General features: G+C 68.0%; 54 protein-coding genes and 1 tRNA gene. 39 read left to right on the top strand and 16 right to left on the bottom strand.

What is annotated here, in order from left to right; all coding sequences use genetic code 11:
• The first annotated feature begins 45 nt into the window (after positions 1-45).
• Positions 46-714, top strand: coding sequence for a TetR/AcrR family transcriptional regulator (locus tag NA3_RS00275; RefSeq protein WP_062961582.1), 669 nt, complete (start codon positions 46-48; stop codon positions 712-714).
• A 5-nt stretch (positions 715-719) separates the two neighbouring features.
• Here NA3_RS00275 and NA3_RS00270 read toward each other — a convergent pair whose 3' ends face one another.
• A complete protein-coding gene (locus NA3_RS00270) occupies positions 720-1,373 on the bottom strand; it encodes an HNH endonuclease family protein (protein ID WP_227995491.1) in 654 nt (217 codons plus the stop codon).
• A gap of 324 nt (positions 1,374-1,697) precedes the next feature.
• Here NA3_RS00270 and NA3_RS00265 point away from each other — a divergent pair, with 324 nt between their 5' ends.
• The 3 genes from NA3_RS00265 to NA3_RS00255 are packed head-to-tail and all read left to right on the top strand — an operon-like array spanning position 1,698 to position 6,130.
• Positions 1,698-4,556, top strand: a complete 2,859-nt coding sequence (locus NA3_RS00265) for a DEAD/DEAH box helicase (protein ID WP_174561032.1) — start codon at positions 1,698-1,700, stop codon at positions 4,554-4,556.
• A complete protein-coding gene (locus tag NA3_RS00260; protein ID WP_062961579.1) occupies positions 4,553-5,341 on the top strand; it encodes an SWIM zinc finger family protein in 789 nt (262 codons plus the stop codon). The genes NA3_RS00265 and NA3_RS00260 overlap by 4 nt, the downstream gene beginning before the upstream one ends.
• 15 nt (positions 5,342-5,356) lie before the next feature.
• Entirely contained in the window at positions 5,357-6,130 is a 774-nt protein-coding gene (locus NA3_RS00255) for a helical backbone metal receptor (RefSeq protein ID WP_062961578.1), read from the top strand.
• On the opposite strand, the gene NA3_RS00250 is transcribed toward NA3_RS00255, so the two are convergent.
• Both NA3_RS00250 and NA3_RS00245 read right to left on the bottom strand, forming a co-directional pair.
• Positions 6,103-7,617 carry a flavin-containing monooxygenase gene (locus tag NA3_RS00250; protein ID WP_062961577.1) on the bottom strand — a complete coding sequence of 505 codons (1,515 nt, stop codon included), beginning with the start codon at positions 7,615-7,617 and terminating at the stop codon, positions 6,103-6,105. The genes NA3_RS00255 and NA3_RS00250 overlap by 28 nt on opposite strands.
• A gap of 95 nt (positions 7,618-7,712) precedes the next feature.
• A complete protein-coding gene (locus NA3_RS00245) occupies positions 7,713-8,342 on the bottom strand; it encodes a TetR/AcrR family transcriptional regulator (RefSeq protein ID WP_062961576.1) in 630 nt (209 codons plus the stop codon).
• Positions 8,343-8,445: 103 nt separating this feature from the next.
• Here NA3_RS00245 and NA3_RS00240 point away from each other — a divergent pair, with 103 nt between their 5' ends.
• Entirely contained in the window at positions 8,446-8,850 is a 405-nt protein-coding gene (locus NA3_RS00240; protein ID WP_062961575.1) for a Dabb family protein, read from the top strand.
• A gap of 63 nt (positions 8,851-8,913) precedes the next feature.
• On the opposite strand, the gene NA3_RS00235 is transcribed toward NA3_RS00240, so the two are convergent.
• Positions 8,914-9,999, bottom strand: a complete 1,086-nt coding sequence (locus tag NA3_RS00235) for an amidohydrolase family protein (RefSeq protein ID WP_062961574.1) — start codon at positions 9,997-9,999, stop codon at positions 8,914-8,916.
• Positions 10,000-10,083: 84 nt separating this feature from the next.
• Positions 10,084-13,353 carry a fused isobutyryl-CoA mutase/GTPase IcmF gene (gene icmF, locus NA3_RS00230; protein WP_062961778.1) on the bottom strand — a complete coding sequence of 1,090 codons (3,270 nt, stop codon included), beginning with the start codon at positions 13,351-13,353 and terminating at the stop codon, positions 10,084-10,086.
• 218 nt (positions 13,354-13,571) lie between these two features.
• On the opposite strand from icmF, the gene NA3_RS00225 reads away from it, so the two are divergent.
• From NA3_RS00225 to NA3_RS00195, 7 genes are all read left to right on the top strand, one after another.
• On the top strand, positions 13,572-15,092 hold the full coding sequence (locus tag NA3_RS00225) for a CoA-acylating methylmalonate-semialdehyde dehydrogenase (RefSeq protein WP_062961777.1): 1,521 nt from the start codon (positions 13,572-13,574) through the stop codon (positions 15,090-15,092).
• 4 nt (positions 15,093-15,096) lie between these two features.
• Positions 15,097-16,236 (top strand): acyl-CoA dehydrogenase family protein, encoded by a 1,140-nt coding sequence (locus tag NA3_RS00220; protein ID WP_062961573.1) that lies wholly within the window; start codon positions 15,097-15,099, stop codon positions 16,234-16,236.
• 8 nt (positions 16,237-16,244) lie between these two features.
• Positions 16,245-17,324, top strand: coding sequence for an enoyl-CoA hydratase/isomerase family protein (locus NA3_RS00215; RefSeq protein WP_062961572.1), 1,080 nt, complete (start codon positions 16,245-16,247; stop codon positions 17,322-17,324).
• The gene (gene mmsB, locus NA3_RS00210; protein ID WP_062961571.1) at positions 17,324-18,238 is read left to right on the top strand and encodes a 3-hydroxyisobutyrate dehydrogenase; all 915 of its coding nucleotides are present in this window, start codon (positions 17,324-17,326) and stop codon (positions 18,236-18,238) included. Before NA3_RS00215 ends, mmsB begins: the two co-directional genes overlap by 1 nt.
• A gap of 16 nt (positions 18,239-18,254) precedes the next feature.
• Entirely contained in the window at positions 18,255-19,031 is a 777-nt protein-coding gene (locus tag NA3_RS00205; RefSeq protein ID WP_062961570.1) for an enoyl-CoA hydratase, read from the top strand.
• Between the two features lie 147 nt (positions 19,032-19,178).
• On the top strand, positions 19,179-19,679 hold the full coding sequence (locus NA3_RS00200) for a DUF3558 family protein (protein ID WP_167354934.1): 501 nt from the start codon (positions 19,179-19,181) through the stop codon (positions 19,677-19,679).
• A 5-nt stretch (positions 19,680-19,684) separates the two neighbouring features.
• Positions 19,685-20,191, top strand: coding sequence for a DUF3558 family protein (locus NA3_RS00195; RefSeq protein WP_062961568.1), 507 nt, complete (start codon positions 19,685-19,687; stop codon positions 20,189-20,191).
• Positions 20,192-20,198: 7 nt separating this feature from the next.
• Here NA3_RS00195 and NA3_RS00190 read toward each other — a convergent pair whose 3' ends face one another.
• From NA3_RS00190 to NA3_RS00180, 3 genes are all read right to left on the bottom strand, one after another.
• Complete coding sequence (locus NA3_RS00190) at positions 20,199-21,284, bottom strand: Hsp70 family protein (RefSeq protein WP_062961567.1); 1,086 nt, start codon at positions 21,282-21,284, stop codon at positions 20,199-20,201.
• A 73-nt stretch (positions 21,285-21,357) separates the two neighbouring features.
• Positions 21,358-21,894: a MarR family winged helix-turn-helix transcriptional regulator gene (locus NA3_RS00185; protein ID WP_062961566.1), complete on the bottom strand. Its 537-nt coding sequence runs from the start codon at positions 21,892-21,894 to the stop codon at positions 21,358-21,360.
• Between the two features lie 62 nt (positions 21,895-21,956).
• The gene (locus NA3_RS00180) at positions 21,957-23,366 is read right to left on the bottom strand and encodes a metallophosphoesterase (RefSeq protein WP_062961565.1); all 1,410 of its coding nucleotides are present in this window, start codon (positions 23,364-23,366) and stop codon (positions 21,957-21,959) included.
• A gap of 142 nt (positions 23,367-23,508) precedes the next feature.
• Here NA3_RS00180 and NA3_RS00175 point away from each other — a divergent pair, with 142 nt between their 5' ends.
• Positions 23,509-24,540: an extracellular solute-binding protein gene (locus tag NA3_RS00175; protein WP_062961564.1), complete on the top strand. Its 1,032-nt coding sequence runs from the start codon at positions 23,509-23,511 to the stop codon at positions 24,538-24,540.
• 4 nt (positions 24,541-24,544) lie between these two features.
• Here NA3_RS00175 and NA3_RS00170 read toward each other — a convergent pair whose 3' ends face one another.
• Positions 24,545-25,219, bottom strand: a complete 675-nt coding sequence (locus NA3_RS00170; RefSeq protein ID WP_062961563.1) for a hypothetical protein — start codon at positions 25,217-25,219, stop codon at positions 24,545-24,547.
• A 194-nt stretch (positions 25,220-25,413) separates the two neighbouring features.
• Here NA3_RS00170 and NA3_RS00165 point away from each other — a divergent pair, with 194 nt between their 5' ends.
• Entirely contained in the window at positions 25,414-25,824 is a 411-nt protein-coding gene (locus tag NA3_RS00165; protein WP_062961562.1) for a hypothetical protein, read from the top strand.
• A 7-nt stretch (positions 25,825-25,831) separates the two neighbouring features.
• Here NA3_RS00165 and NA3_RS00160 read toward each other — a convergent pair whose 3' ends face one another.
• Positions 25,832-27,001, bottom strand: coding sequence for an FAD-dependent oxidoreductase (locus NA3_RS00160; RefSeq protein WP_062961561.1), 1,170 nt, complete (start codon positions 26,999-27,001; stop codon positions 25,832-25,834).
• A gap of 107 nt (positions 27,002-27,108) precedes the next feature.
• Here NA3_RS00160 and NA3_RS00155 point away from each other — a divergent pair, with 107 nt between their 5' ends.
• Complete coding sequence (locus tag NA3_RS00155; RefSeq protein ID WP_174561031.1) at positions 27,109-27,684, top strand: TetR/AcrR family transcriptional regulator; 576 nt, start codon at positions 27,109-27,111, stop codon at positions 27,682-27,684.
• Positions 27,685-27,820: 136 nt separating this feature from the next.
• Here the strand turns inward: NA3_RS00155 and NA3_RS00150 are convergent, their stop codons facing one another.
• The gene (locus NA3_RS00150; RefSeq protein WP_062961559.1) at positions 27,821-28,309 is read right to left on the bottom strand and encodes an FBP domain-containing protein; all 489 of its coding nucleotides are present in this window, start codon (positions 28,307-28,309) and stop codon (positions 27,821-27,823) included.
• Between the two features lie 82 nt (positions 28,310-28,391).
• Positions 28,392-28,985, bottom strand: coding sequence for a TetR/AcrR family transcriptional regulator (locus NA3_RS00145; protein ID WP_227995366.1), 594 nt, complete (start codon positions 28,983-28,985; stop codon positions 28,392-28,394).
• Positions 28,986-29,110: 125 nt separating this feature from the next.
• Between NA3_RS00145 and NA3_RS00140 the strand changes: the two genes are divergently transcribed.
• The gene (locus NA3_RS00140; RefSeq protein WP_227995365.1) at positions 29,111-30,538 is read left to right on the top strand and encodes an MFS transporter; all 1,428 of its coding nucleotides are present in this window, start codon (positions 29,111-29,113) and stop codon (positions 30,536-30,538) included.
• 24 nt (positions 30,539-30,562) lie between these two features.
• Here the strand turns inward: NA3_RS00140 and NA3_RS00135 are convergent, their stop codons facing one another.
• From NA3_RS00135 to NA3_RS00120, 4 genes are all read right to left on the bottom strand, one after another.
• Complete coding sequence (locus NA3_RS00135; RefSeq protein ID WP_062961557.1) at positions 30,563-30,967, bottom strand: SgcJ/EcaC family oxidoreductase; 405 nt, start codon at positions 30,965-30,967, stop codon at positions 30,563-30,565.
• Positions 30,968-31,110: 143 nt separating this feature from the next.
• A complete protein-coding gene (locus tag NA3_RS00130; RefSeq protein WP_062961556.1) occupies positions 31,111-31,551 on the bottom strand; it encodes a hypothetical protein in 441 nt (146 codons plus the stop codon).
• Positions 31,552-31,943: 392 nt separating this feature from the next.
• A tRNA-Arg gene (locus NA3_RS00125) sits at positions 31,944-32,016 on the bottom strand.
• Between the two features lie 130 nt (positions 32,017-32,146).
• Positions 32,147-32,455: a hypothetical protein gene (locus NA3_RS00120; RefSeq protein WP_062961555.1), complete on the bottom strand. Its 309-nt coding sequence runs from the start codon at positions 32,453-32,455 to the stop codon at positions 32,147-32,149.
• A 135-nt stretch (positions 32,456-32,590) separates the two neighbouring features.
• On the opposite strand from NA3_RS00120, the gene argS reads away from it, so the two are divergent.
• The 23 genes from argS to murA all read left to right on the top strand — a co-directional run bounded on the left by argS (position 32,591) and on the right by murA (position 57,415).
• Positions 32,591-34,249 (top strand): arginine--tRNA ligase, encoded by a 1,659-nt coding sequence (gene argS / locus NA3_RS00115; RefSeq protein WP_062961554.1) that lies wholly within the window; start codon positions 32,591-32,593, stop codon positions 34,247-34,249.
• A gap of 40 nt (positions 34,250-34,289) precedes the next feature.
• Positions 34,290-35,720 carry a diaminopimelate decarboxylase gene (gene lysA / locus NA3_RS00110; protein ID WP_062961553.1) on the top strand — a complete coding sequence of 477 codons (1,431 nt, stop codon included), beginning with the start codon at positions 34,290-34,292 and terminating at the stop codon, positions 35,718-35,720.
• The gene (locus NA3_RS00105; RefSeq protein ID WP_062961552.1) at positions 35,717-37,117 is read left to right on the top strand and encodes a homoserine dehydrogenase; all 1,401 of its coding nucleotides are present in this window, start codon (positions 35,717-35,719) and stop codon (positions 37,115-37,117) included. Before lysA ends, NA3_RS00105 begins: the two co-directional genes overlap by 4 nt.
• Complete coding sequence (gene thrC, locus NA3_RS00100; protein WP_062961551.1) at positions 37,114-38,211, top strand: threonine synthase; 1,098 nt, start codon at positions 37,114-37,116, stop codon at positions 38,209-38,211. The genes NA3_RS00105 and thrC overlap by 4 nt, the downstream gene beginning before the upstream one ends.
• A 25-nt stretch (positions 38,212-38,236) precedes the next feature.
• Positions 38,237-39,196: a homoserine kinase gene (gene thrB, locus NA3_RS00095; protein WP_062961550.1), complete on the top strand. Its 960-nt coding sequence runs from the start codon at positions 38,237-38,239 to the stop codon at positions 39,194-39,196.
• A 342-nt stretch (positions 39,197-39,538) separates the two neighbouring features.
• On the top strand, positions 39,539-41,614 hold the full coding sequence (rho, locus tag NA3_RS00090) for a transcription termination factor Rho (protein ID WP_062961549.1): 2,076 nt from the start codon (positions 39,539-39,541) through the stop codon (positions 41,612-41,614).
• 868 nt (positions 41,615-42,482) lie between these two features.
• Positions 42,483-42,719, top strand: a complete 237-nt coding sequence (gene rpmE / locus NA3_RS00085; protein ID WP_062961548.1) for a 50S ribosomal protein L31 — start codon at positions 42,483-42,485, stop codon at positions 42,717-42,719.
• Between the two features lie 89 nt (positions 42,720-42,808).
• Positions 42,809-43,891 (top strand): peptide chain release factor 1, encoded by a 1,083-nt coding sequence (gene prfA / locus NA3_RS00080; RefSeq protein ID WP_062961547.1) that lies wholly within the window; start codon positions 42,809-42,811, stop codon positions 43,889-43,891.
• A complete protein-coding gene (prmC, locus tag NA3_RS00075) occupies positions 43,888-44,790 on the top strand; it encodes a peptide chain release factor N(5)-glutamine methyltransferase (RefSeq protein WP_227995364.1) in 903 nt (300 codons plus the stop codon). The genes prfA and prmC overlap by 4 nt, the downstream gene beginning before the upstream one ends.
• Positions 44,791-44,861: 71 nt before the next feature.
• Entirely contained in the window at positions 44,862-45,527 is a 666-nt protein-coding gene (locus tag NA3_RS00070) for an L-threonylcarbamoyladenylate synthase (RefSeq protein ID WP_062961546.1), read from the top strand.
• 11 nt (positions 45,528-45,538) lie between these two features.
• Positions 45,539-46,690, top strand: a complete 1,152-nt coding sequence (locus tag NA3_RS00065) for an MraY family glycosyltransferase (protein WP_030518282.1) — start codon at positions 45,539-45,541, stop codon at positions 46,688-46,690.
• Between the two features lie 22 nt (positions 46,691-46,712).
• A complete protein-coding gene (locus tag NA3_RS00060) occupies positions 46,713-47,165 on the top strand; it encodes a Cg1360 family ATP-synthase-associated protein (RefSeq protein WP_030518281.1) in 453 nt (150 codons plus the stop codon).
• Between the two features lie 319 nt (positions 47,166-47,484).
• Positions 47,485-48,261 carry a F0F1 ATP synthase subunit A gene (gene atpB, locus NA3_RS00055; protein WP_081879867.1) on the top strand — a complete coding sequence of 259 codons (777 nt, stop codon included), beginning with the start codon at positions 47,485-47,487 and terminating at the stop codon, positions 48,259-48,261.
• A 70-nt stretch (positions 48,262-48,331) separates the two neighbouring features.
• The gene (locus tag NA3_RS00050; RefSeq protein ID WP_025347580.1) at positions 48,332-48,580 is read left to right on the top strand and encodes an ATP synthase F0 subunit C; all 249 of its coding nucleotides are present in this window, start codon (positions 48,332-48,334) and stop codon (positions 48,578-48,580) included.
• A 5-nt stretch (positions 48,581-48,585) separates the two neighbouring features.
• The gene (locus tag NA3_RS00045; RefSeq protein ID WP_062961545.1) at positions 48,586-49,140 is read left to right on the top strand and encodes a F0F1 ATP synthase subunit B; all 555 of its coding nucleotides are present in this window, start codon (positions 48,586-48,588) and stop codon (positions 49,138-49,140) included.
• Between the two features lie 89 nt (positions 49,141-49,229).
• Positions 49,230-50,039 (top strand): F0F1 ATP synthase subunit delta, encoded by an 810-nt coding sequence (locus NA3_RS00040; protein ID WP_062961544.1) that lies wholly within the window; start codon positions 49,230-49,232, stop codon positions 50,037-50,039.
• Between the two features lie 63 nt (positions 50,040-50,102).
• Positions 50,103-51,743 carry a F0F1 ATP synthase subunit alpha gene (gene atpA, locus NA3_RS00035; RefSeq protein ID WP_062961543.1) on the top strand — a complete coding sequence of 547 codons (1,641 nt, stop codon included), beginning with the start codon at positions 50,103-50,105 and terminating at the stop codon, positions 51,741-51,743.
• Between the two features lie 54 nt (positions 51,744-51,797).
• Positions 51,798-52,766 carry a F0F1 ATP synthase subunit gamma gene (locus NA3_RS00030; protein ID WP_062961542.1) on the top strand — a complete coding sequence of 323 codons (969 nt, stop codon included), beginning with the start codon at positions 51,798-51,800 and terminating at the stop codon, positions 52,764-52,766.
• A 20-nt stretch (positions 52,767-52,786) separates the two neighbouring features.
• A complete protein-coding gene (atpD, locus tag NA3_RS00025; protein WP_062961541.1) occupies positions 52,787-54,235 on the top strand; it encodes a F0F1 ATP synthase subunit beta in 1,449 nt (482 codons plus the stop codon).
• 6 nt (positions 54,236-54,241) lie between these two features.
• Positions 54,242-54,616, top strand: a complete 375-nt coding sequence (locus NA3_RS00020) for a F0F1 ATP synthase subunit epsilon (RefSeq protein ID WP_036498593.1) — start codon at positions 54,242-54,244, stop codon at positions 54,614-54,616.
• Positions 54,617-55,086: 470 nt separating this feature from the next.
• Positions 55,087-55,509 carry a DUF2550 domain-containing protein gene (locus NA3_RS00015; protein WP_030518273.1) on the top strand — a complete coding sequence of 141 codons (423 nt, stop codon included), beginning with the start codon at positions 55,087-55,089 and terminating at the stop codon, positions 55,507-55,509.
• Between the two features lie 24 nt (positions 55,510-55,533).
• Positions 55,534-56,142: a cob(I)yrinic acid a,c-diamide adenosyltransferase gene (locus tag NA3_RS00010; protein WP_062961540.1), complete on the top strand. Its 609-nt coding sequence runs from the start codon at positions 55,534-55,536 to the stop codon at positions 56,140-56,142.
• 10 nt (positions 56,143-56,152) lie between these two features.
• A complete protein-coding gene (gene murA / locus NA3_RS00005; RefSeq protein ID WP_030518271.1) occupies positions 56,153-57,415 on the top strand; it encodes a UDP-N-acetylglucosamine 1-carboxyvinyltransferase in 1,263 nt (420 codons plus the stop codon).
• Positions 57,416-57,671 lie beyond the last annotated feature (256 nt).

Below are 57,671 nucleotides of genomic sequence, written 5' to 3'. Positions count from 1 at the left end.
GCGCGGTGCCGGTCTTCGCGGCCGTGGCGATGGCAGGATGAGACGGTGACACACCTGGGGCCGGGCCGTCCTCGCGTCGATCAGCGCAGTCGTCGCGGGCGGACGCCGCGCGCCGAGATCCTCGACGCCGCAGCGGAACTGTTCACGGCCAACGGGTACGGCAGCACGTCCACGCGCGGCATCGCCGACGCGGTCGGCATCCGGCAGGCGTCGCTCTATCACCACTTCGCCGCGAAGGACGACATCCTCGACGCGCTGCTCGCCGAAACCATCACCGGCCCATTGGAATTGGCCGAGCGATTGGGTGCCGAACCCGAGCCGGCGGCGGTCCGGCTGTACGCACTGGCCCGGGCCGACGTGCGCCAGCTGTGTGCGGCCAAATGGAATCTCGGCGCCCTGTATCTGCTGCCCGAACTGCGCAGCGACCGGTTCGCCGACTTCCGCGACCGCCGGGCCCGGTTGCGCCGCCACTACGAGGAACTGGCGGCGGCGGCGATCGAGGCCGCACCCGCCGGTGTCCCCGGCGCGCATGTCCTGCCCTTCCGGATGGTGGAAACGGTCATCAACATCCGCTCCGACGAGGGCACCGCGCCCGACTATGCGGAAACCACCATCCCCGACGCCGCGCTGCGCCTGCTCGGCGTCATCGACGACCCCGCTGTGCTGCGCGCCGCCGCCGAGCAACTACTCGAGCGACTCGACGCGGGCGAATAGTCGCCTCAGGGACAGTGCCGGGCGATCCGAGCCAGCGCGGTGTGGTCGGCTGCGGTGATCGGCAGCCGGTACTGCGCTGCCGTGGTGAGGTACTTCCCGGCGTAGAAGCAGTGATAGGCGCCGGCCGGTGGGAGCCAGTCGGCGGGAGTGCGATCGCCTTTGTCCATATTGGCCGGGCCGTCGACGGCCAGCAGGTTGAATTCGATGTCGTTGGCGAAGCGCACCCGCTGCTCGGGCGACCAGGCCGCCGCGCCCAGATCCCAGGCGGCGGCCAGCGGGTAGACGTGGTCGATCTGCACCTCCCGGGCCCGCGCCTTGTCGAAGGTGATCGAGCGGCCGGTGTACGGATCCCGCAGCGTGCCGGCGAGCACCACACAGTCGTGCGTACCGGGCCGGAATCGCACCTCGCGCAGCTGCCGGGCCAGCACTCCGTTGCGCGAATCACACCCGTCGTGCCCGCCCGGCCCGTCCTGATCATCGGACCACGCCGGCCCGAACACACAGCCGTGCCCCGCTCCGCAGTCCCGGTCGTATCCGCCCGGATGCGGCCGCCGCGCCACCACGGCCACCGCACCCAGCAACTGCTCGATCCGAGCCCGGCCCGGACTCCCCGGCGCGGGGTCGGGCCCGCCCACGATCCCGCACGCCGTCATCGCCATGACCACGATCACCACCGCTGCCCACCCCGCCCGACATCCCCACCGCATATCCCAGATCTACCTGCCGCGCCCGACAACTTCGGCGCCGAAAGACCTGTACGGGGTGCGTTCGTGCGATACGTCCGGATCGCGCGCCGCGGCGGCCGCACGATCGCTTCTGCCACGTCGGCTGCCACAGTCGCATCCCCGCCTCGGCCGTCTCGGTGGAGGATGCGCCGACACCGCGTGCAAGAGCATCCCTGCCGCTGTGCCGCCGCGCACACGGTCGCACCCCACCACCGGCCACGACCTGGCGTGTCGGTGCGGGCTGATTGGATGGAAGGCATGCTGCACGGTTTGTGGTCGCCGGGGTCGGGGTTGGTGCTGTGGCGCCTGCCCGGGTCCGCGACGCCACCGGAGCAGGACTCGTTCGGCGAGCTGCCCGATCCGCTGGGGACGATCGCCCGGTCGGCGCGGTTCCGGCATCGGGTGCGGGTGCTGGTCCCCGGCGCGGCCGGACCGGAAGTGATCGAGGTGCGTGGGCACGCCTTGGCGCCGGAGGTGGCCGCCCGGGTGCTCACCCAGGCGCTGCCCGAGACGGCGGTGGCGGCGGATCTGCGATTTCTCGCCCATGCGGCGCGGGGACTGCGGCGCTGGGTGCGGGCGGGGCGGATCGTGCCCGAACTGCATCGCGCCGACGGCGAGTGGTGGGTGCGGTGGCGGCTGGTCGGTGGCCGGCGGCAGCGGGCCTGGCTGGCCGAACTGGCCGCCGCGATGCCGCCCGCGCTACGGGTGCCGGATGCCCGGTCCGCGGCCTCGATCCTCGAGGATTTCGTCGCCGAACTCGCCGACCCGCTCGTCCGGCTCGAGCTGAGCGTCCGGGAACCGTCGCATCCGGTGACGGCCGCGCTGGTCGCGGAGGTTCCGCTGGAGTCGGGATCGCATCGGGTCGCCTCGGTGCTCGAGGAGTGGCGCGCGAGCCTCACCGTCGGCGAGCCCGAACTCGTGCTGCGCCTGCTCGAACCGGACGACGATCCCGACGACGATCCGCAGGCGGTCGACGCCCTGTGGCGGCTCGAAGTCTGCCTCCGATCCGAAGGTGAAGCGCCGCAACCGGTTCCGATCCAGGGCGATCCCGCGTCGATCCGGCTCGCCGGGGAGAAGGTGGCGGCCGCGCTGCAGGCCTACCCGCGGCTACAGCAGGTCCCGCGCGATCCGTACGGGATGGATTTCCTGCTCCCGACGCCGGTCGTGCAGGAGCTGGTCGCCCACGGCGCGCACGAATTGCGTTCGGCGGGTGTGCATCTGATGCTGCCGCGCGCGTGGCGCATCGTCTCGCCGAGTATGCGTTTGCGGGTACAGTCCCCGGCCGCCACCGAAACCGCGGTCGGACTCAGTGGGTTGGTCTCCTATCGCTGGGAACTGGCCCTGGGAGATACGGTCCTCACACCGGCGGAAATGAGCCGGCTCATCCAGGCCAAATCGGATCTGGTGCGGTTGCGCGGCCACTGGGTGCAGGCCGATCAGCGCAGCCTGGCCGCGGCGGCCGCCTATCTGGAGGGCAAGGTCGACGAACGCCCGGCGACACTGACTCAGCTGCTCGGGGAGATCGCGGCCACCCAGGTGCGCCAGGTCCCGATCGAGGAGGTCACCGCGACCGGCTGGGTCAAGGAACTGTTCGACGGTGTCCACGCCGGCGACCCGGTCGACCCGCCCGCCGGCCTGAAGGCGCAGCTGCGCCCCTACCAGCTGCGCGGACTGTCCTGGCTCGCGACGATGAACCGCCTCGGCTGCGGCGCCATCCTCGCCGACGATATGGGCCTCGGCAAGACGGTACAGGTGCTCGCCTTGCTCCTGCACGAGAACGAAAGCGCCGCAACGGATTCCGTCCCGGGTCCGACCCTGCTGGTGTGCCCGATGTCGGTGGTCGGCAACTGGCAGCGCGAAACCGAGCGTTTCGCCCCGGGCCTGCGGGTGCTGGTTCATCACGGCTCGTCGCGCCGCTCGGGCGCGGAATTCGATGCGGCCGTGGCCGATTCCGATCTGGTGCTGACCACCTATGCCCTGCTGGCGCGCGATGTGGAGGAGTTGAAGCGCCAGCCCTGGGAACGCGTCGTCCTCGACGAGGCCCAGCACATCAAGAACGCCGCCACCCGCCAGGCTCGCGCCGCCCGCGCGATCCCGGCCCGGCACCGGCTGGCGCTCACCGGAACTCCGGTGGAGAACAGGCTCGAGGAATTGCGGTCGATCCTCGATTTCGCCGCGCCGAACGTACTGGGCAAACCATCGGAATTCCACGCGCGCTTCGCGGTGCCGATCGAACGCGAACACGACGAGAACGCCGTCAGCCGCCTGCGCGCCGTCACCGCGCCGTTCGTGCTGCGCCGGGTGAAAACCGATCCCTCGGTCATCTCGGATCTGCCGGACAAGTTCGAGATGACGGTGCGCGCCAACCTCACGGTCGAGCAGGCCGCGCTGTATCAGGCCGTGGTCGACGACATGCTCGCGCAGCTGAAGGCCTCCCGGGCCACCGGTTCCAGCGCCGTGAACATGGCTCGCCGCGGTGCGGTCCTGGCGGCGCTCACCCGGCTGAAGCAGGTGTGCAACCATCCCGCGCACTTCCTCGGCGACGGGTCGGCGCTGCTGCGGCGGGGACGTCACCGCTCCGGAAAGCTGGCCCTGGTCGAGGATGTGCTGGAGTCGGTACTGGCCGAGGGGGAGCGGGCGCTGCTGTTCACCCAGTTCCGGGAGTTCGGCGATCTGATCACGCCGTACCTGAGCGAGCGGTTCGGCACGGCGATCCCGTTCCTGCACGGCGGTGTCGCCAAGAAGCGCCGCGACGGGATGGTGGAGCGCTTCGCCGAGGCCGACGGACCGCCGATCATGGTGTTGTCACTGAAGGCGGGCGGTACGGGCCTCAATCTCACCGCCGCCAATCACGTGGTGCACCTGGATCGCTGGTGGAATCCGGCGGTGGAGAACCAGGCCACCGACCGTGCCTTCCGCATCGGCCAGCGCCGCGATGTGCAGGTGCGCAAACTGGTCTGCGTCGACACCATCGAGGAGCGGATCGACGATATGCTCACCGGCAAACAGGAATTGGCGAATCTCACCGTCGGAACCGGGGAGAACTGGATCACCGAACTGAGTACCGACGAATTGCGTGATCTGTTCATGCTCGGTGCGGAGGCGGTCGGCGAATGAGTCCTACGCCCGATTTCCCGGTTCCCGATTTCAGTGCCTACGGGAAGCGCCGGCCGGTGCGCGGCGGCGTCCAACCTCGCAGCCGCCGTGGGTCTTTCGCGCGAACCTGGTGGGGCCGGGCCTTTCTGGAAGCCGTGGAGCAGGTCGCCGACGCCGGTCGGCTCTCGCGCGGGCGCACCTACGCGCGCTCCGGACAGGTCGTCAGCTACCACATCGAGCCCGGAGCGGTGGCCGCCGAGGTTCAGGGCAGTCAACCGCGGCCGTTCACCTCGGTGCTGACGCTGCGGGTGTTGCGTGACGACCGGCTCGACGAACTGATCGAGCAGGTCCGCGGCACCCCGGGCATGCTCGCCCAGCTCGCCTCCGGCGCCCTGCCGCAGGAACTGGGCCCGCTGTTGCTGCCCGGCACCGCCGCCGAACTCGACTTCTCCTGCACCTGCCCGGACGACGGCTGGCCGTGCAAACACGTCGCCGCGCTGTGCTACATCGTGGCCGAACGCCTCGACGAATCCCCGGACATCATGCTGACGCTGCGGGGTCTCGATCTCGACACCCTGATCCGCGGGGTGCAGGAGGACAGCGGTCCGACGATCTCCGACGACATCTACGGCGAGAACGTGGTCCTGCCCGACCTGCCGTCACCGCAGTTCCGTGCGGCGATCGAGGACCTCGATCCGATTCCCCTGCGGCAGGCGTTGCGGATGACCAGCGAGGACGAATCGGTCGCCGAGGCCGGTATGCGAGAACTGCGTGCCCTGTACCGTGCTCTCGAGAGCTCCGGCTAGCCATATGCTGGCCTGGTGCCCGAGGATCTCGTCGACGATCTGAATGCCGCGGTCGCGCTGCGGCGTCCGGTGCGCCGGGTGGTGTCGCTGGTGCCGTCGCTGACCGAGGCCATCGCGGTGAGCCGCCCGGAGTTGCTGCTCGCCGCCACCGACTGGTGCACCCATCCGCCGGGGCTGGCGGTGGAACGGGTGCGGGGGACGAAGAATCCGAATCTGCGCCGGATCGCCGAGTTGGCGCCGGATCTGGTGGTGTGCAACCAGGAGGAGAACCGCCGCCTCGATGTCGAGCGGCTACGGGATGCGGGAATTCCGGTGTGGGTCACCAGAATTCGCACCGTGGACGAGGCGTTCGCCTCGATGACGCGGCTGTTCGCGATCGCTCTGGGTGGTGCCGTGCCGTCCTGGCTGACCCGGGCCCGCGAGGTCTGGTCCGCACCCGCGCCGAACCCGCCGATCGATGCGGTGATCCCGATCTGGCGCAAGCCGTGGATGGTGGTCGGCCGCGATACGTTCACCGCGGACCTGGCCGGTCGGCTGGGGCTGAACCTGGTTCATGCCACGGGGTCCGAGCGCTATCCCACGGTGACGGACGCCGAACTGGTACGAGGCGTTCGGCTCGCGGTCCTGCCGGACGAGCCGTACGTCTTCACCGCGACCGACGGCCCGGAGGCGTTTCCGGGGATTCCGGTCGCCCTGGTGAGCGGCCGCGATCTCACCTGGTACGGCCCGTCATTGGTCGAGGCGCGCGAACGGCTGACCGCTCAGCTCGCCCGCGTGGTCGGCAGCTGAGCCGGGACCTGTTCGAAGGTGTAGTCGCGCAGATCGAAATGGTTGGCGCGCCAGGCCGCCTCGACGGTACTCATCGGTTTCAGCGGCACATCGCCGTGTTTGTCGAAGTAATAACTGTTGGAGACCGCGCAGCTGTCCTGCCAGAACACCTGTCCGCCGCGTCGTTCCAGCATCTCCCGGAAGTACCGCTCGTTGGCCGCCGCGGTGACCTCGATGCGGTCGGCGCGCCGACCGCGCGCATGCCGGAGCAGCCGCACGATGTGCTGGGTCTGCATCTCGATCAGCGTGAAATACGACGCGCCGTTGTATCCGTAGGGCCCGATGATCGAGAAGAAGTTGGGAAAGCCCGGCACGCTGACACCCTCGTAGGCCTGCAGGCGGTTCTCGTCCCACCACTTCTCGAGGTCACGGCCACCGACACCGGTCATGGCGAAGGTCGGCATATTGCCCGATTCCATGACCTTGAAGCCGGTTGCAAGAATCAGCACGTCGGCCGGGTGTTCGGTTCCGGTCGCCGTGCGCACGCCCGTGGGGGTGATCTCGGCGATCGGATCGGTTTCCAGCGTCACATTGTCGCGATTGAAGGTCGGCAGGTAATCGTTGGAGAAGCCGGGCCGCTTACATCCGAGCGCATACCGCGGCGTCAGTTTGTCCCGGATCGCCGGGTCGTGCACCTGGCGCCGCAGATGGGCCAGCCCGGAGCGCTCGCCGAGTTTGGCCAGGGGCAGATTCGAATAGTAGTGCGCCGACAACGGGAAGGTCAGTTCGACGAACGCCTGGCTGACCAGGCGCGAAATCGCCTGTCCGCCGGGCAGATACCGCAACGCCCAGCGGGCGGGCGCGGGCAGCGTGGCGTCCGGCCGGGGCAGGCACCAGATCGGCGTGCGCTGGAAGACCGTCAGCTGGGCGACCTCCGGGGCGATCGAGGGAATGACCTGCACCGCGGAGGCCCCGGTCCCGATGATCGCCACGCGCTTACCGCGCAGGTCCCGGTCGTGGTCCCAGCGCGAGGTGTGCATGGTGATGCCCGAAAACGATTCCACGCCAGGGATATCCGGTAGTTTCGGCCGGGTCAGCACTCCGGTCGCGCCGATGACGTAGCGCGCGGTCACGCTCTCACCGTCGCTGGTGCGCAGCGTCCACACCGAGGCGTCCTCGTCGAATTTCGCGGCGGCGATCGTGGTGCCGAACCGGATGCGTGGTCGTAACCCGTATTTGTCCACGCAGTGTTCGGCGTAGTCCTTCAGTTCGTGGCCGGGTGCGTAGATGCGCGACCAGCGCGAACTCTGCTCGAACGAATACTGATAACTGAACGAGGGAATGTCCACGGCGATGCCGGGGTAGGTGTTCCAATGCCAGGTGCCGCCCACGCCGTCGGCGTCGTCGACGAGCAGGAAGTCCCGGAAGCCGGCCTTCCGTAACGCGATGGCCACCCCGATACCGGAAAATCCGGCGCCGACGATGATCACTTCGTGGTCGATGGCCATGACTGCTCCCATGCCGTCCTCGGCCAGGGCACCTGACTGGCCGCACCTGCCACCAATTAACCGTGCGGTGGCCGGGATGTCAACGGCCGGCCGGATCAGGCCGGGCCGTAGGCCCGCAGGAAGGCGTCGGCGGCGCCGTCGGCGATCTCGTCCAATTCCGCCGGTTCCACTGTGCGGGTGCCGAGCCGGGACCGAGCCTCGAGCGGTCCTGTCAGGAGAGCGAGGAAATGTTCGGCGGCGAGTTCGGGATCGCATCGGCGCAGCCCGCCCGAGAGCGCGAGCCGCGCGAACCGGTCGGCCAGGGTCTGAGCGAGCCGTAGCGAGGTGCGCTCCTGCACGGTCAGTACCAGGTCGGGAAAGGTGCCGAGTTCGGCATAGGCCAACGCGCGCAACGCATGCGACCGCGGTCCGGCGCAGATGTGCACCAGCTCGCGCGCGGTGGCGGTGAGTGCCGGACCCGGGTCGCCGTCGACGGCCCGCAATGCCTCCGTGGCGACGAGACATTGCGCGCCGACCTGGTCGGCGGCCGCCTCGACCGTACTGCGGAACAGCGTCTCTTTATCGCTGAGGTGGTTGTAGACGGTGGGTTTGGCGACCCCCGCCTCGTCCGCGATCTCCTGAACACAGGCACGGCCGTAACCGCGCCGGGCGAAGACGTCGAATGCGACGTCCAGGATCGCCTGGCGCTTGTCGATGCGTCCCCGCGCGGCCGGTGCCTTCGTCACCTTCGCATCGTACGTCCAATCCGATGAACTTCTCGGTCAGCTCTTGTGGACTGACTATATAGTTCATTAGATTGAACTCATCGGTTCAAACGAAGAGGTACGAATGATCATCCACACGCTGCGCTTCGCCTTCCGGCCCGAAACGTCCGAGGCGGACAAGGAACGGGTCTTGGCAGCCATCCGCCGCACGGCTTCGGTCGAATCGGTGTCGTTCTCGGCCGTCGGCCAGGCCGTGCTGAACGACCCCGACGACGGCTACACCCACGCCTACTACTTCGGCATCGAGGATCTGGCGGCGCTCGAGCGGTACATGCACGACCCGGTCCACCTGGCCGGTGATCCGGAGATCATTCCGCACTTCGCGAAGCTGCATATCGGCCCCGACGTGTCCGACGACCCGGACCCGGAGTTGAGCGCGAAGATCTCGGCAATCAACGACCGCAAACTCGCCATGTACCCGGAATGGAAGGAACTGATGGCGACGATCCCGGAACTGCGCTTCGGCTGAGACCACTGCCGCTGCTGAGCACGAAATTTCCTGGGAGACAGCGCAAGTGGTGAGCCGTGCGCCTCAGGCGAGCAGTTCCGCGTCGATGCCGTAGGTGCGCTGGGCGTTCGTGCGGAAGACCTGCTCGAGTTCCTCGGCGCTGCCGCCGCGGTCGGCCAGGACCTCGATCACCGCCTGCGCGCTGTTGGCGATACTCGTAATCGGTTTGTCCACAGGGTAATTCGAACCCCAGATGAGCCGCTGGGCGCCGAAGACGTCGAAGGCGTGGTGCAACAGCGGCGCGGTGCGGTCCAGCAGCTCGGAGACGGGGGTCGGAAGGCCCCGCATCGGCACCGGATGGCCGAGGATCGGCATGGCCAGCCCGCTGACCTTCGCCATCACATTGGGATGTGTTGCGAGAGTGGCGATATCGTCGCGCCACTGCACGAACAGTTCGCGGCGCCGGCCCGGCTGGGTGCCGGTGTTCTTGCCGACCGGGCCGAAGATCCCGGCGGGCGTGCCGAGATGGTTGAGCACGATGGTCACCTCGGGATAGCGCCGGGCCAGCGCGGTGACCTGCGGAATCTGATGCGAGTAGACCCACGCCTCGAACGACAGACCGCGTTCGGCCAGGACCGCGAAGCCGTCGAGGAAGGCCGAATCGGTCAGTGCGCCCTCGGCCCGGCAGAACGACCGCACCCCGGGATCCGGATGGTGGGCGACCATGGTGCGGATACCGCGGAACAGCGGTGACGCGGACTGATGCTTGTCGATGAGCTCGGCGAATCCGGGCGCCGCCGGATCTCCGCTGCCGATGATCGCGCCCAGGGCCGGGGTATCCACACCGAACGGCAGGCTGGCCACCCACCGCGTTTCGTCGGCCTTGGCGTCCGGGGCGCGTCCTGCCCATTCCACCTCGATGTGCACCAGCGCCTCCACCGGCACCGCGCCCAGGTCCTCCCGGTAATCCGCGGGCAGATACGGCCGCAGATACGCATCGGGAGTGCCGACGAAATCGCGGTCGCGCTTGGGAGCCAGCCGTGCGGCCTTGTCGACCGGCACGGGCACGAACCGGAACAGTTTCGCCAGCATGCTGAAATCCCGCGGGGTGTTCAGCGGATCCCACTGATGGATGTGCGCATCCACAACGCTGATACCGGCGAGGTCCATGGCGCCCTTCCGTCGCGTTCGACTGTCCGCTCTCCGGCATTGTCACACGCCCGCACACACCGGCGGGTCACATCCGAACCCTTGTCACACATTGCGGCGGTATTGCCCGCCGACGGTGAAGAAACAGTCGGTGATCTGCTGCAGAGTGCAGACTCGCGCGGCGTCCATCAGCACGTCGAAGACGTTGTCGTCGCTGCGCGCGGCGGCCTCGAGCCGGGCCAGGGCCGCCTGCGCCGGCTCGCGATGCGCGGTGACGAATTCCTCGGTGCGCCGCAGCTGCGATTGTTTCTCGGCCTCGGTGCCGCGGGCCAGTTCCAGCACCTGATGGGTCTCCCCGTTCGGATTGCGGAACGTATTCACCCCGATGATGGGCAGCGTGCCGTCGTGTTTGCGGTGTTCGTAGCGCATCGATTCGTCCTGGATGCGCCCGCGCTGATATCCGGTCTCCATCGCGCCCAGGACCCCGCCGCGTTCGCTGATCCGCTCGAATTCGGCGAGCACCGCCTCCTCCACCAGATCGGTCAGCTCGTCGATGACGAAACTGCCCTGCAGCGGATTCTCGTTCATCGCGAGGCCCCATTCCTTGTTGATGATCAACTGGATGGCCAGGGCGCGCCGCACCGATTCCTCGGTGGGGGTGGTCACCGCCTCGTCGTAGGCATTGGTGTGCAGGCTGTTGCAGTTGTCGTAGATGGCGATCAACGCCTGCAGGGTGGTGCGGATATCGTTGAAGTTCATTTCCTGGGCGTGCAGCGAACGCCCTGAGGTCTGAATGTGGTATTTCAACTTCTGCGAGCGGTCGTTGGCGCCGTATTTGTCGCGCATCGCGATCGCCCAGATCCGCCGGGCCACCCGCCCGATCACCGAATACTCCGGGTCCATGCCGTTGGAGAAGAAGAACGACAGATTCGGCGCGAAATCGTCGATCGCCATGCCGCGCGCGAGATAGGCCTCGACATAGGTGAATCCGTTGGCCAGGGTGAACGCCAGCTGACTGATCGGATTCGCGCCGGCCTCGGCGATGTGATAGCCGGAAATCGAGACCGAGTAGAAGTTCCGCACGCTGTTGCGGACGAACCATTCCTGGATATCGGCCATCATGCGCAGGCTGAATTCGGTGGAGAAGATGCAGGTGTTCTGCCCCTGATCCTCCTTGAGAATATCGGCCTGTACGGTGCCGCGCACCGTGGCGAGGGTGCGGGCGCGGATGCCGGCGGCCTCGTCGCCGCTCGGCTCGCGTCCGTTGTCCTCCCGAAACCGTTGCAGCGCTCGATCGATCGCGGTGTTGAGGAAGAAGGCCAGGATCGTCGGCGCCGGACCGTTGATCGTCATCGAGACCGAGGTGCTGGGTGCGCTCAGGTCGAAGCCGTCGTAGAGGGCCTTCATATCGTCGAGTGTGGCGATGGAAACGCCCGAGGTGCCGACCTTTCCGTAGATATCGGGACGCGGGGCGGGATCGTGACCGTAGAGCGTCACCGAGTCGAACGCGGTCGAGAGGCGTTTGGCCTCGGCATGTTCGGAGAGCACCTTGAATCGCCGGTTCGTGCGGAACGGATCGCCCTCACCGGCGAACATGCGGGCCGGATCCTCGTTGTCGCGCTTGAACGCGAACACGCCGCCGGTGAACGGGAACCGCCCCGGCAGATTCTCCGACCGCAGAAAGCGCAGCAGCTCGCCGTGATCGGTGAAACGCGGTAGCGCCACGCGCGGTATCGAATTGTCCGACAACGTGGTTCGCCGCAGCGGTGTGTGAATCTCGCGGTCGCGCACGCGGACCACCTGTTCCTCGCCGCTGTACGACTCCACGGTGGCGGGCCAATCCCGCAGCAGCGCGGCCGATTCCGGGGTGAGATCCTCCTTCGCCCGCGCGAGCAATCCCGACACCGTTCGCCGCGTTGCCGAAAGATCTTCCGCCGCAGGGTTGTCGGTATCGGCCGCCTCCCCGGTCGCCCCCGCCTGCAGTTCCGCCAGCACCTGTTCGAAGCGCTGCACCCGCTGGGCCGCGACCACCTGGCGCCGGGTCTCGCCGTGGTAATCACGAACGGTCTCGGCGATCTCGGCCAGGTAGCGCACCCGTCCCGGCGGAATGATCTGCGCGAATCGGGTGGACGCGCGAGTGTCGACCCGCGGCAGCACCCCGGTCTCCAGCGGCAGGCCGCGCGCACCGAGCAGCCCGGTCAGATGCTGATAGAGCGCGGTCACCCCGTCGTCGTTGAACGTCGCCGCGCTGGTGCCGAATACCGGCATATCCCCCGGCGCCGACCCGAACGCCTCGCGGTTGCGCATCAGCTGGCGCGACACGTCGCGCAGCGCGTCCTCGGCGCCGCGGCGCTCGAACTTGTTGATCGCCACCACATCGGCGAAATCGAGCATGTCGATCTTCTCGAGCTGGGAGGCGGCGCCGAACTCCGGCGTCATCACATACATCGAGATGTCGACGTGGTCGATGATCGCGGCATCGCCCTGGCCGATACCCGGCGTCTCGAGGATTACCAAATCGAATCCGGCTGCCTTGCAGGCGAGAATCATCGCGTCGATATTGGTCGGCAATTCGTGCGCGCCGCGGGTGGCCAGCGACCGGAAATAGACGTGGTCGCTGTCGAGCGAGTTCATCCGGATGCGGTCGCCCAGCAGCGCGCCGCCGCCGCGGCGCCGGGTCGGGTCGACCGCGAGGATCGCCACCCGCAGTTTGTCCTGCTGATCGGTGCGCAACCGCCGCACGAGTTCGTCTGTGAGCGAGGACTTTCCGGAACCGCCGGTGCCGGTGATGCCGAGGACCGGCACGGTCCGACCGGCGGCCGCGGCCCGCAGTTCGTCCAGATCCGCGGCGGGCAGCGCATCGGCCTGCAGGCAGGTCATGGTGCGCGCCAGCGCATAGCGCTCACCCGCCAGCACCGCCTCGATGGCGGCCGGTTCGGTCGACAGGTCCACATCGCAGGCCCGGACGAGTTCGTTGATCATGCCGGGCAGGCCGAGTCGCTGGCCGTCCTCGGGGGAGAAGATGCGCACCCCCGCCGCCGCCAGCCGTTCGATCTCCTCCGCGACGATCACGCCGCCGCCCCCGCCGAAGATCTTGACGTGCCCCGCCCCGGCCTCCCGCAGCGCGGTCGCCAGATATTCGAAGTATTCGACGTGCCCGCCCTGATACGAACTGACGGCCACACCCTGGACGTCCTCGGTCAGCACCGCGTCGACCACCTCGTGGACCGCCCGATTGTGGCCTAGATGGATCACCTCGGCCCCCTGCGACTGCAGGATGCGCCGCATGATGTTGATCGCCGCGTCATGGCCGTCGAACAGGGCCGCGGAGGTCACGAAACGTACGGGATGGACCGGAACGTGCAGGTCGGCCATGTAATCCTCCACCAGAGGCCGGCGCGGGAGCGCCGGGCGCCTACGCTTGGCGTCCCGATAGTAGGACGTCAAATCAACTGTACTGTGATGTGGACCACGACGCCATCGGTGGCATAAATCACATGGCTTCCAATACTTGGATGTCCAACTATAGGATGGCCGCGTACTGCGTCGGCTCCGGCGTGGAAGGCATCGACCGCATCGAGAACAGGACTGGCATGGTTCGCGAACTGACTCATTTCATCGGCGGGCAGCGGGTGGCCGGGACCTCCGGTAACTTCGGCGACGTCTACGACCCCAGCACGGGGCAGGTTCAGGCGCGGGTGCCGTTGGCGAGTGTGTCCGAGGTCGAGGCGGCCATCGCGAATGCGGCGCAGGCGCAGCGCACGTGGGCCGCGTTCAATCCGCAGAAGCGGGCCCGGGTGCTGATGAAGTTCGTCGCCCTGGTCCAGGACGAGATGGATTCGCTGGCCGCGCTGCTGTCGAGCGAGCACGGCAAGACCATCCCGGACGCCAAGGGCGATATCCAGCGCGGACTCGAGGTGATCGAATTCGCGATCGGCATCCCGCACCTGCTCAAGGGGGAGTACACCGAGAGCGCGGGCACCGGGATCGACGTGTATTCGATGCGGCAGCCGCTCGGTGTGGTCGCCGGCATCACCCCGTTCAACTTCCCGGCCATGATTCCCCTGTGGAAGGCCGGACCGGCGCTGGCCTGCGGAAATGCCTTCGTGCTCAAGCCGTCCGAGCGCGACCCCTCGGTGCCGCTGCGGCTGGCCGAACTGTTTCTCGAGGCCGGGCTGCCGGCCGGTGTGTTCAACGTCGTCAACGGTGACAAGCTGGCGGTCGACACGCTGCTGAACGACGAGCGGATCAAGGCCGTGGGCTTCGTCGGCTCCACCCCGATCGCGCAGTACATCTACGAAACCGCCACCGCGAACGGCAAGCGTGCCCAGTGCTTCGGCGGCGCCAAGAACCACGCGATCGTCATGCCGGACGCCGATCTCGACGATGTCGCCGACCAGCTGATCGGTGCCGGCTACGGCTCGGCGGGGGAACGCTGCATGGCCATCTCGGTGGCGGTGCCGGTCGGTGAGGAGACCGCGGATCGGTTGCGCGCCAAGCTGGTCGAGCGCATCGGCAAGTTGAATGTCGGCCGCTCCGACGATCCGGGCGCGGACTTCGGGCCGCTGGTCGGGCGCGACGGGGTGGAGCGGGTGAACAACTACGTCCAGATCGGTGTCGACGAGGGCGCCGAGCTGGTGGTCGACGGCCGGGGACTGAAGGTTCCGGGTGCCGAGGACGGATTCTTCGTCGGCGCAACGCTTTTCGACCGCGTCACTCCGCAGATGCGGATCTACAAGGAGGAAATCTTCGGTCCGGTGGTCGCGATCGTGCGCGCCGCCGATTACGAGGAGGCGCTGCGGCTGCCGAGCGAGCACGAATTCGGCAACGGCGTCGCGATCTTCACCCGCGACGGTGACACCGCCCGCGATTTCGCCGCGCGCGTGCAGGTGGGCATGGTCGGCGTCAATGTCCCGATTCCGGTGCCGATCGCGTACCACACCTTCGGTGGCTGGAAGGCGTCCGGCTTCGGCGATCTGAACCAGCACGGCCCCGACTCGATCCGCTTCTACACCAAGACCAAGACGGTCACTCAGCGCTGGCCCCAGGGCCTACGGACCGCGCCGGCCGCGGGTGCGGGTGCCGATCACTTCGTCATCCCGACGATGGACTGATCCGATGTTCGTACTCGACGAGGACGAACAGGCGATCGTGGACACCGCGCGCGGTTTCGCCGACGAGCTGCTCGCGCCGAACGCCGTGGAATGGGACGAGCACAAGCACTTTCCGATCGATGTGCTGCGCAAGGCCGGGTCGCTCGGCATGGGCGGCATCTACGTCGGTGAGGACGTCGGCGGTTCCGGATTGCGCCGCGTGGACGCGGTGCGGATCTTCGAACAGCTCGCCACCGGCTGCCCGGCCATCGCGGCCTACATCTCCATCCACAACATGGCCGCGTGGATGATCGACAGCTACGGCACCGAGGCCCAGCGCAATCGGTGGCTACCCGGGCTGACCTCGATGGATCTGCTGGCCAGCTACGCGCTCACCGAACCGGGCGTCGGTTCGGACGCGGCGGCCCTGAGTACCAGGGCCGTTCGCGACGGCGACGACTATGTGCTCACCGGGGTCAAGCAGTTCATCTCCGGCGCGGGCAGCACCGATGTGTATGTGCTGATGGCGCGGACCGACGACGCCGGCTCGCGCGGCATCTCGGCGTTCATCGTGCCCGCCGATACGCCCGGACTCTCCTTCGGCGCCAACGAGAAGAAGATGGGCTGGAACGCACAGCCCACCCGGCAGGTCATCCTGGACGAAGCCCGGGTACCGGCGGCGAATCTGCTCGGCGGTGAGGGCAACGGCTTCCGGATCGCGATGAACGGCCTCAACGGCGGCCGGCTCAACATCGCGGCCTGCTCCCTCGGCGGCGGCCAGACCGCGTTGGAGCGGACCGTGGCATATATGGCCCAGCGCACGGCATTCGGGGCCCGGCTGCTCGACAACGCGGCGCTGCAGTTCGACCTCGCGGATATGCGGACCTCGCTGGAGGCGGCGCGGACCCTGCTGTGGCGGGCCGCCGCAGCCCTCGACGCCGATGCCGCCGACAAGGTGGAGCTGTGCGCGATGGCCAAGCGTTTCGCCACCGATGCCGGATTCGAGGTGGCCAACAAGGCCCTGCAATTGCACGGCGGCTACGGCTATCTGGCCGAGTACGGAATCGAGAAGATCGTGCGCGACCTGCGCGTGCACCAGATTCTCGAGGGAACCAACGAGATCATGCGGGTCGTGGTGGCCCGCTCGGTAGTCGGCGCGGCATGAGGAAAGATATGACCGAAGCAGAAGTATTGTTCGACAAGCGCGACGGCGTGGGCCTGATCACGCTCAACCGGCCCAAGGCCATCAACGCGCTCAATCACCCGATGGCGCAGGCGATTCTGTCGGCCCTGCGCGAGTGGGCCGTCGACGACGAGGTCCGCACGGTGGTGCTCACCGGCGCCGGGGAACGCGGCCTGTGTGCGGGCGGTGATATCGTCGCCATCCACACCGACGCGAAGAACGCGGTGGCGCACGGTATTTCGCGCCGCGACAGCGCAGATTCGCCGAGCGGCCGGTTCTGGCGCGACGAGTACATTCTCAACGCCTTGATCGGCAACTACCCGAAACCGTATGTGGCCGTGATGGACGGCATCGTGATGGGCGGCGGTGTGGGGCTGTCCGCCCACGGCAATCGCCGCATCGTGACCGAGCGGTCGATGGTCGGCATGCCCGAGACCGGTATCGGCTTCGTTCCGGATGTGGGTGGCACCTATCTGCTCGCGCGCACACCGGGCGAACTGGGCACCCACGTCGCCCTGACCACGGCGCGCATGGGCGCCGGGGATGCGATCGCGGCCGGATTCGCCGACTGTTTCGTTCCCGCCGAACGCATTCCGGACCTGCTCGCCGAACTGCGCCGCACCGATGCCGATGCCGCGATCGCGGCCTTCGCCCAGCCCGCGCCGGTGTCGGATCTGGCCACGCAGCGGTCCTGGATCGACGCCTGCTACAGCGCCGACACGGTCGAGGAGATCGTCGCGCGGCTGCAGCGCCACGACGCCCCCGAGGCCGCCAAGGCGGCCGGCGACGTGCTGGCGAAATCGCCGGTGGCGCTGAAGGTCACGTTGCGTTCCCTGCGCAACGCCCGCCGGGCGGCGAACCTGGAACAGGCGCTCGACGAGGAGTACCGGGTCTCGGTGGCCGCGTTGACCACGCACGATCTGGTCGAGGGCATCCGTGCGCAGGTTGTCGACAAGGACCGCAACCCGCAGTGGTCGCCCGCCACCCTCGCCGAGGTGCCGGAGGCACTGGTGGACAGCTATTTCGCCGATCTGGGCGACCGGGAACTCGGACTGAGCGGAGCAGAGTGATGAGCGTGACGAAGGTGGCCTTCCTGGGCCTCGGCCATATGGGTGGCCCGATGGCGGCGAATCTGGTGCGTGCCGGATATCAGGTGCTGGCCTACGACCCGGTGCCGGCCGCGCAGGAGCAGGCCCGTGCCGATGGGGCCGAGGTCTTCGATACCGCCGCGGCGGCCGTGGCCGAGGCGGAGATCGTCATCACCATGCTGCCCAACGGCCGCATCGTGCTCGACGTCTACGACGCCGTGCTGCCGTCCGCCAAGCCCGGCACCCTGTTCATCGACTGCTCCACCATCGATGTCGCCGATGCCAAGCGTGCCGCGGAAGTCGCTGTGGCAGCGGGACATCGGGCGCTGGACGCACCGGTGTCCGGTGGCGTGGGCGGTGCCACCGCCGGCACGTTGACCTTCATGGTCGGCGGCGAGGCCGAGGACTTCGCCGCGGCGCAGCCGGTGCTCGACGTGATGGGCGGCAAGGTCGTGCACTGCGGCGGCGCGGGCGTGGGACAGGCCGCCAAGATCTGCAACAACATGATGCTGGGCATCTCGATGATCGGGCTGTCCGAGGCGATCGTGCTGGGCGAGAAGCTGGGCCTGACCCACGACAAGTTCTACGACGTGGTCTCCACCGCCTCGGGGCAGTGCTGGTCGCTGACCACCTATTGTCCGGTCCCCGGCCCGGTGCCGACCAGCCCGGCGAACAACGAATACCGGCCCGGATTCGCCACCGCGCTGATGAACAAGGACCTGGGCCTGGCCGCGAATGCCCTGCGCGACAACGGTGTCGAGGGGCGGTTCGGTCTGCTGGCGGCCGAGATCTACGAGCAGTTCAACCGGTCGGCGGGGGACCTGGACTTCTCCGCTATCGTCACCGATATTCGTCGCCGTTCCGGCGCGGAGCCGGGCCAGGATTCCGGCGAGTAGCCGAGAAAGGGAAACAGTGACCGACTTCGAGACCATTCTGCTGGAGCGCACCGGACGCGTCGCGGTGATCACCCTGAATCGGCCGAAGGCACTCAACGCGTTGAATACGCAGGTGCTCACCGACATCACCGCCGCACTCGACGAGGTGGAGGCCGATGCGGGCATCGGCGCGGTGGTGCTGACCGGGTCGGAGAAGGCGTTCGCCGCCGGCGCCGATATCAAGGAGATGCAGTCCAAGACCTATATGGACATGTTCCTGGCCGACTTCTTCCAGGGCTGGGACCGGGTCGGCGCGTTCCGCAAGCCGATCATCGCGGCGGTGGCCGGATATGCCCTGGGCGGCGGCTGTGAACTGGCCATGATGTGCGACATCCTGATCGCCGCCGACACCGCGAAGTTCGGCCAGCCGGAGATCAAGCTGGGCGTGATCCCCGGTATGGGCGGCTCGCAGCGCCTGACCCGCGCGGTCGGCAAGGCCAAGGCCATGGACCTGATTCTCACCGGCCGCACCATGGACGCCGAGGAGGCCGAACGGGCCGGACTCGTGGCCCGTGTCGTTCCGGCGGCGGAACTGCTGTCCACCGCGCGCGAGGTCGCCGAGACCATCGCCGGCATGTCGCTGCCGTCGGTGATGATCGCCAAGGAGGCCGTGAACCGCTCCTACGAAACCACGCTCACCGAGGGCCTGCGTTTCGAGCGCCGGGTGTTCCACTCGCTGTTCGCCACCGAGGATCAGACCGAGGGTATGACCGCATTCGTGGAGAAGCGCGCGGCGAACTTCGAACACCGCTGAGCGCTACCCCGACAGCCGAGCACCGCTCGCAGTCGACGGCCCGGCCGTCGCCGCACGTACTCGCCGGATAGGCGAACACGGGTGGCGACGCCGGGCCGCTTCCGTCGAGTGGTCGCGGGCTCGGCAATTTCCCGTACGCTCGTCGGCGTGAGATGGGTAGCCGCCGTGATCACCGTGGCCATCGCTGTGCTGGTGGCGGGGTGCGGCGCGTCCGGGCCGTCGCCGGTCGCGACGAGTTCGGCCCCGGCGCCGGCCGCCGCGCAGGCACTGGCCGTCGGCGAATGCGGGTCCGCCGCCGATGCCGATATCGTCGCCGCAACCGGTGTGTCCGGGTTACAGCGGGTATCGGCCAATCCGCTGCGCTGCCGCTGGGAGGCGGCCGGGGGCGCCTCGGTGACCTTCGAATGGTTCCGCGCCAGCCCGATCGCCGCGCATACCGCCACCGATCCCGCGGCCCACGCGGAGCCGCTGCGGATCGGCGACCACACCGGCCGGCTCTTCTCCACACCGCAGTGGTGTGAGGCCGCCGTCGATTCCGGTGCCGCGGATTTCGTCGACTGGCGTGCCGACGAGCCGCAACCGACTGCGGCACAAGCCTGTTCGGCCGTGCGGCAGCTGGCCGCGGTGACCCTCGCGAAGGCGGGGTGACGACGATGCGCCGGGCGCGCCGCCTCCTCGTCGCGGTGGCCGTGATCGCCGCCGCGGCCGGATGTTCCTCGGGGCCGCCGCCCGCGCAGCGGCCGGTGCGGGCCGAGGACGAACTACTGCAGGGTTGCGGTCCGGAAACCGATGCCGAGATCGCGAATCTGGTGCACGCCACCGCCGTTCGCCGCGAGAGCGGACCCACCGTCTGTGCCTGGGAGGGCACCTACCCCGACGGCGGCGTCGTGGACATCACCTACGCCTGGTTCGCGCAGGACTCGTTGTTACGCGACGGCCAGGTCGCGGCGGCGCTCGGCTACCGCACCGAGCATCTGGTCGTCGGCAGTTTCGGCGGCCTGATCTGGCACGATCCCCGGGACCCGGGCAGCTGCGGGGTGTCGGCCGCCGATTCCGGGACCGTCACCTACTGGGTGCAGAATCGCTCCCGCCGCGCCACGCCGGACCCGTGCGCCGCGGCCACGGACGCCGAGAAGGCCACCGTCAAACTCGACGGATGATCCGCCGCTATCTCCCGGGTGCGGGTTCGGCACTGCTGCCCGCGACCTCCACGGGACGAGCCGGTGTGCCGTCGTGCACGGGCGGCGCCGCATCGTGCCCGGTCACCAGCAATCCTGTCACCGTCGCGCCGAGGGCCGCGGTCACCGCCAGCGCCGCGACCACTTTGCGCCGCGAGACCGCCGGTCGCGGCGGCGAGGAGGCCGCCGATACGCACTGCGGCGGGGTGAAGCGGATACCGCGCACCCGGCGCGCCGACGGTTGTTCGGTGGCCATCAGCACCGCGCCGCGCGCGGAGACGAAATCCGGCTCCGGATCGTAGATCACCGGCAGATCCAGCAGCCGCTCGAGCGACTCCCGGATACTCGGGCTGCGGGTGCAGCCGCCCAGCAGTGCCACCGCCCGCGGCGGGACCCCGGTCTCCTCGATCAATTGCCGCACATACGACACCGAATGATGGATCCCGGCCGCGACCAGATCGTGGAAGTCGCTGCGCGTCACGACGATTCGCGTACCCGAACGGGGATCGCCGACCGTCACCACCCGCAGGGCGCTGAGCTGTTCCTTGTATTCGCGCCCGGCGGCATTGTCGATCTCGACACCGCCGTGGGCGAGGTGCCAGCGCAGCAGGGCGTCGTGGCCGTCGCCGCCCAGCAGTGTGCTGCGCTTGGCGGCCAGGATTGCCTGGGTGCGGCAATCGGCCTCGGTGAGGGTGAGCCCGGAGCTGCCGAGGTCGTAGAGCAACACCGTGCCCTCGTCGGGCAGCTGTCCGCTGAACCGCAGATAGCGCAGCTGGGCCGGCGGTTCGTCGATGATGGTGAGCCGGCTGCGTCCGGCCGCGGCCCGGATGGCCTCGGCGTGCAGGGCGCACCGCGAGGTGACGGCGATGCCGGTGACGAATTCGTCGCGGTCGGCGGCGGATGCCCGCATCGCGTCGATGGCCCGGAAGACCGGCTCCTCGACCCCGGCGCCCGCCCGGCGGGCGACCACGCAGCGGTCGATCGGCGGCAGATGGGGCTGATCGGAGTGGGTGAGCATGGCGCGCGCGCCACCAGCGCCCGCCGACACGCCCAGGACCAGCACCATGGCGTCCATGGTGAACCTTTCGGCCGCCGATGGGAAGGCAGCGGCCCGGGATGTCGCTGCCGGAATGCTGGTAACCCGGTCGTCAGGCCCAGCGAGTCGGCGTGTCGCCGCTGTCGAAGTCACCCGCCTCACGCCGGAATTCCGCCAGCAACTGCAGCAGGAGGTGGAGACGCTCCGGAGGCAGGCCAGGCCGGGCGAAGACCTTGTCGTTCAATTCCCGGGTGGCCGCCGCCGCCAGATCACGCCCCGCGGCCGTGATCTCGATCAGGGTTGCCCGGCGGTCGCTGGGGTGTGGTACTCGTTTGACCAGTTGCGCGGCTTCGAGCCGGTCGACGGTATTGGTGACACTCGTCGGGTGGACCTGCAGCCGGGCGCTGGCCGTCGCCATCGGCAGGGCCCCGGTCTTGCTGAAGCTGAGCAGCGTCAGCAGCTCGTAGCGGGAGAAGGTCAGTCCGGACGGGCGCAGCGCCTCGTCCACCCGGGCCATCACGATCTGCTGGGCACGCACCAGCGAGGTCACCGCCGCCATCCCGTCGGCGACATCGCCCCAGCCGTGCGAGGTCCACTGGCGGTGGGCCTCTTCGATGGGGTCCAGCGGAAGCGGGCGAGGTGCGGCCATACCGCCGAGTGTATTTGCCCGTTCGCTCCCACGCTGCGGTCCGGAGTCGCCGAATCGGTGATTCAGGACAGTCCCGAAAGATCACCGAGGACAACATGGTTGCGATCGGCGGTGCTGCCCAGGGTGTATTCGGGCATCAGGCCGAGATATTCGGCCCGGCTGCGGGTGCTCCACCGCCGCGCGTCCGCCGTGCGGGTTTTGTAGAAATTGGCCATGTAGCCGCCCTCGTAGAGGCGCAGCAGCGTGTAGCCGCCCGGATACTCCTTCACCGCCCCCACTTCCAGGAATTCCACTCGGAGCGGGATGTCGGGGCTGGTGCGGCGATTGCGGTGGGTGTGGCCCGCGTGGTGGAAGAACACCCCCGGCGTCGATTGATACAGCTGCTGCAGGGTGAGCGCGTCCGATCGATTCAGCACGAAATTCGGCCCGGCGAGATTGGTCAGCCCCGATTCCGCGGTCACCGGATGATGTCCGAAGACGATTGTCGGCCGATCGGGATCGCGGTGCAGCGATTCCCGCAGTCGATCGAATTGCTCGGGACCGATACTGCCGCCGGATCCGTCGAGTTCGGTGGTGTCGAGTCCGATCAGCCGCAATCCGCCGAGCCGGTGTTCGGTGAATTGCGCCGGGGGAAGGAATGATTCGCCCCAGCAGTCGTAATGATCCGCGGTCACCGCGGGACAGGCGGCGTAGTCGGCGCCGGTATGCGGCCGGTCGTGATTGCCGCGCGCGGCGAACCAGTCGCGCCCCTCGATTCCCCAGGCGTCCAGCCGGTTTCGTACCGTCCGGGTCTGCTCGGCGGTGGCTTCCGCGGTCAGATCGCCGGCCAGGATCAGATGGTCGGCGCCACGATCCGGCCGGCGGAGATCGTCGAGCAATGCCGCCAGCATGACCTCGGGGTACGGCGGCAGTCCCGGTTCCTGCCGCACGCCCGGTGGCAGGCCGGCGGCGATGATGCCGCTGGTCTCCTCGCCGATGTGGACGTCGTTGCAGAGCGCGAGGGTGCGCAGCAGCCGGCCCGGGGGAGCCACCAGAGTGGTGAATTCGCCGGTGCATTCGGGTGCGCCCGGCACATGGGTGACCAGCTCCGGCGCCGGTACCGCCCGCGCGCCGTCCGACCACGCCTCGAATCGATACCGCCGCCCCGGTTCCAGACCGTCGATCTGGGCGTAGTGATACGGCGTCCGATCGGCGCCCGGCACGGCAACCGCCCGGGCGGGGCCGGTGGAATCCGCGGGAGCCAACCGGATTTCGGTGCCCGCATCGACCGGCACCGGTGCTCCCGAGCCGTCGGCGGCCAGGGTCGTCCAGGTGATGATCGCCGACGTGTCGGTGATCGTGACCACCTCGAGATCGGTCGCTTGCAGTGAATTCGCCTGTGCCCGAGCCGAACCCGGAAGCACGAGCGGTGCGGCGGCCGCGGCGGCCAGCGTCGCGAGCAGCCGCCGGCGATTGGGCCCGCAACAGGTCATCGTCGCTCCCTCGTGGGTGGTCGGTTCCGATCCACGGCCGACCCTACCCAGACCGACGCCATACCGCGTGTCGTGTCGCGACCTCACCGGGTAGGTTGGCTAGCCGGTCGACTCGGCGCGATTTCCATCGGAAGGACGGTTCATGGCAACGGCGCAGCAGCACGAACGTCGGTGGAAACTCGTGCTCGGCGTGGTGGCGCTGGCCGCCTCGGCGATGGTCACCGCCTGTTCGGCGTCGGCGGACGAGCCGGAGATCGTGGTCTACAACGCGCACGATCAGCGCCTGACCCGGCAGTGGGCCGACGCGTTCACCGAGCAGACCGGGATCCGGGTGGCGCTGCGCGACGGCGCCGATGCCGAAGTCGCCGACCAGGTGCTGGCCGAGGGGGACCGATCGCCCGCCGATGTGGTTCTCACCGAGAATTCACCGGCCATGGCCCGGATGGAACGCGCCGGGCTGTTCGCCGACCTAGACCCCGCCACCCTCGCGCAGGTGCCCGAACGGTTCCGCCCGAATTCCGGTCACTGGACCGGAATCTCGGCGCGCGCAACGACTTTCGTCTTCCATCCCGCTGCGATTCCGGCCGGCGAGCCGCCCGCCGGATTGCTGGACCTGCAACAGCCGCAGTGGCACGGCCGCTGGACCGCCGATCCGCACGGCGCGGATTTCCAGGCGATCGTCGCGGCGTTGCTGGAACTCGACGGCGAGAACGCCACGCGCGCGTGGCTGCAGGGGGTGAAGGACAACGCGTCCGTCGCGCCGAACGGTTTCGCCGCACTGAGGACGGTCGGCGCGGGAGGGGCCGGCGGTGCGCTGGTCCTCGCCACCGACTGGTACCGCGCTCAGCTCGCGCCCGAGCGGATCACCGGTCCCTCGGTGCCGCATTATTTCCGCGGCGGCGACCCGGGCGGATACCTCTCGCTGTCCGGTGCGGGGGTGCTGAAGTCGAGCCGGCACGCCGCTGACGCACAGCGGTTCGTGCGATTCGTCACGGCCGCGGACGGGCAGCGTCTGCTCAGCGGTGGTGCGGCCATGGAGTATCCGGTGGCCGCCGGTGTACCCGCCGATCCGGCGCTGCCGCCGCTGGATTCGCTGGACCCGCCGCACGTGAATCCGAGCGAACTCGATCCGGACAAGGTCGAGGCGCTGATGCGTGAGGCGGGGCTGCTCTGATCCGCTAGGAGGCGGTCAGGTCGTAGCGATACCTGCTGGTCGGAATGACGTCGAGATCGCGGTCGGCGCCGAAGGTCGCGACGCTGGCCATCATGCGACCGGCCCGGCGCTGCAACTCCGCGTCGTCACCTCCGCTGCCCCAGAATGCGTGCTGGTCGGTCATCGCGTCCATCGGGAACAGTTCCTCGACCAGCGCGTCCACCCGCGGGCCCGGAGTGACCGCGGCGACCACGGTGTTCTGCACATAACCGAAGGTGGCCTGGGTTTCGATGGCCACGGTCGTATGCCGATCCTGCCAATTGTGCAGCCATTCGGCGCGGCTCAGCTCCTTCGGAATCCGCAGCAGCGCGATATTGGCGAGCGCGTCGTAGCGGGTGCCGTCCGGGGGCCGCGCGGTGGTGAGCGGTTCGCGTTCCTCCACGATCCAGCCGTTGATCCGCGCGGAGACACCGCTGAGCACATCGGTGATCGGCCCGTTCTGCCCTTCACTCCAGACGCCGACGATCGCGGCGACCGGTTCGTCGTAGGTGCTCACCCGCAGCTGCGCGGCGGCGACGTCGGCATCGCCGATGTTGACCTGCAGTTCGGTCGCTCCCGCGGCGGCCAGCCGCCGGTGGAAGTCCGGTGCGTGCAGGATGTCCGCGAGATCCGGCCCCCAGAGGGCGTACATCAATTTCATGCCGGATCCTTTCGGGGAACTGCGTTCGGCTGCGACGACGGTAGTTCCGTCTACCGCGCGACACTCGCGATTCGCCGAAGCCGGTCCCGCTCACCGGGACCGAATCGGATGCCGGATCGCCGCGATCGTGCGACGGTCCGGACGGGTCGGTCGCCTACAGTGAGAGCGACATCCGTCCGGTGAGAGGAGACCAGGTGCGCCGCATACTGTTCGCGATGACGCTGTGTGCCGCTGTACTGCCCGCGCTCGCCTGTTCCGCCGGGGCCGACCACGCGACGACAGCTACCTCGGCGCCCGCGTCCGCGCCCGCGGCGGCCGACCACGGCAGCAACGGCACGATCGAGGTGGTGGCCACTCACGGTCCCGAGAAGTACGCCGCCGCCGGACTCGCCGCGGGCATCACCACCTGTCAGGCCGGTTCGGTGCTGGCGACGCTGACCACCGGCCGCGACGGCAAGGCCCACCAGGATGTGGCCGCCGATTGCTATCAGGTCCAGGTGACGTCGGTGCCGATGGGATGCCGGTTGGCCACCGACACCGCCAAGAAGGTCGATGTGGTGGCCGGCCGGACCGCGACCGCGGAGTTCGGATTGACCTGCGCCTGAGCGCCGGTCACCGGTTGGCGAGTTCGGCGAGCCGGTAGGCCAGCGCCGTACGCACCGCCGGAACGCGGGTGACGAGGCGGATCGCGGTGTTGCGCAGCATGCGGGCCGGTCGCGGACGCAGGGTCGCCATCCGGGTCATGCGATCGGTGAAGGCGACGACGTCCAGCGCGACCGGGCGGCGGGTGCGCTCGTACTCGTCGAGCAGCGCGTCGGGTTCACCGCTCAGCACTCGGGCCAGCAGCGTGCCCAGCAGGGCCGCATCCTGAATGCCGGTGTTCATTCCCTGCCCACCGGCCGGGCTGTGCACGTGCGCGGCGTCTCCGGCCAGCAGAATCCGCCCGGCGCGGTACCGGTCGGCGACCCGATGGTGCACGCGGAAACGTGAGCCCCACAGCACCTCTCGCACCGTGGCGCCCGGGCAGCGGGCATCCAGCAGCGCTTGCACCTGGGCGCGGCTGGGATGTTCGGGTGCTTCGGCGACGGTGGCGACGATGCGGAAACGGTCGTGCTCGGCGTCCGGCAGAGGTGCGACCACGATGATGCCCTCCGGCGAGACGTGCAGGGATACTTCGTCGCGCGGCGCGGGCCAGTCCATCCGCACATCCGCGAGGACGAACGATTCCGGGTAGGTGGCGCCGGTGAATCCGATGCCCGCCGCCTCGCGGACCCGGCTGTGCATCCCGTCCGCCCCGATCACGTACTGCGCCCGGATCGACCCGGATTTCCCTGTGGCATCGGTGAATTCGACGGTCACCGCCTCCTCGCCCGGTAGCACCGCGGTGACCTCGACGGGGCGCAGCACCGTTCCACCCGCCCGGTGCAACCGGTCGAGCAGGACCGCCTCGGTCGTCTCCTGACCGATCATCAGCGTGTAGGGGAACGCTGTCGGCAGATCGGAGAAGCCGATGGTGGTCAGCCGATCGGCGCCTTCGTACATGACGAAACGCGGCACCTCCAGGCCGCGGTCGTGCAGGGCCGCGGCGATGCCGAATTCCTCGAGGACCTCCAGGGTCCGGGCGTGGACGACCGCGGCGCGGGACGTGTTCGCCCCGGCGGCCAGCCGATCCAGCAGAACCACATCGGCGCCGGCATCGGCGAGGGCGATCGCGGCGGTGAGCCCGGCGGGGCCGGCGCCCACGATGACGACCGCGGCGGTGGCGGGAACGGTGCTGCTCATGACTACTCCCTCAGGTTTGCCAACGTATGTTGGCCAACGGCTGTTGGCATCGAATGTAGGACTGTTCGCACTGGAAAGTCAACAGTTGTTGGCCTACGGTTGTGGGCATGAGTGAAGACACTGCGCCGCGTCGCTCGGACGCCACTCGCGCGGCGATTCTGGAGGCGGCTCGCCGGCATTTCGCCCGTGAGGGATTCGCCAAGGCGACCATTCGGGCCATCGCCGCCGACGCCGGCATCGATCCGTCGATGGTGATGCGGTACTACGGCAACAAGGGCGGCCTGTTCGACGCGGCGCTCGACGTCGATCTCGGCCTCCCGGATCTGGCGGCGGTGGCCGAGGACGAGCTCGGCGAGACGGTCGCGCGACGCTTCCTGGAACTCTGGGAGAAGCCACCGAGTAACGAACTGCTGCTGACCCTGTTGCGCTCATCGGTGTCGGACGCGACTGTGGCGCAACGGTTTCAACGTGTCTTCGCCGAACAACTGATGCCGATGGTGACCCGCGTCGGCGATCCCGCGGACGCGCCGCGGCGAGCCGGGCTGGTGGTCACGCAGATTCTGGGACTGGCGGTGTGCCGCTATGTGCTGCGCCTGCCGCCGGTGGTGGCGCTGACGGCCGAGGAGATCGTCGCGGAGATCGGTCCGACGGTGCAGCGATATCTGGTGTCGGCGCCGGCGTGAGGCGGTCCGGGCGGAGACATGAAAAAGCCCCGAGTCCGGCGGCGCGGGCTCGGGGCATCAGGGCTGCGGTGCGGTCCTCGAGTGTCGGCGCACGGCATCTACCTCCGTTCGATCGGATGGACGCTGTCCCGGTCGGTCAGCTGTAGAGGCGCTCGATGAATGCGCGCAGATTGGTGCGCACTCGCTCGGCCTTCTCCTCGTCGGTCAGATCCTCGCGATACCGGTTGCCCAGCGCCGGGCGCTTCTTGTTGCGCGCGTACAGCGAACAGGCGAGATCGGTGCACATGTAGATGCCGATCGAATTGCCGCGCCGGCCGGAGTCGCCGGCCTTGTGCGCGGTGAGCAGCGAGACGCCGCTACCGGTGTGCGTGGTCAGGCAGATCGAGCACAGCTGGGCCCGGCCGGATCCGCCCGTCTCGTAGCGCAAGGCCACGCCGACCAGCCGATCGTCCTGCGGCGTCACCAGATACGCGCGGCCCGGCATCGACCGATCGTTCCAGCCGAAGAAGTCCAGGTCCTCCCAGGGTTGCGCGTCGAGATCGCGGGGGACCGGCATGCGTTTGGCATCGCCCTTGGAACAGTTCACGAACGACGAGCGGATCTCGCGTTCGGTCAGTGGTTGCACGTGTTCACTCCCTTCCGAATGGATGAATGGAAAACGGAGCGAGGCTACGGCCCCCGGTCGCGGCGGGCAATCGAATATCGGCTCAGCCGGTGGTGCGCAGCCCGGCCAGGGTGACCGTGATCAGCCGTTCGGCCGCGTCGGGTGACGTCTCGCACGCGACGCCGATGCCGTGGCCCAGGCGCAACAGATCCCGCGGTTCGATTTCCGGGCGGACCAACCCGGCCTCCTGGGCCGGTTGCAGGACCGAGGTCGCGGCGTCGGTGATCAGCTTCGAACACAGCGTGAAGGTCTGCGAGCCGCGGTCGATGGCGGCCTTGAGAGTCACCGCCAGACTGCGCTTGTCCATGACGAACCGCACCTGGGCTCGGAACCACTGCTCCAGGGCGTCGAGCGGGGAGAGGGTTTCGGTCAGTTCGGCGGCGAGTTCGGCCAACGCCTCGATGCTCGATCGATAGACGGCCTCGATGAGCGCGTCGCGGTTGGGAAAGTGCCGGTAGAGGGTGCCCGGCCCCACGGCGGCGCGGCGCGCCACCTCGTCGAGGGGCGCCTCGGGACCGTGTTCGGCGAACGCCTCCCGCGCGCATTCGAGTATGCGCTCGTAGTTGCGCCGCGCATCCGCGCGCATCGGCCGCGGCGGCGCCGCGCGCCCGGACCCCTGTGTCGACGGTGCGCTCACGATTCCTCCAGTGGAAACGGACGAACTCTCCGCTTAGTCTTGCGTAACCGGAGAACTTCTCCATATGCTATCTCCATTGGAAACGGAGACATTCTCCGTTTAGTTCCGCATCCGATGGAGCCTCCTTGACTACCTCCACGATTTCCCCTTCCACGCAGGCCGGCGCACCGCCCGGGCGGCTGCGCTCCGGCCTCGTGCTGGTCACGCTGCTGACCTGCCAGTTGATGATCGTGCTCGACATCACCGTCATGAATGTGGCGCTGCCGCGCATCCAGCACGATCTGCACTTCAGCGCCACCGGCCTGTCCTGGGTGATGAACGCCTACACGCTGGTCTTCGGCGGGCTGTTGCTGCTCGGCGGCCGGGCCGGTGACCTGTTCGGACGCCGGCGCGTGTTCATCCTCGGAACCGTGCTCTTCACCCTCGCCTCGCTCGGCGGCGGCCTGGCGCCATCGGCCGCCTGGCTGATCGTCGCTCGCATCGTGCAGGGCCTGGGCGGCGCGATGGCCGGACCGAATACCCTCGCCCTGCTCACCACCACATTCGCCGATCCGAAGATGCGGGTCCGGGTGCTCGCCCTGTTCTCCGGAATGTCCAGCGCGGGATTCGCGATCGGGCTCATCCTGGGCGGCCTGCTGACCCAATGGCTGAGCTGGCGCTCGGTGCTGTTCATCAACGTGCCGTTCGGGCTGGTGGTGGCACTGCTCGCGGTGCGGTACCTGCCCGACGCGCCGCGCCGTCGCGCCCACCTCGACCTCCCCGGCGCGGTGACCGCCACGGGCGCGGTGGCCGCACTGGTCTACGGCTTCATCAGCGCCGCGGCGCACGGCTGGGACGATGTGACGACCGATCTGTCGCTGACGGCCGGCGTGCTCGCACTGGTGGCGTTCCTGCTGATCGAACGCCGTGCCGCGCAACCGCTGCTGCCCCTGCATCTGTTCGCCGACCGCAATCGCGCCGCCGCCTACGCGAATATGTTCCTCGGCCCGATGGCGGGCACCTCGATGTTCTTCTTCCTCACCCAGTATCTGCAGGAAGTGCGGGGAATGAGCGCGCTGGCAACAGGTTTCGCCTTCCTGCCGACCGCGGTGACGATGTTCACCATGATCCGGCTGATTCCCCGCTTGCTGCCCCGTTTCGGTCCCAAGCCGGTGACGCTGGTGGGGACGTCCGCGATGATCGCCGGGCTGGTCCTGCTCACCTTGCTCGACACCGATACCGGTTACTTTCCGCTGCTCGCGGTGGCGACCGTGTTGATGGGATGCGGTATCGGCCTGGCGTTTTCGCCGCTGAACGTGATCATCATGGCGAATGTGGCGCCCGAGGAGGCCGGTGCCGCCGGCGGTGCGCTGCAGACCTTGCAGCAGACCGGTGCGGCGCTGGGGCTGGCGGTACTGGTCACGGTATTCGGCACCGCTGTGCGGGCCGCGTCGGGATCGGCCGTGCATGTGCTGGCCTCCGGCATCACGACCGCCTTCGCCGCGGCAGCGGGGATCGCGGTGCTGACATTGCTCGTGGCATCGACATTTCGGAGTGTGCGGGCGCAGCGGTGAGCGATTCGGGTGAGTCGCGAGCCGCTAACGGGCCACCGCGGGGCTGTTGTGATACGCGGCGACCGTCCACCTGCCGTCGCGCCGGTGCAGCACCCAGGTCGCGTTGACGTACCGGTCGGCGGGTACCTCGGTTTCGCCGGCGAACAGGATCGCGGCCTTGCTGACCGCAACGGCGTGGTCGGCGCCGAGGAACCGGATATCTCCGATGTCGTCGGTGACGGTCGAGTTCGCGAGAACGGTTGCGAAACTGTCCGCCATACCCTCTCGGATCTCCGCCCGGCTGCGCCGATACGTCCCCGGCATGATCACCGTGGCGTCCTCGGCGTAGTCCGCGACGAAAGCGTCGGCGTCCCCCGCCGCCCAGGCCTTGTACTGATCGGCCAAGATCTGCGCGATGGCGGCCGAGTCGTCGGTTCGAGTCGTGGTCATGGCATGTCCTTCGTTCGTCGGCGCGGCCCGTGTTCGGGCCGTACACCCCTCCGACGCGCGACCACCCGCCGAATCGACAGACGAGAAAGGTCCCGACCGATGCCGGCGTACCGCGAGCACCGGCTTTGTACCCCTCGGCCCGGCTACACGCTGCCGTTGGCCTTTCCGGAGAGGATGTGCGTGTACGGGTCGGCGTCGGCGCCGATGTGCTCGGGCATGGGGTAGTAGGTCTTGATCAGCAGGTTGCCGTCGGCGTCCCAGGCGAAGGTCTCGATGCTGTGGACCATGATGACGTCGTCACCGGTGCCGAATCGGTTCTCGCACACCCAGGCCATCTCGTCGCCGTTGACCTGCACGGTCAGCATGGTGATCCGCAACAGGCTCTGGAACAGATCCCACGCGTGGGTGGTGACGGTGTCGAAACCGGTCTTCTCCTCTGTGCCGACCGGGTCGAACATGCGCACTGCGGCCGGGAACATGGTGCGCCATGAGGCCACCCATTCGTCCTTGCGGCCGGCGTTCCACAACTCGGCATGCCGAGCGGCATGTGCGAGCCGCGCTTCGCGGGTAGGCACTTTCGACATGATCTGCCCCTTCCGGCTCGACGGCCCCCTCCGGGCGACCGGGCTAGACACCAAGCTAGACACCTGTCTAGTGTGATGTCAACCGGTGATTCGGCGCGCTCGCTCGAGCGGGCCGTGGAGACGACCTCGATGGTTCTCGCCATCGAACGAAAACTGTTGGGACATAACGTGACTCGGGCCATCAAGCCCAAAGCGGCACGAAGCGGAAGCTGGTTACCTACACGCCGGCCGAGGTGTTGACCCACATTCGGCTCCATGACGCTCGTCACACCTGCGGGACGCCGATGCATCCGCGCGAGGTTGTGACAACTCCTGACACCGGGGCTGGCTGGGGTGACAGACGAGAAGGGCCCCCGACCGGTGAATTGCTGGTCAGGGGCCTTTGCCGTGTGTGCCCTCGGCAGGATTCGAACCTGCGGCCTTCTGCTCCGGAGGCAGACGCTCTATCCCCTGAGCTACGAGGGCGGGGATTGGACCCGGTCGACACCAGTGGATACGTCGTCCGATCGGGCGGGGAAAGCGTATCGCATCACACGGCGTGCGCCAAAAGACAGGTCCGAGCAGGGATTCAGCCGATCGGTTCGGCGTCGCGGCACTAGTGCGTCGGCATCGGCGCCCCCGGCATGCCGGGGATGGCCGGAACGCCGGGGATACCGGCGGGGAATTCGTCCATCTGGCCGGTGGGCGGGACGGCCTTCTCCTTGTCGGCGTGGTGGCGCGATTTGGGGACGAAATAGACGACCAGCGCGACGACCAGGGCGGCGATCACCACGACCGCGCCGACCAGCGCCCAGGGAACACGCCGGGGCTTCGGCGGGTTGGAATTGCCGTTGTACGCCCCACCGGGGGCGGATTTCGCGGCGGCACGAATCGCCTTGGCTGATTTCGCGCTGGTGTTCGGCATCGGCGTAGCGCTCTCTTCGGGTGTGTCGGAGGGGTACGGGCGCGGCGGGCCGGGGCCGCCGGTGCCGGATGCCGGGTGCGCCGAGCAGGTGCCCGCTGGCGGCGCACACCCGCTCGGACCATAGGATAGAGACTCGTGACTCCAGCTGACCTTGCAGAACTCCTTCGTGCGACCGCGGCGAAGGTGCTCGTCGAACGTGGATCCGACCCTGCGGTCCTGCCCGACGAGGTCAAGGTGGAGCGTCCCCGTAATCCGGAACACGGAGACTATGCCACGAATGTGGCCATGCAGGTGGGCAAGAAGGCGGGAATGAATCCGCGCGAACTGGCCGGTCTGCTGGCCGACGCGCTGGCCGCCACCGACGGCATCGAATCGGCCGACGTGGCCGGCCCGGGCTTCCTCAATATCCGCCTCGCCGCGGCCGCCCAGGGCGCCATTCTGGAGCAGATTCGCGCCGCGGGCGCCGCCTACGGCACTGCCCGGACGCTCACCGGCACCAAGATCAATCTGGAGTTCGTCTCCGCCAATCCGACCGGTCCGGTCCATCTGGGTGGCACCCGCTGGGCCTCGGTCGGCGATGCGCTGGGCCGCATCCTGGCCGCTCAGGGCGCCGACGTGACCCGCGAGTACTACTTCAACGACCACGGCGCGCAGATCGACCGCTTCGCCGAATCGCTGGTCGCCGCCGCCACCGGTGCGCCCACGCCGGAGAACGGCTACGCCGGCGCCTACATCTCCGAGATCGCGGGCCAGATCACGGCCGCGCACCCGGACGCGGTGACGCTGCCGGAGGACGAGCGGCACGAACTGTTCCGCCGCGAGGGTGTGGAGCTGATGTTCGCCCACATCAAGCAGACGCTGCACGATTTCGGCACCGATTTCGACGTGTACTTCAACGAGAGCTCGCTGTTCGCCTCCGGCGCCGTGGAGAAGGCGCTCGACCAGCTCAAGGCCTCGGGCAATCTGTACGAGAAGGACGGCGCCTGGTGGATCGCCAGCACCGAATACGGTGACGACAAGGACCGTGTCGTCATCAAGAGTGACGGCAAGTCCGCCTATATCGGTGGCGATATCGCCTACTTCCAGAACAAGCGCTCGCGCGGGTTCGACCTGTGCATCTACATGCTCGGCGCCGACCATCACGGCTACATCGGCCGGTTGAAGGCGGCGGCGGCCGCGTTCGGCGACGATCCGGACACCGTCGAGGTGCTGATCGGCCAGATGGTGAATCTGGTGCGCGACGGCGTGGCGGTGCGGATGAGCAAGCGCGCCGGCACGGTGGTCACTCTCGACGATCTGGTCGAGGCGATCGGTGTCGACGCCGCCCGCTACGTGCTGGTGCGCAGTTCGGTGAACTCGAGTATCGACATCGATCTGGATCTGTGGACCAAGCAGAGCAGTGAGAATCCGGTCTACTACGTGCAGTACGCGCACGCCCGCACCTGCGCGGTCGCCCGGAATGCCACCGACTTCGGATTCGCCGGTGTCACACCGGATCTCGGCCTGCTGGTCGCCGACGAGGAGGGCGAGCTGATCCGCACCCTCGGCGAGTTCCCGGCCGTGGTGGCGAGTGCGGCCGGCCTGCGCGAACCGCACCGCGTGGCCCGCTATCTGGAGGAACTGGCGGGCGCCTACCACCGCTTCCAGACCAACAAGACGCTGCGGATCCTGCCGCAGAACGACGACCCGGTCCTGCCGGTCAACGCCGCCCGCCTGCAACTGGTCGACGCCACCCGTCAGGTGCTGTCCAACGGTCTGGCGCTGCTGGGCGTATCCGCTCCGGAGCGCATGTGAACCGCCGCCGGTCAGGTCATCGTGTGAGGAAGGAATTATTGTGAGTGCGCATCCGGCGGGACCTCGGCACGCCGAGATCCCCCACGCCCCCAACTTGCCGGAGCGGCCCGCGGACCCCCGAGCGATGATCGACCTGCCCGAAAAGGTCTGGCCCCGCAACGCCTCTCGCGATGCCGACGGGGTGGTGCGCCTGGCCGGTCTGCCCGTCACGCAGCTCGCCGCCGAATTCGGCACGCCGCTGTTCGTGGTCGACGAGGACGACTTCCGTTCGCGCTGCCGCGATATGGTCCGTGCATTCGGTCCCGGCGCGCGAGTCCACTACGCGTCCAAGGCGTTTCTGTGCGGCGAGATCGCGCGCTGGGTGCGTGACGAAGGTCTGCACCTGGACGTGTGTTCCGGCGGTGAACTGGCGGTGGCGCTGCACGGCGGCTTCCCCGCCGAGCGAATCGCCTTGCACGGCAACAACAAATCGGTCGCCGAGCTGGAGCAGGCCGTGGCGGCGGGCGTCGGGCACGTCGTGGTCGACTCGCTGATCGAAATCGAGCGCCTGGAGGCGGTCGCCGCCCGCGCGGGCGTGGTACAGGATGTGCTGGTCCGGGTCACCGTCGGCGTGGAAGCGCATACCCACGAATACATTTCGACCGCGCACGAGGATCAGAAGTTCGGCTTCTCGATCGCCGGCGGCGATGCGATGGAGGCGTTGGCCCGGGTCTTCGAGGCGGATAATCTGCGCCTGGTCGGCCTGCACAGCCACATCGGATCGCAGATCTTCGACATCGACGGCTTCGAGATCTCCGCGCGGCGCATGCTGCGACTGCTGCGCGATGCGATCGAGAAGTTCGGCGTCGAGCGCACCGAGCAGATCGCGATCCTGGATCTCGGTGGCGGGCTGGGCATTTCGTATCTGCCGAGCGACGATCCGCCGCCGCTGGACGACTTCGCCGCGAAGGTGCGCGACCTCGTCGAGGTGGAGGCGGCGCAGATCGGCCTGCCCACGCCGACCATCGCGGTGGAGCCCGGCCGGGCGATCGCCGGCCCGGGCACCGTCACCCTCTACGAGGTCGGCACCACCAAGGACGTCTCGCTCGACGCCGGCGCGCAGCGCCGCTACGTCAGCGTCGACGGCGGGATGAGCGACAACATCCGGCCCGCGCTGTATCAGGCCGACTACGACTGCCGGCTGGTCTCGCGCTCCAGCGAGTCCGCCCCCGTGGTGGCGCGTGTGGTCGGAAAGCATTGTGAGAGTGGCGATATCGTCATCCGGGACACCTGGATGCCGGCCGATGTCGGACCGGGAGACCTGGTTGCGGTCGCGGCCACGGGCGCGTACTGCTATTCGATGGCCAGCCGCTACAACATGCTCACCCGCCCGGCCGTGGTCGCGGTCCGCGACGGGCAGGCGCGGCTGCTGCTGCGCCGCGAGACGACGGCGGATCTGATGAGCCTGGAAGCGACGGAGGTGCACGCATGACCGAGGCGACGAACCGGGCCCGAGGCGGTGCGTTCGGAATCGAACGTCCCATCGGGGTCGCGGTGCTCGGCATGGGCAATGTCGGCACCGAGGTGGTGCGCATCCTGCGCGAGCACGCCGACGATCTGCGCTCGCGGGTCGGCGCCCCGGTGGTGCTGCGTGGCGTCGCCGTGCGGCGCCTCGACGTCGACCGCGATATTCCGGCCGAGCTGCTGACCACCGACGCCGAAGCGCTGGTCGCCCGCGACGACGTCGACCTGGTGGTCGAGGTGATGGGCGGTATCGACCCGGCTCGCAAGCTGATCCTGGCCGCGCTCAACGGCGGCAAGTCGGTGGTGACCGCGAACAAGGCGCTGCTGGCCGACTACACCGGTGAGCTGGCCGCGGCGGCCGAGGGCAGCCGCGCCGACCTGTACTTCGAGGCCGCGGTGGCCGGCGCCATCCCGGTGGTGCGCCCGCTGATCCAGTCGTTGTCCGGCGACCGGGTGAACCGGGTGGTCGGAATCGTCAACGGCACAACGAATTTCATTCTCTCGGCGATGGACGAGACCGGCGCCGACTATGCCGACACCCTCGCCGAGGCGACCCGGCTCGGCTATGCCGAAGCCGATCCGACCGCCGATGTCGAGGGGTACGACGCCGCCGCCAAGGCCGCGATCCTCGCCTCGCTGGCCTTCCACACCCGCGTCACCGCCGCCGACGTCTACCGCGAGGGCATCTCGAAGATCACCGCCGAGGATCTGGAGACCGCGGCGGCGGTCGGCTGCACCGTGAAGCTGCTGGCCATCTGCGAGCGGATGCCCGGCGGCGAGCGGCTGTCGTTGGACGGTTCGGCGGTGGCCGCGCCGGGTGATGAGGGGAGTACGCCCGTCGGTAAGGACCGGGTGTCGGTGCGCGTCTACCCGGCGCTGATCCCGCGGCGGCATCCCCTCTCCTCGGTCGACGGCGCCTTCAACGCGGTGGTGGTCGAGGCCGAGAACGCCGGCCGGCTGATGTTCTACGGCCAGGGCGCGGGCGGCGCGCCGACCGCCTCGGCCGTGATGGGCGATCTGGTGATGGCGGCCCGCAACAAGTTCTATGGTGGCCGCGCACCGGGTGAATCGGTTTATGCTGAGCTGCCGATCGCGCCGATCGGCGACATCCCGACCCGCTATCACGTGAACCTGCAGGTTGCCGACCGCACCGGGGTTCTGCAGGCGGTGTCCGGCAAATTCGCCGAGCACGGTGTCAGCATCTCGACGGTCCGCCAGGAGGGACACGACGAGGGCGCCCGACTGGTCGTGGTCACCCACCACGCACCGGAGTCGGCGCTGGCCGATACGGTGGCAGCACTTGCCGAGCTGGAGTCCGTCACGTCCGTGACCAGCGTCTTGAGATTGGAAGGCACCGAGGAATGAGTCAGACAGGAGCGCCGCCGTCGGCCGGGGCCGTGCACACTCCGTGGCCGGGGCTGATCGCCGCCTATCGGGAACGCCTGGCGGTCGGCGCCGACTGGGAGCCGGTCACCCTCTACGAGGGCGGCACGCCGCTGGTGCCCGCGCATCACCTGTCCGAGCTCACGGGCTGTGAGGTGTATCTCAAGGTCGAGGGCCTCAACCCGACCGGCTCCTTCAAGGACCGCGGTATGACCATGGCGATGACCGATGCCAAGGCCCGCGGCCAGAAGGCGGTGCTGTGCGCCTCCACGGGTAACACCTCCGCCTCGGCGGCGGCCTACGCCACCCGCGCCGGCATGCACTGCGCGGTGCTCATCCCGCAGGGCAAGATCGCGATGGGCAAGCTCGCGCAGGCGGTCATGCTCGGCGCCAAGATCATTCAGGTCGAGGGCAATTTCGACGACTGCCTGGAGCTGGCCCGCAAGGTGACCTCGGACTTCCCCGAGGTCGGCTTGGTGAACTCGGTCAACCCGGCCCGCATCGAGGGACAGAAGACCGCGGCCTTCGAGATCTGCGACGCGCTGGGCAAGGCCCCCGACGTGCACGCCCTGCCGGTCGGCAACGCGGGCAACATCACCGCGTACTGGAAGGGCTACAGCGAATACCACGCCGACGGCCTCACCACGAGTCGCCCGCGCATGCTCGGCGTGCAGGCCGCGGGGGCTGCGCCGCTGGTCAACGGGGCGCCGGTGAAGGATCCCGAAACCATCGCGACCGCGATCCGGATCGGCGCGCCCGCGTCCTGGAACAGTGCGGTGGCCGCCCAGGAACAGTCCGGCGGCGCCTTCCGCGCCGCCACCGACGAGGAGATCCTGGCGGCGTACCGCCTGGTCGCGAGCACCGAGGGCGTCTTCGTCGAACCCGCCTCGGCCGCCAGCGTGGCCGGTTTGCTGGCCGCGCGCAAGGAGGGCTGGCTCGATTCCGGCCTCACCGTCGTGTGCACCGTCACCGGCAACGGCCTGAAGGACCCGGACACCGCGCTGCTGGGCATGCCCGCGGTGGAGGCGATCGCGGTCGACCCGGTAGCGGTGGCCCGCGAGCTCGAGTTGGCCTGAGTTGAGTGCGCGCGAAGGTCAGTTGATGACGCGGACCCTCCCGCCCGGTATCACCGTGACCGCGAAGGTTCCCGCCTCCAGCGCCAATCTCGGCCCCGGATTCGATTCGCTCGGTATCGCTTTGGGGCTGTACGACGAAATCGTGGTACGCACCACCGATTCGGGGCTTACCATCCGGGTGGAGGGTGAGGGCGCCGACGATGTTCCTTGGGGCCCTTCGCATCTGGTGGTGCGCGCGATCGAACGCGGCCTGGAAGCCGCGGGCGTCTGGGCGGACGGGCTGGACGTGGTGTGCCGCAACGTCATTCCGCATTCGAGAGGGCTGGGATCGTCGGCCTCGGCGGCGGTCGGCGGACTCGCCGCCGCGCGTGGACTGGCCGCGAAGTTCGACCCGGCGCTGACGGGTTCGGATGCCGAATTGGTGCAACTGGCTTCGGAATTCGAGGGACATCCCGACAACGCGGCCGCCAGCGTGCTGGGCGGCATCGTGGTGTCGTGGACCGAATCCGACCGGGCCGGCGAACTCGACGCGAGCAGCTCCGTCGAGCACCACCAGCGCGTCTACCGTGCGGTGCGGCTGGAACCGCACCCGCGGCTGCGCGCGACGGTGCTGATCCCGCAGGAGCGGTCCTCGACCGCGCACACCCGCGGCCTGCTGCCGGAAATGGTGCCGCACGGCGACGCCGCGTTCAACGTCAGCCGCGCGGCGCTGTCGGTGGTCGCCCTGACCGAGCGTCCCGACCTGCTCCTGCCCGCGACCCAGGACCGTCTGCACCAGGGCTATCGCGCCACCGCGCTGCCGCTGACAACCGCCTGGATCACCCGGCTGCGCACCGCCGGACTCGCCGCGATGGTGTCGGGCGCCGGACCGACCATCCTGGCGCTGGGCACCGGAGAATTTCCGGACGACCTGCGCAAACTCGCCGAGGACGACGGTCTGCGCGTGGTCGAACCCGACATTTCCGCGGGTGTACGCGTGGACTGATGGCGTGGCTGCCTTGCTGACGTGGTCAGACAGAGCTATCCTGAGCACGTCCGTACATCGTGCGCGTCAGACGCCGGTGCTTCATCAGGGCAATCGCTCCAGCAGGCTCCTTGCTCAAGCTCGGTGGCTCGGGGGCTCGAATCACTCGGGACTTCGACCTCGACGTCGGGGACAGCGACTGGAATGATCACTCCCACTCAATGAACCGGTGGCCGTGACCAGGTGGTGATTCCATCGGTCCGGCGGGGCAGGCGATACGGCATCCGAGCTCGGCACAGTGATCGGGCTTCGGGACGAACCCTCGAATATGCACACGGCAATCGAGGGAAGGAAAGGATCTCCGTGACAGATACGGACCTGCTCGCGACACCCGGGGTGGACACTGCAAATCCCTCGGACGGCCGCGAAAGTGACTCCGGACAGATTTCGAAGATGAGCGAACACACCGACGTCGCACGATCGGGGCTGACTGGAATGTTGTTGCCGCAGTTGCGTGCGCTTGCCGGAGAGCTCGGTATCCGAGGCACATCCGGAATGCGTAAGGGCGATCTCATCGCCGCCATCAAGGAAAATCAGGCCTCCGCCGGCAAATCCGCGCGTGGTGGCCGGGGCGATGCGAAATCCGCCGAATCGGACGCGGGCGCCGAGTCCGCCGCGAAGTCCGCGTCGAATGCCGGCGTTGCTACCGAATCCGGGGCGGCGGCGAAGACCGAGTCCACCCGGACCGCCGAGAACGCCGCCGAGTCCGCCGGCAAGGGCCGCGCCAAGAACGATGCGCCGAAGGGCACCCGCAACGGTGCCGCGCGTGGTCAGCAGCAGACTCTCGACGGTGTCGGCACCGAGAACGCGTCCGCCAAGGCGGAAACCGCGGAATCGGCTGCGCGCCCGGCCGATTCGGGTGACGAGTCCGGCCGTGACGGTGGCCAGCGTGGCCGCGGCCGCCAGCGTCGTGGCCGCGACCAGCGTGGCGAGGGCGGCGACAACCGTGGCGAGAACCGCGGTGGTGAGGCTCGCGCCGACACCAAGACCGAACCGAAGGTCGAGGGCGGCGACGCCAAGCCGGATCAGGAGTCGGGCGATCGTCGCCGCGACCGCAACCAGGCCGGCGGCCAGAACCAGGCCGGCCAGAACGGCGCCGCCCGTGGTGGCGACCGTGGCGGTGACGACGAGGAAGGTGGGCGCGGGCGCCGCGGCCGCCGGTTCCGCGAGCGCCGTCGTGGCGGGCGTGACCGTGAGGGCGGCGAGGGCCGCGAGGTCGAGATCCGCGAGGACGACGTCCTGCAGCCGGTCGCCGGCATTCTCGACGTGCTGGACAACTACGCGTTCGTCCGCACCTCCGGCTACCTGGCCGGCCCGAACGACGTCTACGTGTCGATGAACCTGGTGCGCAAGAACGGCCTGCGCCGCGGCGACGCGATCACCGGTGCGGTGCGTGCTCCGCGCGAGGGCGAACAGGGCAACCAGCGCCAGAAGTTCGATCCGCTGGTGCGGCTGGACACGGTCAACGGCTCGGATGTCGAATCCGCCCGCCGCCGGCCGGAATTCAACAAGCTCACCCCGCTGTACCCGAACCAGCGGCTGCGGCTCGAGACCACGCCGAACAAGCTGACGACCCGCGTGATCGATCTGATCATGCCGATCGGTAAGGGTCAGCGTGCGCTGATCGTGTCGCCGCCGAAGGCCGGTAAGACCACGATCCTGCAGGACATCGCGAACGCTATCGCCACCAACAACCCCGAGTGCTACCTGATGGTGGTGCTGGTGGACGAGCGTCCCGAAGAGGTCACCGATATGCAGCGCTCGGTGCGCGGCGAGGTGATCGCCTCCACGTTCGACCGTCCGCCGAGCGACCACACCTCGGTCGCCGAACTCGCCATCGAGCGGGCCAAGCGCCTGGTCGAGATGGGGCAGGACGTCGTCGTGCTGCTCGACTCGATCACCCGGCTGGGTCGTGCGTACAACAACTCCTCGCCCGCCTCGGGTCGCATCCTGTCCGGTGGTGTGGACTCGACCGCGCTGTACCCGCCCAAGCGGTTCCTCGGCGCGGCCCGCAACATCGAGAACGGCGGCTCGCTGACCATCATCGCCACCGCCATGGTGGAGACCGGTTCCACCGGTGACACGGTGATCTTCGAGGAGTTCAAGGGCACCGGTAACGCCGAGCTCAAGCTCGATCGCAAGATCGCCGAGCGGCGCGTGTTCCCGGCCGTCGATATCAACCCGTCCAGCACCCGCCACGACGAGCTGCTGATGTCGCCGGACGAGATGGCGGTCATCCACAAGCTGCGCCGGGTGCTCTCGGGCCTCGATTCGCAGCAGGCGATCGACCTGCTCATCGACCGTTTGAAGAAGTCGAAGAGCAATGTCGAATTCCTGATGACGGTCTCGAAGACCGCGCCGGGCGCCTTGGACGAATAGGAGAGCAGCACGTCTCTCCGTGCCCGGTGCGCACCCGTAGGTGCCGCTCGGCTCGCGATAATGCGGCCCCGCTTCGGCGGGGCCGCATTGCTGTCTGCGGCGACCGCCCACGTCGATGATGGCGTCGGCCGGCGCGTGGCGGGGCCGGCGAATAGAACAACAGGCCGATCATCGCTGCGGCGGTGATCAGGCAGATCAGGATCAGGGCGGTGACACCGGTGATGGATCCGGTGGAGACCGAGGTCGCGGCGAATTCGTAGGGCCGGTCCGGTCCGGCGGGTGTCGCGACGGTCGCGCGGGGCGGGGAGCCGGAGGCGGTCAGCCACCCGGCGAGGACGAGTATCCCCAGCGTGGCCAAGACGGTCGCAGCGCCGATCTCCTTCGCATGTGCCCGGCCCGATATCGGGCCGACGGTGCGGTCAGGACGACGTTCTCCGAGGCGGGACTCGCCGACGGCCGGGGCGCGCGATCTCCTACTCGCCCCCCGCGCGGTGTGGAAATTCACTGCTGTCCCTCGGATCGTCGGTTCGATTGCCATGGGTCTTCTTCCTGCAACGAATCTACGAACAAAGGTGTTCATACTCCCGAGTAGCCGACTACTCGTTTTCAGCGTGGCTCGAGAACCCGCGAGTGCGCGTGCCATTACTTCCTTGGGGTGTGCCTGCTGCCGGGGTGCGCCGATGCCGGAACAAATGCGGTGCGGGGTGCGTTGTGAGTGCGTATCGGCGGTTCTGGCATACTGGACCGTCGGTGCGTCTGCGATCGGCAGACCATCCCGCCTAGTCGGTTCCGGTTCACGTCCAGCACGGCAGCACGGCAGCTACAGCCGTGGGCCCGGGCGACCCGGGGCCAGATCGAGAGGACACCCATGAAGGCAGGAATCCACCCGGCATACGTGCCGACCACCGTTGTCTGCGGTTGCGGCAACACCTTCCAGACTCACAGCACCAAGGAGTCGGGCCACATCACCGTCGAGGTCTGCTCGCAGTGCCACCCGTTCTACACGGGCAAGCAGAAGATCCTCGACACCGGCGGCCGCGTCGCCCGCTTCGAGGCCCGCTACGGCAAGCGCGCCAAGAAGTCCGAGGGTTCGGAAGCCAAGTAGCTACCCCGCCAGCGCCCGTCCTGCCTACGCAGGCCGGGCGTTGGTGTGTTTCTGGTGTCCGAAAGCTCCCAGCAGGAGGCATAACCGCCATGGCCGACAAGATCACGGCCCCATCCGCCATCGACGACATTCTCGCCGAGCACGCCGGCCTGGAGACGCAGCTGTCCGATCCGGCGCTGCACAACGACCCGGCCGAGGCTCGTCGCGTCGGTAAGCGGTTCGCCGAACTGGCGCCGATCATGTCGACCTACACCAAGCTCACCGCGGCCCGCGACGATCTCTCGGCCGCCCGGGAGCTGGCAGCCGACGATTCGTCCTTCGCGGCCGAGGTGCCCGGCCTCGAACAGCAGATCGAGGAGCTGGAGAAGACGCTCACCGATCTCCTGGCCCCGCGCGACCCGCACGATGCCGACGATGTCGTGCTCGAGGTGAAGTCGGGGGAGGGCGGCGAGGAGTCGGCCCTGTTCGCCTCGGACCTGGCCCGCATGTACATCCGCTACGCCGAACGACACGGCTGGAAGGTCGAGGTGCTCGACGCCAACGTGTCCGACCTGGGCGGATACAAGGAGGCGACGCTGTCGATCAAGAGCCGCGAACCCAGTCGCGACGGCGTCTGGTCCCGGCTGAAGTTCGAGGGCGGGGTCCATCGTGTGCAGCGCGTGCCGGTCACCGAATCGCAGGGCCGCATCCACACCTCCGCGGCCGGCGTGCTGATCTACCCGGAACCCGACGAGGTCGAACAGGTCCAGATCGACGAATCCGACCTGCGCATCGACGTCTACCGCTCCTCCGGTAAGGGCGGCCAGGGCGTCAACACCACCGATTCCGCGGTCCGCATCACCCACCTGCCCACCGGTATCGTCGTGACCTGCCAGAACGAGCGCTCGCAGCTGCAGAACAAGATCCGCGCGATGCAGGTGCTCTCGGCGCGGTTGCAGAGCCTGGCCGAGGAACAGGCCGAGGCCGACGCCGCCGCGGGCCGTGCCTCACAGATCCGCACGGTCGACCGCTCCGAGCGCATCCGCACCTACAACTTCCCCGAGAACCGCATCACCGACCACCGCATCGGCTTCAAGGCACACAATCTGGATTCGGTGCTGGACGGCGACCTGGACGCGCTGCTCGACGCTCTCGGCGAAGCCGACCGCGCCGCCCGGCTCGCGGCGGAATGATGCGGGGCCCGGGCGAGGCGGGCGGGCACCGGCTGCCGCTGCGACCGGCGATCATCGAGGCGGCCCGCACACTCGCGGCGGCCGGGGTGCACAGCCCGCAGATCGACGCGGAATTTCTGGCCGCCTTCGTCCTCGAGGTCGAGCGTTCGCGCCTGGCGCTGATCCCGATGGTCACCCCGGAACAGCTCGGACGGTTCCACAAACTGGTGGCCCGCCGGGCCGAGCGGGTGCCGCTGCAGCATCTGACCGGCGCCGCCTCCCTGGGTGAGGTGGATCTGGAGGTGGGTCCGGGCGTATTCATCCCGCGACCGGAGACCGAGCTGGTCTTCGCGTGGGCGCTGGCTCAGCTCGAGGCGGCCGGCCACGCGCACCCTCCGATCGTCGTCGACCTGTGCACGGGATCGGGCGCGCTGGCTCTGGCGATCGCGAACGCCCGTCCCGACGCCGAGGTGCACGCGGTCGAAATCGACCCCACCGCAAGGCAATGGGCGCAGCGCAACGCCGATCGGCAAGCCGCGCAAGGGGATACGCCGATCGTGCTGCACGCCGGCGATGTCACCGACGCGCAGGTGCTGGCCGAGCTGAACGGCCGCGTCGACGCCGTGGTCGCCAATCCGCCCTACATTCCCTCCGGCGCGCGCCTGGATCCCGAAGTGGCCGAACACGATCCGCATCTCGCGCTGTTCGGCGGCCCGGACGGACTGGAGGTGATCGCCCCCATGGTCACCACCATCGCGCGGCTGCTGCGTCCCGAGGGCGTGACCGCCGTCGAACACGACGACTCGCACGGTCCGCAGGTCGCGGCGCTGTTCGCCGGACACGGCGGATTCTCCGACGTCGTCGAACATCCGGATCTGGCCGGTCGCCCGCGCTTCGTCGCCGCCCGCCGCGCCCGCTGACACGTCGATTGCCGAGAATTTGCGCGAAGCCGGGCAACGTGCCGTGAGACACATTCAATAGACTCACCGCCGTGAGTACCGTCTACGACTGCTCCGATCCCGATTCTCGTGCCGCCGGATTGACCGCCGCGCGGACCACCCTGAAATCCGGACGGCTGGCCGTTATCCCCACCGATACGGTCTACGGAATCGCCGCGGACGCGTTCGATTCCACGGCCGTGGCCGGTCTGCTGGCGGCCAAGCGGCGCGGGCGTGACATGCCCGTGCCCGTGCTGGTCGGTTCGTGGAACACCATCGACGGACTCGTCTTCTCCGTGCAGCCGCAGGCGCGCGATCTGATCCGCGCCTTCTGGCCGGGCGGGTTGAGCCTGGTCGTGCAGCAGGCGCCCTCGCTGGCCTGGGACCTCGGCGACGCCCGCGGCACGGTGATGCTGCGTATGCCGCTGCACCCGATCGCGCTGGAACTGCTGCGCGAGGTCGGCCCGATGGCCGTGTCGAGCGCGAACGTCTCCGGGCAGCCGCCGGCCACGACGGTCACCGAGGCGCGACAGCAGCTCGGGAGCCAGGTCGGCGTCTACCTCGACGGCGGGCCGGCCGAACACGGCGTGCCCTCCACGATCGTCGACCTGACCGGCGACCGCCCGCGCGTGCTGCGTGCCGGCGCGGTGACCGTCGCGCAGGTCGCCGAGGTGCTGGGCATGGCGCCGGACGAACTCTCGCCCGAGACCACCCGCTGACGGCCTGGTAGATGGTTTTCAGTCAGGGTGCGGTCGTCCCGCTGCGCGAGCTGCTTCTGGTGCTGCTCGTGTCCGCGGTGGTGACGATGTTGTCCACCGGCGGAATTCGGGTGCTGGCCATCGGTTTCGGCGCCATCGCGGTGCCCCGCGATCGTGACGTGCATCTCGAGCCGATTCCTCGCATGGGCGGGGTCGGCATCTATCTGGGCGTACTGGCCGCGGTGCTGTTCGCCCATCAGCTGCCGGCGCTGCGCCGCGGTTTCGACTATCCGCGCGATATTCCGGCCGTGCTGGTCGCGGGCACGCTGATCGTCCTCGTCGGCATCGTCGACGACCGCTGGGGCCTGGACGCGCTGACGAAGTTCGTGGGCCAGATCTCGGCCGCCGGGGCCATGGCCGTGATGGGCCTGAGCTGGGTGGCCATCTACAACCCGTTCAGCAACACCACGGTGGTGCTCGACCAGTTGCAGGGCTGGGTGGTCACGGTGGCCATCACCGTCACCATGATCAACGCGATGAACTTCGTGGACGGCCTCGACGGTCTCGCGGCGGGGCTGGGACTGATCGCCGCCGCGGCGGTCTTCGTGTTCACCGTGGGTTTGCTCTATCAGCAGGGCGGCGCGACCGACGGCTATCCGCCGGCGCTGCTGGCCGCGGCGCTCGCGGGCGGATGCCTGGGATTTCTGCCACATAATTTCCACCCGGCCCGAATATTCATGGGCGATTCCGGATCGATGTTGATCGGTTTGATGCTCGCCGCCGTGTCCACCGGCGCATCCGGCCGAATTCCGCTCACCGGATACGGGCCGCGCGACATCGTGGGTCTGCTGTCACCGCTGTTGCTGGTGGGAGCGGTGATGTTCATTCCGGTATTGGATCTGGTGCTGGCAATCGTGCGCCGGGTGCGCGCGGGTGTGAGTTTCTCCACTCCCGACAAAATGCATTTGCATCACCGTTTGTTGCAGATCGGCCATTCGCACCGCCGCGTGGTGTTGTTGATCTACCTGTGGGTCGGCGTGCTCGCATTCGCGGCCGTGGGAACCTCGTTGATGGACCGTCGGGTCGTGGTTCTGCTGTTCGCGGCGGGTTTGGTTTTCGCCCTGGTTGTGACGGCCGTCCCATCGCTGCGCGAAGTGGTCGGGCTCCGCGGTCGCCGCAAGTAAGGAACGGGTAAAGTGGCTCGACGTGAGCACGGCACCCGAATTGCACCCCGACGCGCCACTACGAGCAGCGCTGCGTTACGGCATCGCCGGATTGTGCGTGCTGGTGGTGGTTTCGGTCGTCGCCGGCTCGATCGTCGCGGGCTGGGCCGGTTTCTGGGGCGCGCTCATCGGATCCGCGATCGGTGGTTTCTTCATTCTCACCACGGCCGCGCTCGTGCTGTTCAGCGCGAAATTGGATTCCGGCATTCAGGGCATGGTGATGCTGGCGAGCTGGATCGGCAAAATACTGGTCGTGATGATCGTGGTCGCGATCTTGCACCAGTTCGATTTCTACAGCCCCGGCACCCTCTTCCTGACCGTCGTGGGGGCGTTGCTGATTGTTCTCGGAGCCGAGACGTACGGGCTTCTGCGCCAACGTGTTCCGGTGATCGACCCGCCCGCGGGATCCGCCGACCAAGATCGTTCGAACGTGTGAACAAGGCCCCCTACACGTTGTCGTAGATACCTTGGTAAACTCTTTACCGTAAGCATCCGAACCAACGGGGCCGACCGCATCGTCGCCGGTGCGAGAGGTTATGCTTGCTGCTGTGCCGGTCCTTCGGTGAGAAGTCCCGGCCCTGCACCGTCGACGATGTCGCCGACGTACAGACGCCACAGCGGGGTTTCCCGCGCAGCTGCTGACGAACTTCGAGCCGACCTGAGTCGACCCACCTGATCGTCAATGTCCGATCGAACCGCGAGATGGAACATGTCTCGCGGCCCGAACACGGGAGAGAACGCTGAGCGTCACCACTTTGGCGGGCGAGTTCCACGCGCCTTCGCTGCAAGACTTCTTCCCTCCAGCTGTGCTGTTCGAGGGGACGCCTTTCGAGCTCGACCGTTTGATGCTCATTCGCATCATCATGGCGGCAGTCCTGGTCGCGGTCATGTTGCTCGCATTCCGGAGCCCGCGCCTGGTGCCGCGCGGACTGCAGAACGCCGCGGAAATCGGTCTGCTGTTCGTTCGCGAGCAGATCTGCGAAGAGGTGCTCGGCAAGGAAAGTGGCCGCCGGTATTTCCCGCTGATCGCCACGATCTTCTTCACGGTGTTGTTCCTGAACTTCTCCAGCGTCATCCCGTTCTTGAACATCTCCTCCAACGCACGCGTCGGTATGCCGTTGGTGCTGGCGGTCATCGCCTATATCGCCTTCAACTACGTGGGTATCCGCAAGTACGGCTTCTGGAAATACATGCGCTCGTCCATCGTCGTGCCGAATGTTCCGGTCGCGCTGCACGTGCTGCTGATTCCGATCGAGTTCATCTCGACCTTCATCCTGCGTCCGTTCACGCTGACCGTCCGACTCATGGCCAACATGCTGTCCGGTCACATCATGCTGGTGCTGTTCTTCAGCGCCACCCAGTTCTTCCTCTTCGACGCCGCGTCGTGGATGAAGATCTTCTCGCCGTTCTCCTTGCTCGCGGGATTCGGATTCACCCTGTTCGAACTCCTGGTGATCTTCCTGCAGGCCTACGTGTTCGCGCTCCTGACGGCCGTCTACATCGGCCTCGCGCAGCACGCCGACTCGCACTGACCGCACGACCGCACAAGAACTGCCCCACCGGCCGCCGGGCGGGTGGGCAACAGAAAGGGAAAGAAATCTCATGAGCCTCTCCTACGTGGCCGCCGAACTCGCCCAGACCTCGGATCGGGTCAAGGGCTACGGCGCTATCGGTTACGGTCTGGCCGCGATCGGCCCGGGTGTCGGCGTCGGCATCGTCGTCGGTAAGGCGATCGAGGGCATCGCCCGTCAGCCCGAGCTGCAGGGCACCATCCGGACCAACATGTTCCTGGGTATCGCGTTCACCGAGGCCCTCGCGCTGATCGGTCTCGTCGCCGGCTTCATCTTCTGATTCCGATGAACAACATGTACTTGCTCGCCGAGAATGCAGAGGACAAGAACCCTCTGATTCCGGAGCCATACGACATCGTCTGGTCGGTGGTGTGCGTTGTCGTCATCGGGATCCTGTTCTACAAGTACGTGGTTCCTCGATTGACGAAGGTGCTCGACGAGCGCTCGGAGAAGATCGAAGGCGGGATGGCCAAGGCCGAGGCCGCGCAGGCCGAGGCGCAGGAAACCCTGCAGCAGTACCAGCAGCAGCTGGCCGAGGCCCGGCTCGAGGCCGCGCGCATCCGTGAGGAAGCGCGGACCCAGGGCCAGCAGATCCTCGCGCAGCTGCGCTCGGAGGCTCAGGCCGAAGCCGATCGCATCGTCTCCGCCGGTCACGCCCAGCTCGACGCGCAGCGTCAGCAGATCGTGACCGAGCTCCGGTCCGAGCTCGGCCGCACCGCGGTCGACCTGGCCGAGAAGATCATCGGGCAGTCCGTGGCGGACGAAGCCAAGCAGGCGGCGTCCATCGATCGGTTCCTCACCGAGCTGGATCAGAAGGCCGGCATCGGGGTCGGAAGGTAACCTGCGCCTGAGAGGTCTTGTCGGTGACGCAAGTCACCGGCGCCCGACCACTCCGGGCCCCGGAATTCAACACAGTGAAAGTGGGAAGCATGTACGCAGCGAGCCGCGAGGCGAGTTCCCGTGCGAGGGAAGCTCTTTCGGCCGCACTCACCGGGAGTGACTCCGTCGCCGCCACGACGGGCTCCGAACTGTTCGCCGTAGTCGCCGTGCTCGACGACCAGCGTTCGCTGCGTGTGGCGCTCGCGGATAAGTCGGTGTCGAGTTCGGTGCGTGCCGAACTGGCCGAACGCGTTTTCGGCGGCAAGATCAGCGCGGCCACCCAGGCCGTGCTGACCACTGCCGTCGCCCAGGACTGGTCTCGGACCCGAGATCTGGTCGACACCCTGGTGCTGCTCGGGCAGGAGGCGCTGTTGCGCTCCGCGGCCGACCGCGGACGTATCGACGCCGTCGAGGACGAGTTGTTCCGGCTGGGCCGCACCGTGGAGGACAACCCGGATCTGGAGCAGGCGCTCACCGATCGCGGTAAACCGGCGGCCGCCAAGCGCGACCTGCTGGCGCGGCTGCTCACCGGGAAGGTCGAAGACGTCACCATGCAGCTGGCCGAGCAGGCGGTCGGCCGGTCGCGCGGTGATGTCGGCGTCGCCTTCGATCAGCTGTCCGATCTGGCGGCGTCGCTGCGCAAGCAGATCGTCGCGCACGTTCGTTCGGCGACGGCCCTGACGCAGCAGCAGCGGGAGCATCTCGCCGCGTCGCTGCAGCGAATCTACGACAAGCCGGTCACCATCCACGTGCAGGTCGATCCGGCGCTACTGGCCGGTGTCGTCGTGCGCATCGGCGACGACGTCATCGACGGCAGCGCCGTCGGCCGGCTGCAGCGCCTGCGCCAGGCCCTGGCCTAGCCGAGCCCTCGAGCCGGCAACCCCACCCCGACATTCCAGACCACAGCGAGAGCAGGAAGAACCATGGCGGAGCTGACGATCTCCCCCGATGAGATCCGTAGCGCGATCGAAAGCTACACCCAGAGCTACACCCCCGAAACCTCCATCGAGGAAATCGGCACGGTCACCGACACCAGTGACGGCATCGCGCACGTCAGCGGCCTGCCGTCGGCGATGACCAACGAGATCCTCGAGTTCCCCGGCGGTGTGCTGGGTGTCGCGTTGAACCTCGACCCCGACGAGATCGGTGCGGTCATCCTCGGTGAGTTCGACGGCATCGAAGAGGGCCAGCAGGTCCGCCGCACCGGTGACGTGCTCTCGGTGCCGGTCGGCGACAAGTTCCTGGGCCGCGTCATCAACCCCCTCGGCCAGCCGATCGACGGCCTGGGCGAGATCGAGGCCGACGAGCGCCGCGTGCTGGAGCTGCAGGCTGCGACCGTGCTGGAGCGCCAGCCGGTCGAGGAGCCGATGGCCACCGGCATCACCGCCATCGACGCGCTGACCGCGATCGGTCGTGGCCAGCGTCAGCTGGTCATCGGCGACCGCAAGACCGGTAAGACCGCGGTCTGCATCGACGCCATCCTGAACCAGAAGGCCAACTGGGAGTCCGGCGATCCGAAGAAGCAGATGCGCTGCATCTACGTCGCGATCGGCCAGAAGGGCTCCACCATCGCCGGCGTGAAGTCCGCGCTCGAGGCTCACGGCGCGATGGAGTACACGACCATTGTCGCCGCCCCCGCGTCGGACTCCGCCGGTTTCAAGTGGCTCGCGCCCTACACCGGTTCCGCGCTCGGCCAGCACTGGATGTACCAGGGCAAGCACGTCCTGATCGTGTTCGACGACCTGTCCAAGCAGGCCGAGGCCTACCGCGCCATCTCGCTGCTGCTGCGTCGCCCGCCGGGCCGTGAGGCGTACCCCGGTGACGTCTTCTACCTGCACTCCCGTCTGCTGGAGCGTTGCGCGAAGCTGTCCGACGAGATGGGCGCCGGTTCGATGACGGGTCTGCCGATCATCGAGACCAAGGCCAACGACATCTCGGCGTTCATTCCGACCAACGTCATCTCCATCACCGACGGCCAGGTCTTCCTCGAGTCCGACCTGTTCAACAAGGGTGTGCGCCCGGCCATCAACGTCGGTACCTCCGTCTCCCGTGTCGGTGGCGCCGCGCAGACCAAGGCCATGAAGACCGTCGCCGGTTCGCTGCGTCTGGAGCTGGCCTCCTACCGCGAGCTCGAGGCGTTCTCCGCCTTCGCCTCCGATCTGGACGCCGCCTCCCTGGCACAGCTCGAGCGCGGTGCGCGCTGGGTGGAGCTGCTCAAGCAGGACCAGTACTCGCCGGTCGCGGTCGAGGACCAGATCGTCTCGATCTACCTGGTCGACGCCGGTTACTACGATTCGGTGCCGGTCGGCGACGTGCGGCGCTTCAACGCCGAGCTGCTCGAGCACCTGCACAACAAGGTGCAGAGCTCCTTCGACGCCCTCGAGGGTGGCGCGAAGCGGCTCGAGGGCGAGCCCGCCGACACGATCAAGGCCGAGACCGAGCGCTTCAAGCAGGGCTTCCTGGCCTCCGACGGCAGCCGCGTGGTCAACGAGCCCGGCGCCGGTGAGCTGGACCACGAAGAGGTCGAGTCGCTGTCGGTCACCCGCAAGCACGTCGAGAAGTAAGCCGGGTCCGACCATGCCTACCGATCCGACACGCAAAGGGAGTGTGAACCGCTGATGGCAAGCTTGCGCGAACTGCGCTCCCGTATTCGTGGTGTGAGCTCGATCAAGAAGATCACCAAGGCTCAGGAGCTGATCGCGACTTCGCGAATCAGCAAGGCCCAGGCTCGGGTCGCCGCCGCGAAGCCCTATGCGGAAGAGATCACCAAGGTGCTCGGCGAACTGGCCAGTGCCTCGTCCAATCTCAACCATCCGCTGCTCACCGAGCGGCCGACTCCGCGCCGTGCCGCGATCCTGGTGATCACCAGTGACAGCGGTATGTGCGGTGGCTACAACTCCAACGTGCTCAAGCGCACCGAGGAGCTCATCACGACGCTGCGCTCCGAGGGCAAGGAGCCGGTGCTGTACGTGATGGGCAACAAGGGCCTGACGTACTACACCTTCCGCAACCGGCCGCTGGCCGGTTCGTGGACCGGTTTCTCGCAGCAGCCGCACTACACCGACGCCTCGGCCGCATGCCACCACCTGGTGGATGTGTTCATGGCGGGGTCCGGGACCGAGGTGGAAGCGCCGGGCGGCGGGACGATCGAGGGCGTGGACGAGATTCACATCGTCTACACCCGCTTCGTCTCGATGCTGTCGCAGGTGCCCGAGGTTCGCCGGCTCGCTCCGATCCAGGTGAGTTTCATCGACGAGAACTTCGAGCTCGGCGAGGACATGCTCACCGACTCGCCGGACGCGAAGATCACCTCGCTCTACGAGTTCGAACCGGATGCGGACAAGCTGCTCGGCGCCCTGCTGCCGAAGTACATCAACACCCGCATCTACTCGTCGTTGCTCGAGGCCGCGGCCTCGGAGTCGGCCGCGCGCCGCACCGCAATGAAGGCTGCCACCGATAACGCCACCGAGCTGGTCAACACCCTGACCCGCGAGGCGAACTCGATCCGGCAGGCCAACATCACGCAGGAAATCAGTGAAATCGTCGGCGGCGCGAACGCGCTGGCTGCGTCCTCGGATCGCGACTAAGCCCCCACGGAAGAAGACAAATGACCGCAGCTGTCACCCAAGAAAACGCAAGCCGGGCGGGCGCTGGCACAGGCCGCGTCGTCCGGGTCAACGGCCCCGTTGTGGACGTCGAGTTCCCCCGCGGCGCCATCCCTGACCTGTTCAACGCGCTGCACGCCGACATCACCCTGCCGTCGGTGGCCAAGACCCTGACCCTCGAGGTCGCGCAGCACCTGGGCGACAACATCGTCCGTACCATTTCGATGCAGCCGACCGACGGCCTGGTCCGCGGCGTTCCGGTGTCCGACACCGGCAAGCCGATCTCGGTTCCGGTCGGCGACGTCACCAAGGGCCACGTGTTCAACGCCCTCGGCGACTGCCTCGACACCCCCGGCCTGGGCCGCGACGGCGAGCAGTGGGGCATCCACCGCCAGCCGCCGGCCTTCGACCAGCTCGAGGGTAAGACCGAGATCCTGGAGACGGGCATCAAGGTCATCGACCTGCTGACCCCGTACGTGAAGGGCGGCAAGATCGGCCTGTTCGGTGGTGCCGGTGTCGGCAAGACCGTTCTGATCCAGGAGATGATCACCCGTATCGCGCGTGAGTTCTCCGGTACGTCGGTGTTCGCCGGCGTCGGTGAGCGCACCCGTGAGGGCACCGACCTCCACCTGGAAATGGAGGAGATGGGCGTCCTTCAGGACACCGCCCTCGTCTTCGGCCAGATGGACGAGCCGCCGGGCACCCGTATGCGCGTCGCGCTGTCCGCGCTGACCATGGCGGAGTACTTCCGCGATGTGCAGGGTCAGGACGTGCTGCTGTTCATCGACAACATCTTCCGTTTCACCCAGGCCGGTTCCGAGGTCTCGACCCTGCTGGGTCGTATGCCTTCGGCCGTCGGTTACCAGCCGACTCTGGCGGACGAGATGGGTCAGCTGCAGGAGCGCATCACCTCGACCCGTGGTCGTTCGATCACCTCGATGCAGGCCATCTACGTCCCCGCCGACGACTACACCGACCCGGCGCCGGCGACCACCTTCGCCCACCTGGACGCGACCACCGAGCTCTCCCGCCCGATTTCGCAGAAGGGTATCTACCCCGCCGTCGACCCGCTGACCTCGACCTCGCGAATCCTCGAGGCCTCGATCGTCGGCGAGCGGCACTTCGCGGTGGCCAACGAGGTCAAGCGAATCCTGCAGAAGTACAAGGAACTCCAGGACATCATCGCGATTCTGGGTATGGACGAGCTCTCCGAAGAGGACAAGGTCCTCGTCGGCCGGGCGCGTCGTCTGGAGAAGTTCCTCGGTCAGAACTTCATCGTGGCCGAGAAGTTCACCGGTCAGCCGGGTTCGGTCGTGCCGCTGGAGCAGACCATCGACGACTTCGAGCGGGTCTGCAAGGGCGAATTCGACCACCTGCCGGAGCAGGCGTTCAACTCCTGCGGTGGCCTGGACGACGTCGAGGCGGCCGCGAAGAAGATCGCCGGGAAGTAGTCCACCATGGCGGATATGTCAGTTGATCTGGTCGCCATCGAGCGGCGGCTGTGGTCGGGGACGGCGAGTTTCGTCAGCGCCCAGACCACGGAAGGTCAGATCGGTATTCTGCACGGCCATGAGCCCGTACTCGGCCAGCTGGTCGAGGGCGGGATCGTGACCATCGACAGCACCGAGGGCGAGCGGATCGTCGCGGCTGTGCACGGCGGCTTCTTCTCGTGCACGGGTGAGGCCGTCCGGATTCTCGCCGAATCGGCGGAATTCGCGGGTGATATCGATCTCGACGCCGCCCGCGCGGTACTGGCCGATCCGAATGCCTCGGAGCAGGAACAGAATGCGGCGACCGCGCGAATTCGCGCGGTGGAAGCGATAAACGCCTGACGCGAACGCCTCAGGGCGACAACCGAATAGCGCAACCGTGTGGCGGTCCGGATGTCCGGGCCGCCACACGGCGTTTCCGCCACGGCGAGGTTTGTTCACGTCCGGTTCGAGGTCGAGAGCACCTGGAAATGCCGGGTGACTACGGCCGGGAATCGCACGAGAACTTCCCGCACGCGTTGTCGGGTGAACCTGCGAAACGTTCGCAACCTGCGAATACGGGCCCATTGTGAATCCTGTGCCCAGCCAACCCGGGTGTGCTTCGAATGTCTTTGTGCGAGTGTGCCTCTGATCACCTTCCTCCGGATCGGCGAATCGGCCGATATCCTCGTTTGTGGAACGGATGTACCGGCTGTGTGCCGCAGCGCCCTGGTTTGTAGACTCGCTGCGGGAGCGGCCTTGTTCGGGGATGGCACGGCGCTGGCGACGGCACAGGGGCGAAGCGAAGGGACGGACCTGGATTGCGGACCGGGATGGTGCTTCTGATCATTCTGGTGCTGCTGCTGGTCGGCGTAGCGCTGGTGTCGCTGTATCGCCTGATCATGTTGCGCCGGGGTGGAACCGCGGCGATTCTGCGCGTACTTCCGGCGCAGGGTGGTCAAGGGTGGCGGCACGGCCTGATTCGCTACGGCGAATCCCGGCTCGTCTTCTACAAACTCACCAGCCTGAAGGTGGGACCGGATTCGACCATCCGGCGGCTGGGTATCGAAGTGGTCGATCGGCGTTCTCCGGTGGGCGACGAGTACGACATCATGACCGACGACATCGTCGTGATCGCGGTTTCCGACGGTGACGGCAGCTATGAACTCGCCCTGGATCGCCCGGCGCTGACGGCATTCCTGTCCTGGGTCGAATCGCGGCCCTCCGAACGCATCCGGCGCCGTCCGGGACGTTGACCCAGAAATAGGTGGTCACCAGCAATGAGTGTGCATCTGACCAAGATCTATACCCGGACCGGTGACGACGGCACCACCGGTCTGAGCGACTTCTCCCGGGTGCCGAAGACCGATCCGCGGCTGGTGGCCTACGCCGACTGCGACGAGACCAACGCCGCCCTCGGCGTGGCCCTCGCTCTCGGACAGCCGGAAGCGCGCATCGCCGAGGTGCTGCGCCAAGTGCAGAACGATCTCTTCGACGCCGGCGCCGATCTGTCCACCCCGGTCGTGCCGGATCCGAAATATCCGCCACTGCGGATCACCCAGTCCTATATCGACCGCCTGGAACGCTGGTGTGACGAGTTCAACGCCGAACTCGCTCCGCTGAATTCGTTCATCCTGCCCGGCGGCACGCCGTTGGCCGCACTGCTGCACACGGCCCGCACCGTGGCGCGCCGGGCGGAACGCGCGGCGTGGGCGGCGGTGGACGCGCATCCGGACGACATCGGCGTGTTGCCCGCGAAATACCTCAATCGGCTCTCCGATCTGCTGTTCATCCTCGGCCGGGTGGCCAACCCGGACGGTGACGTGCTGTGGCGGCCCGGGGGATCGGAGACCGGCGGACCGGCCGCGACCGACCAGCCCTCCCGTTAGGCTGGCCCCCGTGAGTGAACGGTTTCTGGTGACCGGGGGCAGTCGGCTGGTCGGCGAGGTCGCGGTGGGTGGCGCGAAGAACAGCGTCCTCAAGTTGATGGCCGCCGCCCTGTTGGCGGAAGGCACGACGACGATCACCAACTGCCCGGACATCCTCGACGTGCCGCTGATGGCGGAGGTGCTGCGCGGTTTGGGCTGCGATGTCACCGTCGACGGATCGGTGGTCGCGATCACCACCCCGGCCGAGCCGAAATATCACGCCGACTTCCCGGCGGTAACGCAGTTCCGCGCGTCGGTCTGCGTGCTGGGACCCCTGATGGCGCGGTGCAAGCGCGCGGTCGTCGCCCTGCCGGGCGGTGATGCGATCGGGTCCCGTCCACTGGACATGCATCAGGCGGGTCTGAGATTGCTCGGCGCGACCAGCGAAATCGAGCACGGCTGCCTGGTCGCGCGCGCCGACGAGCTGCAGGGCGCGCGCATCCGGCTGGATTTCCCGTCGGTCGGCGCCACCGAGAACATCCTCATGGCCGCGGTCCTCGCGGAGGGGGAGACGGTCATCGACAACGCCGCGCGCGAACCCGAGATCGTCGACCTGTGCACCATGCTCACCCGGATGGGCGCCCGCATCGACGGTGCCGGCACCTCGGTGCTCACCATCTCCGGGGTGCGCAAACTCGCGCCCACCACCCATCAGGTGATCGGCGACCGGATCGTGGCCGCGACCTGGGGAATCGCCGCCGCGATGACGAGGGGTGACGTGCGCGTCACCGGCCTGAACCCCAAGCACCTCTCGCTGGTGCTGGACAAGTTGCGTTCGGCGGGGGCGCGAATCACGTTCGAACCCAACGGTTTTCGCGTGGAACAACCGGAGCGGCCGCGCGCGGTGAATTTCTCCACCCTGCCGTTCCCGGGCTTTCCCACCGACCTGCAGCCGATGGCGATCGGCCTGGCGACCATCGCCGACGGGACGTCCATGATCACCGAGAACATCTTCGAGGCGCGCTTCCGTTTCGTCGAGGAGATGATCCGCCTGGGCGCCGACGCCCGCACCGACGGCCACCACGCCGTGGTCCGCGGCATCCCGCGGCTGTCCAGCGCGCCGGTGTGGTCGTCGGATATCCGCGCCGGCGCGGGTCTGGTGCTCGCCGGTCTGGTCGCCGACGGCGTCACCGAGGTGCACGACGTCTTCCATATCGACCGCGGCTACCCCCACTTCGTGGAGAACCTGCGCTCGCTGGGCGCCGAGGTGGAGCGGGTCGGAACGCCGGCGTAGTCCGCCGTACATCCGAAAGGCCTTCCTGACCAGGCGATTTGACATAGAATCCACCGCCACGTAACTTATTCCAGGTCAGAGCGACACGGACACCAACCCCGGGCCGAAAGGCAAGGGGACAACGCGGTAGTACGGGGAGCGCCTGACGATCACACTGGTTCGACCGAGACCCCGATTTGGTTGGGGTCCGATGGTTGAGCTAAGCTGGAAAAGTTGCCTCGCCGATCGAACAGATGAAAATCTGGGAGATGGTGAG

The sequence above is a fragment of the Nocardia africana NBRC 100379 genome (assembly GCF_001612635.1).
Taxonomy (GTDB): domain Bacteria; phylum Actinomycetota; class Actinomycetes; order Mycobacteriales; family Mycobacteriaceae; genus Nocardia; species Nocardia africana.
This window is presented reverse-complemented; position numbering and strand designations above follow the sequence as displayed.

Coding starts and splice junctions, on each gene's coding strand:
- NA3_RS00270 (WP_227995491.1), bottom strand. CDS start 1,373: ATGGCGATGACGGCGTGCGGGATCGTGGGCGGGCCCGACCCCGCGCCG.
- NA3_RS00265 (WP_174561032.1), top strand. CDS start 1,698: ATGCTGCACGGTTTGTGGTCGCCGGGGTCGGGGTTGGTGCTGTGGCGC.
- NA3_RS00260 (WP_062961579.1), top strand. CDS start 4,553: ATGAGTCCTACGCCCGATTTCCCGGTTCCCGATTTCAGTGCCTACGGG.
- NA3_RS00250 (WP_062961577.1), bottom strand. CDS start 7,617: ATGGCCATCGACCACGAAGTGATCATCGTCGGCGCCGGATTTTCCGGT.
- NA3_RS00240 (WP_062961575.1), top strand. CDS start 8,446: ATGATCATCCACACGCTGCGCTTCGCCTTCCGGCCCGAAACGTCCGAG.
- NA3_RS00235 (WP_062961574.1), bottom strand. CDS start 9,999: ATGGACCTCGCCGGTATCAGCGTTGTGGATGCGCACATCCATCAGTGG.
- icmF (WP_062961778.1), bottom strand. CDS start 13,353: ATGGCCGACCTGCACGTTCCGGTCCATCCCGTACGTTTCGTGACCTCC.
- NA3_RS00225 (WP_062961777.1), top strand. CDS start 13,572: ATGGTTCGCGAACTGACTCATTTCATCGGCGGGCAGCGGGTGGCCGGG.
- NA3_RS00220 (WP_062961573.1), top strand. CDS start 15,097: ATGTTCGTACTCGACGAGGACGAACAGGCGATCGTGGACACCGCGCGC.
- NA3_RS00215 (WP_062961572.1), top strand. CDS start 16,245: ATGACCGAAGCAGAAGTATTGTTCGACAAGCGCGACGGCGTGGGCCTG.
- mmsB (WP_062961571.1), top strand. CDS start 17,324: ATGAGCGTGACGAAGGTGGCCTTCCTGGGCCTCGGCCATATGGGTGGC.
- NA3_RS00195 (WP_062961568.1), top strand. CDS start 19,685: ATGCGCCGGGCGCGCCGCCTCCTCGTCGCGGTGGCCGTGATCGCCGCC.
- NA3_RS00190 (WP_062961567.1), bottom strand. CDS start 21,284: ATGGACGCCATGGTGCTGGTCCTGGGCGTGTCGGCGGGCGCTGGTGGC.
- NA3_RS00185 (WP_062961566.1), bottom strand. CDS start 21,894: ATGGCCGCACCTCGCCCGCTTCCGCTGGACCCCATCGAAGAGGCCCAC.
- NA3_RS00180 (WP_062961565.1), bottom strand. CDS start 23,366: ATGACCTGTTGCGGGCCCAATCGCCGGCGGCTGCTCGCGACGCTGGCC.
- NA3_RS00175 (WP_062961564.1), top strand. CDS start 23,509: ATGGCAACGGCGCAGCAGCACGAACGTCGGTGGAAACTCGTGCTCGGC.
- NA3_RS00170 (WP_062961563.1), bottom strand. CDS start 25,219: ATGAAATTGATGTACGCCCTCTGGGGGCCGGATCTCGCGGACATCCTG.
- NA3_RS00160 (WP_062961561.1), bottom strand. CDS start 27,001: ATGAGCAGCACCGTTCCCGCCACCGCCGCGGTCGTCATCGTGGGCGCC.
- NA3_RS00155 (WP_174561031.1), top strand. CDS start 27,109: ATGAGTGAAGACACTGCGCCGCGTCGCTCGGACGCCACTCGCGCGGCG.
- NA3_RS00135 (WP_062961557.1), bottom strand. CDS start 30,967: ATGACCACGACTCGAACCGACGACTCGGCCGCCATCGCGCAGATCTTG.
- NA3_RS00130 (WP_062961556.1), bottom strand. CDS start 31,551: ATGTCGAAAGTGCCTACCCGCGAAGCGCGGCTCGCACATGCCGCTCGG.
- NA3_RS00120 (WP_062961555.1), bottom strand. CDS start 32,455: ATGCCGAACACCAGCGCGAAATCAGCCAAGGCGATTCGTGCCGCCGCG.
- NA3_RS00105 (WP_062961552.1), top strand. CDS start 35,717: ATGACCGAGGCGACGAACCGGGCCCGAGGCGGTGCGTTCGGAATCGAA.
- thrC (WP_062961551.1), top strand. CDS start 37,114: ATGAGTCAGACAGGAGCGCCGCCGTCGGCCGGGGCCGTGCACACTCCG.
- thrB (WP_062961550.1), top strand. CDS start 38,237: ATGACGCGGACCCTCCCGCCCGGTATCACCGTGACCGCGAAGGTTCCC.
- rpmE (WP_062961548.1), top strand. CDS start 42,483: ATGAAGGCAGGAATCCACCCGGCATACGTGCCGACCACCGTTGTCTGC.
- prfA (WP_062961547.1), top strand. CDS start 42,809: ATGGCCGACAAGATCACGGCCCCATCCGCCATCGACGACATTCTCGCC.
- prmC (WP_227995364.1), top strand. CDS start 43,888: ATGATGCGGGGCCCGGGCGAGGCGGGCGGGCACCGGCTGCCGCTGCGA.
- NA3_RS00065 (WP_030518282.1), top strand. CDS start 45,539: ATGGTTTTCAGTCAGGGTGCGGTCGTCCCGCTGCGCGAGCTGCTTCTG.
- NA3_RS00050 (WP_025347580.1), top strand. CDS start 48,332: ATGAGCCTCTCCTACGTGGCCGCCGAACTCGCCCAGACCTCGGATCGG.
- NA3_RS00045 (WP_062961545.1), top strand. CDS start 48,586: ATGAACAACATGTACTTGCTCGCCGAGAATGCAGAGGACAAGAACCCT.
- NA3_RS00040 (WP_062961544.1), top strand. CDS start 49,230: ATGTACGCAGCGAGCCGCGAGGCGAGTTCCCGTGCGAGGGAAGCTCTT.
- atpA (WP_062961543.1), top strand. CDS start 50,103: ATGGCGGAGCTGACGATCTCCCCCGATGAGATCCGTAGCGCGATCGAA.
- NA3_RS00030 (WP_062961542.1), top strand. CDS start 51,798: ATGGCAAGCTTGCGCGAACTGCGCTCCCGTATTCGTGGTGTGAGCTCG.
- atpD (WP_062961541.1), top strand. CDS start 52,787: ATGACCGCAGCTGTCACCCAAGAAAACGCAAGCCGGGCGGGCGCTGGC.
- NA3_RS00020 (WP_036498593.1), top strand. CDS start 54,242: ATGGCGGATATGTCAGTTGATCTGGTCGCCATCGAGCGGCGGCTGTGG.
- NA3_RS00015 (WP_030518273.1), top strand. CDS start 55,087: ATGGTGCTTCTGATCATTCTGGTGCTGCTGCTGGTCGGCGTAGCGCTG.
- NA3_RS00010 (WP_062961540.1), top strand. CDS start 55,534: ATGAGTGTGCATCTGACCAAGATCTATACCCGGACCGGTGACGACGGC.